This is a genomic window from Nocardia sp. BSTN01 (genome assembly GCF_015354405.1).
Lineage (GTDB): Bacteria > Actinomycetota > Actinomycetes > Mycobacteriales > Mycobacteriaceae > Nocardia.
The window spans coordinates 56,242-112,156 of record NZ_JADKYP010000017.1; the positions used below are offsets into that span (position 1 = coordinate 56,242).

At 69.1% G+C, this 55,915-nt stretch carries 57 protein-coding genes, 1 pseudogene and 1 riboswitch (2 of these 59 running past the window's edge); of the genes and pseudogenes, 31 read left to right on the forward strand and 27 right to left on the reverse strand.

From position 1 onward, the window contains the following. The 7 genes from IRT45_RS16375 to IRT45_RS16405 all read right to left on the reverse strand — a co-directional run. A protein-coding gene (locus IRT45_RS16375; RefSeq protein WP_375540110.1) for an acyltransferase family protein crosses the window boundary here: on the reverse strand, window positions 1-1,908 show its 5' portion. Its footprint begins 219 nt before the window's first position; 1,908 of the gene's 2,127 nt are visible here — the first part of the coding sequence; it begins with the start codon at window positions 1,906-1,908; the stop codon falls past the left edge of the window. A gap of 145 nt (window positions 1,909-2,053) precedes the next feature. Then, window positions 2,054-2,719 (reverse strand): rhomboid-like protein, encoded by a 666-nt coding sequence (locus tag IRT45_RS16380; protein WP_194806707.1) that lies wholly within the window; start codon window positions 2,717-2,719, stop codon window positions 2,054-2,056. Window positions 2,720-2,896: 177 nt separating this feature from the next. Continuing rightward, window positions 2,897-4,054, reverse strand: a complete 1,158-nt coding sequence (locus IRT45_RS16385) for a class I adenylate-forming enzyme family protein (protein WP_194806708.1) — start codon at window positions 4,052-4,054, stop codon at window positions 2,897-2,899. 618 nt (window positions 4,055-4,672) lie between these two features. Beyond that, a complete protein-coding gene (locus tag IRT45_RS16390; protein WP_194806709.1) occupies window positions 4,673-5,482 on the reverse strand; it encodes a metallophosphoesterase in 810 nt (269 codons plus the stop codon). Beyond that, the gene (locus IRT45_RS16395) at window positions 5,482-6,306 is read right to left on the reverse strand and encodes a BON domain-containing protein (RefSeq protein ID WP_194806710.1); all 825 of its coding nucleotides are present in this window, start codon (window positions 6,304-6,306) and stop codon (window positions 5,482-5,484) included. The genes IRT45_RS16390 and IRT45_RS16395 overlap by 1 nt, the downstream gene beginning before the upstream one ends. 32 nt (window positions 6,307-6,338) lie before the next feature. Beyond that, window positions 6,339-6,827 (reverse strand): hypothetical protein, encoded by a 489-nt coding sequence (locus IRT45_RS16400; protein ID WP_194806711.1) that lies wholly within the window; start codon window positions 6,825-6,827, stop codon window positions 6,339-6,341. After that, window positions 6,824-9,214: a nitrate reductase gene (locus IRT45_RS16405; RefSeq protein WP_309241008.1), complete on the reverse strand. Its 2,391-nt coding sequence runs from the start codon at window positions 9,212-9,214 to the stop codon at window positions 6,824-6,826. Before IRT45_RS16405 ends, IRT45_RS16400 begins: the two co-directional genes overlap by 4 nt. A 208-nt stretch (window positions 9,215-9,422) precedes the next feature. Between IRT45_RS16405 and IRT45_RS16410 the strand changes: the two genes are divergently transcribed. After that, a complete protein-coding gene (locus IRT45_RS16410) occupies window positions 9,423-9,944 on the forward strand; it encodes a DUF4383 domain-containing protein (RefSeq protein ID WP_194806713.1) in 522 nt (173 codons plus the stop codon). Window positions 9,945-9,953: 9 nt separating this feature from the next. On the opposite strand, the gene IRT45_RS16415 is transcribed toward IRT45_RS16410, so the two are convergent. Then, window positions 9,954-10,793: a glucose 1-dehydrogenase gene (locus tag IRT45_RS16415; protein ID WP_063010757.1), complete on the reverse strand. Its 840-nt coding sequence runs from the start codon at window positions 10,791-10,793 to the stop codon at window positions 9,954-9,956. A 111-nt stretch (window positions 10,794-10,904) separates the two neighbouring features. Continuing rightward, the gene (locus IRT45_RS16420; protein WP_194806714.1) at window positions 10,905-11,453 is read right to left on the reverse strand and encodes a TetR family transcriptional regulator; all 549 of its coding nucleotides are present in this window, start codon (window positions 11,451-11,453) and stop codon (window positions 10,905-10,907) included. An 82-nt stretch (window positions 11,454-11,535) separates the two neighbouring features. On the opposite strand from IRT45_RS16420, the gene IRT45_RS16425 reads away from it, so the two are divergent. The 8 genes and pseudogenes from IRT45_RS16425 (at window position 11,536) to IRT45_RS16460 (ending at window position 18,067) form a co-directional block, all read left to right on the forward strand. Further along, window positions 11,536-12,003 carry a DUF4334 domain-containing protein gene (locus tag IRT45_RS16425; protein WP_194806715.1) on the forward strand — a complete coding sequence of 156 codons (468 nt, stop codon included), beginning with the start codon at window positions 11,536-11,538 and terminating at the stop codon, window positions 12,001-12,003. Between the two features lie 3 nt (window positions 12,004-12,006). Further along, window positions 12,007-13,095 carry an alcohol dehydrogenase catalytic domain-containing protein gene (locus tag IRT45_RS16430; RefSeq protein ID WP_194806716.1) on the forward strand — a complete coding sequence of 363 codons (1,089 nt, stop codon included), beginning with the start codon at window positions 12,007-12,009 and terminating at the stop codon, window positions 13,093-13,095. A 124-nt stretch (window positions 13,096-13,219) separates the two neighbouring features. Further along, window positions 13,220-14,296: an aromatic acid exporter family protein gene (locus IRT45_RS16435; RefSeq protein WP_194806717.1), complete on the forward strand. Its 1,077-nt coding sequence runs from the start codon at window positions 13,220-13,222 to the stop codon at window positions 14,294-14,296. 69 nt (window positions 14,297-14,365) lie between these two features. Further along, window positions 14,366-14,827 carry an SRPBCC family protein gene (locus IRT45_RS16440; RefSeq protein WP_194806718.1) on the forward strand — a complete coding sequence of 154 codons (462 nt, stop codon included), beginning with the start codon at window positions 14,366-14,368 and terminating at the stop codon, window positions 14,825-14,827. A 9-nt stretch (window positions 14,828-14,836) separates the two neighbouring features. Next, a complete protein-coding gene (locus IRT45_RS16445) occupies window positions 14,837-16,471 on the forward strand; it encodes an NAD(P)/FAD-dependent oxidoreductase (RefSeq protein WP_309241002.1) in 1,635 nt (544 codons plus the stop codon). 45 nt (window positions 16,472-16,516) lie between these two features. Beyond that, window positions 16,517-16,954: pseudogene (locus IRT45_RS16450) on the forward strand (MBL fold metallo-hydrolase); the annotation flags it as partial. Between the two features lie 73 nt (window positions 16,955-17,027). Continuing rightward, window positions 17,028-17,552, forward strand: a complete 525-nt coding sequence (locus tag IRT45_RS16455; protein ID WP_194806721.1) for a DUF4142 domain-containing protein — start codon at window positions 17,028-17,030, stop codon at window positions 17,550-17,552. Then, a complete protein-coding gene (locus tag IRT45_RS16460; protein ID WP_194806722.1) occupies window positions 17,552-18,067 on the forward strand; it encodes an SRPBCC family protein in 516 nt (171 codons plus the stop codon). Before IRT45_RS16455 ends, IRT45_RS16460 begins: the two co-directional genes overlap by 1 nt. Window positions 18,068-18,077: 10 nt before the next feature. Here the strand turns inward: IRT45_RS16460 and IRT45_RS16465 are convergent, their stop codons facing one another. After that, on the reverse strand, window positions 18,078-19,142 hold the full coding sequence (locus IRT45_RS16465; RefSeq protein ID WP_194806723.1) for an NAD-dependent epimerase/dehydratase family protein: 1,065 nt from the start codon (window positions 19,140-19,142) through the stop codon (window positions 18,078-18,080). A gap of 13 nt (window positions 19,143-19,155) precedes the next feature. Then, complete coding sequence (locus IRT45_RS16470) at window positions 19,156-20,262, reverse strand: glutamate--cysteine ligase (protein WP_194806724.1); 1,107 nt, start codon at window positions 20,260-20,262, stop codon at window positions 19,156-19,158. Between the two features lie 114 nt (window positions 20,263-20,376). Here IRT45_RS16470 and IRT45_RS16475 point away from each other — a divergent pair, with 114 nt between their 5' ends. Further along, complete coding sequence (locus IRT45_RS16475; protein ID WP_194806725.1) at window positions 20,377-21,447, forward strand: Vms1/Ankzf1 family peptidyl-tRNA hydrolase; 1,071 nt, start codon at window positions 20,377-20,379, stop codon at window positions 21,445-21,447. Between the two features lie 21 nt (window positions 21,448-21,468). Then, on the forward strand, window positions 21,469-21,675 hold the full coding sequence (locus IRT45_RS16480) for a hypothetical protein (protein WP_039782503.1): 207 nt from the start codon (window positions 21,469-21,471) through the stop codon (window positions 21,673-21,675). Window positions 21,676-22,284: 609 nt separating this feature from the next. On the opposite strand, the gene IRT45_RS16485 is transcribed toward IRT45_RS16480, so the two are convergent. From IRT45_RS16485 to IRT45_RS16495, 3 genes are all read right to left on the reverse strand, one after another. Next, entirely contained in the window at window positions 22,285-22,515 is a 231-nt protein-coding gene (locus tag IRT45_RS16485) for a DUF6480 family protein (protein WP_194806726.1), read from the reverse strand. A gap of 112 nt (window positions 22,516-22,627) precedes the next feature. Beyond that, complete coding sequence (locus IRT45_RS16490; RefSeq protein ID WP_194806727.1) at window positions 22,628-23,212, reverse strand: hemerythrin domain-containing protein; 585 nt, start codon at window positions 23,210-23,212, stop codon at window positions 22,628-22,630. Between the two features lie 33 nt (window positions 23,213-23,245). After that, a complete protein-coding gene (locus IRT45_RS16495; RefSeq protein ID WP_194806728.1) occupies window positions 23,246-24,133 on the reverse strand; it encodes a manganese catalase family protein in 888 nt (295 codons plus the stop codon). Between the two features lie 138 nt (window positions 24,134-24,271). Between IRT45_RS16495 and IRT45_RS16500 the strand changes: the two genes are divergently transcribed. The 4 genes from IRT45_RS16500 to IRT45_RS16515 are packed head-to-tail and all read left to right on the forward strand — an operon-like array spanning window position 24,272 to window position 27,263. Then, the gene (locus IRT45_RS16500; RefSeq protein WP_194806729.1) at window positions 24,272-25,051 is read left to right on the forward strand and encodes an SDR family oxidoreductase; all 780 of its coding nucleotides are present in this window, start codon (window positions 24,272-24,274) and stop codon (window positions 25,049-25,051) included. A 2-nt stretch (window positions 25,052-25,053) separates the two neighbouring features. Then, window positions 25,054-25,476 carry an oxidoreductase gene (locus tag IRT45_RS16505; protein ID WP_194806730.1) on the forward strand — a complete coding sequence of 141 codons (423 nt, stop codon included), beginning with the start codon at window positions 25,054-25,056 and terminating at the stop codon, window positions 25,474-25,476. Between the two features lie 21 nt (window positions 25,477-25,497). Next, window positions 25,498-26,988, forward strand: coding sequence for a molybdopterin-dependent oxidoreductase (locus tag IRT45_RS16510; protein WP_194806731.1), 1,491 nt, complete (start codon window positions 25,498-25,500; stop codon window positions 26,986-26,988). Further along, the gene (locus IRT45_RS16515) at window positions 26,985-27,263 is read left to right on the forward strand and encodes a hypothetical protein (RefSeq protein ID WP_194806732.1); all 279 of its coding nucleotides are present in this window, start codon (window positions 26,985-26,987) and stop codon (window positions 27,261-27,263) included. Before IRT45_RS16510 ends, IRT45_RS16515 begins: the two co-directional genes overlap by 4 nt. Here IRT45_RS16515 and IRT45_RS16520 read toward each other — a convergent pair. The 4 genes from IRT45_RS16520 to IRT45_RS16535 form a co-directional block, all read right to left on the reverse strand. Further along, window positions 27,233-27,583: a hypothetical protein gene (locus IRT45_RS16520; RefSeq protein WP_194806733.1), complete on the reverse strand. Its 351-nt coding sequence runs from the start codon at window positions 27,581-27,583 to the stop codon at window positions 27,233-27,235. The two genes, IRT45_RS16515 and IRT45_RS16520, sit on opposite strands and share 31 nt — an antisense overlap. An 11-nt stretch (window positions 27,584-27,594) precedes the next feature. Then, complete coding sequence (locus IRT45_RS16525) at window positions 27,595-28,635, reverse strand: hypothetical protein (RefSeq protein WP_309241003.1); 1,041 nt, start codon at window positions 28,633-28,635, stop codon at window positions 27,595-27,597. Further along, a complete protein-coding gene (locus tag IRT45_RS16530) occupies window positions 28,614-29,105 on the reverse strand; it encodes a Dps family protein (RefSeq protein ID WP_194806735.1) in 492 nt (163 codons plus the stop codon). The genes IRT45_RS16525 and IRT45_RS16530 overlap by 22 nt, the downstream gene beginning before the upstream one ends. Window positions 29,106-29,198: 93 nt before the next feature. Beyond that, a complete protein-coding gene (locus tag IRT45_RS16535) occupies window positions 29,199-29,549 on the reverse strand; it encodes a hypothetical protein (protein WP_194806736.1) in 351 nt (116 codons plus the stop codon). 236 nt (window positions 29,550-29,785) lie between these two features. Between IRT45_RS16535 and IRT45_RS16540 the strand changes: the two genes are divergently transcribed. Both IRT45_RS16540 and IRT45_RS16545 read left to right on the forward strand, forming a co-directional pair. Further along, the gene (locus IRT45_RS16540; protein WP_375540111.1) at window positions 29,786-31,138 is read left to right on the forward strand and encodes a cytochrome P450; all 1,353 of its coding nucleotides are present in this window, start codon (window positions 29,786-29,788) and stop codon (window positions 31,136-31,138) included. Between the two features lie 5 nt (window positions 31,139-31,143). After that, a complete protein-coding gene (locus tag IRT45_RS16545; protein WP_194806737.1) occupies window positions 31,144-32,223 on the forward strand; it encodes an NAD-dependent epimerase/dehydratase family protein in 1,080 nt (359 codons plus the stop codon). A 213-nt stretch (window positions 32,224-32,436) separates the two neighbouring features. Here IRT45_RS16545 and ligD read toward each other — a convergent pair whose 3' ends face one another. After that, window positions 32,437-33,381: a non-homologous end-joining DNA ligase gene (gene ligD / locus IRT45_RS16550; protein WP_228534454.1), complete on the reverse strand. Its 945-nt coding sequence runs from the start codon at window positions 33,379-33,381 to the stop codon at window positions 32,437-32,439. 113 nt (window positions 33,382-33,494) lie between these two features. After that, a riboswitch (cobalamin riboswitch) is annotated at window positions 33,495-33,639 on the forward strand. 34 nt (window positions 33,640-33,673) lie between these two features. Here ligD and IRT45_RS16555 point away from each other — a divergent pair. The 3 genes from IRT45_RS16555 to IRT45_RS16565 are packed head-to-tail and all read left to right on the forward strand — an operon-like array spanning window position 33,674 to window position 35,319. Then, window positions 33,674-33,889 (forward strand): CbtB-domain containing protein, encoded by a 216-nt coding sequence (locus IRT45_RS16555; RefSeq protein WP_062997914.1) that lies wholly within the window; start codon window positions 33,674-33,676, stop codon window positions 33,887-33,889. 21 nt (window positions 33,890-33,910) lie between these two features. Beyond that, a complete protein-coding gene (locus IRT45_RS16560) occupies window positions 33,911-34,765 on the forward strand; it encodes a CbtA family protein (RefSeq protein ID WP_194806738.1) in 855 nt (284 codons plus the stop codon). Then, the gene (locus tag IRT45_RS16565; protein ID WP_194806739.1) at window positions 34,762-35,319 is read left to right on the forward strand and encodes a histidine phosphatase family protein; all 558 of its coding nucleotides are present in this window, start codon (window positions 34,762-34,764) and stop codon (window positions 35,317-35,319) included. Before IRT45_RS16560 ends, IRT45_RS16565 begins: the two co-directional genes overlap by 4 nt. A 30-nt stretch (window positions 35,320-35,349) precedes the next feature. Here IRT45_RS16565 and IRT45_RS16570 read toward each other — a convergent pair whose 3' ends face one another. Further along, on the reverse strand, window positions 35,350-35,730 hold the full coding sequence (locus tag IRT45_RS16570) for a DUF488 domain-containing protein (RefSeq protein ID WP_063010714.1): 381 nt from the start codon (window positions 35,728-35,730) through the stop codon (window positions 35,350-35,352). A 169-nt stretch (window positions 35,731-35,899) separates the two neighbouring features. Here IRT45_RS16570 and IRT45_RS16575 point away from each other — a divergent pair, with 169 nt between their 5' ends. Next, entirely contained in the window at window positions 35,900-36,661 is a 762-nt protein-coding gene (locus IRT45_RS16575; protein WP_194806740.1) for a 1-acyl-sn-glycerol-3-phosphate acyltransferase, read from the forward strand. Window positions 36,662-36,667: 6 nt separating this feature from the next. Here IRT45_RS16575 and IRT45_RS16580 read toward each other — a convergent pair whose 3' ends face one another. Beyond that, window positions 36,668-37,267, reverse strand: a complete 600-nt coding sequence (locus IRT45_RS16580; RefSeq protein ID WP_194806741.1) for a hypothetical protein — start codon at window positions 37,265-37,267, stop codon at window positions 36,668-36,670. A 171-nt stretch (window positions 37,268-37,438) separates the two neighbouring features. Here IRT45_RS16580 and IRT45_RS16585 point away from each other — a divergent pair, with 171 nt between their 5' ends. The 6 genes from IRT45_RS16585 (at window position 37,439) to IRT45_RS16610 (ending at window position 42,977) form a co-directional block, all read left to right on the forward strand. Next, window positions 37,439-38,149 carry a TetR/AcrR family transcriptional regulator C-terminal domain-containing protein gene (locus IRT45_RS16585; RefSeq protein WP_309241005.1) on the forward strand — a complete coding sequence of 237 codons (711 nt, stop codon included), beginning with the start codon at window positions 37,439-37,441 and terminating at the stop codon, window positions 38,147-38,149. Window positions 38,150-38,249: 100 nt separating this feature from the next. Further along, the gene (locus IRT45_RS16590; protein WP_194806742.1) at window positions 38,250-39,182 is read left to right on the forward strand and encodes a TauD/TfdA family dioxygenase; all 933 of its coding nucleotides are present in this window, start codon (window positions 38,250-38,252) and stop codon (window positions 39,180-39,182) included. 159 nt (window positions 39,183-39,341) lie between these two features. After that, window positions 39,342-39,986: an ABC transporter permease gene (locus IRT45_RS16595; protein ID WP_063010704.1), complete on the forward strand. Its 645-nt coding sequence runs from the start codon at window positions 39,342-39,344 to the stop codon at window positions 39,984-39,986. Further along, a complete protein-coding gene (locus IRT45_RS16600; protein ID WP_194806743.1) occupies window positions 39,983-41,269 on the forward strand; it encodes an ATP-binding cassette domain-containing protein in 1,287 nt (428 codons plus the stop codon). The genes IRT45_RS16595 and IRT45_RS16600 overlap by 4 nt, the downstream gene beginning before the upstream one ends. Next, window positions 41,266-42,003, forward strand: coding sequence for an ABC transporter permease (locus IRT45_RS16605; RefSeq protein ID WP_194806744.1), 738 nt, complete (start codon window positions 41,266-41,268; stop codon window positions 42,001-42,003). The genes IRT45_RS16600 and IRT45_RS16605 overlap by 4 nt, the downstream gene beginning before the upstream one ends. Next, on the forward strand, window positions 42,000-42,977 hold the full coding sequence (locus IRT45_RS16610; RefSeq protein WP_194806745.1) for a glycine betaine ABC transporter substrate-binding protein: 978 nt from the start codon (window positions 42,000-42,002) through the stop codon (window positions 42,975-42,977). The genes IRT45_RS16605 and IRT45_RS16610 overlap by 4 nt, the downstream gene beginning before the upstream one ends. A 6-nt stretch (window positions 42,978-42,983) precedes the next feature. Here the strand turns inward: IRT45_RS16610 and IRT45_RS16615 are convergent, their stop codons facing one another. The 3 genes from IRT45_RS16615 to IRT45_RS16625 form a co-directional block, all read right to left on the reverse strand. Beyond that, window positions 42,984-44,990 (reverse strand): aconitate hydratase, encoded by a 2,007-nt coding sequence (locus tag IRT45_RS16615; protein ID WP_194806746.1) that lies wholly within the window; start codon window positions 44,988-44,990, stop codon window positions 42,984-42,986. A gap of 146 nt (window positions 44,991-45,136) precedes the next feature. Next, window positions 45,137-45,886, reverse strand: coding sequence for a VOC family protein (locus tag IRT45_RS16620; RefSeq protein ID WP_194806747.1), 750 nt, complete (start codon window positions 45,884-45,886; stop codon window positions 45,137-45,139). 26 nt (window positions 45,887-45,912) lie between these two features. Then, a complete protein-coding gene (locus IRT45_RS16625) occupies window positions 45,913-46,758 on the reverse strand; it encodes a crotonase/enoyl-CoA hydratase family protein (protein ID WP_194806748.1) in 846 nt (281 codons plus the stop codon). Window positions 46,759-46,967: 209 nt separating this feature from the next. On the opposite strand from IRT45_RS16625, the gene IRT45_RS16630 reads away from it, so the two are divergent. Continuing rightward, window positions 46,968-50,402 carry a serine/threonine-protein kinase gene (locus tag IRT45_RS16630; protein WP_194806749.1) on the forward strand — a complete coding sequence of 1,145 codons (3,435 nt, stop codon included), beginning with the start codon at window positions 46,968-46,970 and terminating at the stop codon, window positions 50,400-50,402. 12 nt (window positions 50,403-50,414) lie between these two features. Here the strand turns inward: IRT45_RS16630 and IRT45_RS16635 are convergent, their stop codons facing one another. Continuing rightward, window positions 50,415-51,173 carry a DUF72 domain-containing protein gene (locus tag IRT45_RS16635; protein ID WP_194806790.1) on the reverse strand — a complete coding sequence of 253 codons (759 nt, stop codon included), beginning with the start codon at window positions 51,171-51,173 and terminating at the stop codon, window positions 50,415-50,417. 117 nt (window positions 51,174-51,290) lie between these two features. Here IRT45_RS16635 and IRT45_RS16640 point away from each other — a divergent pair, with 117 nt between their 5' ends. From IRT45_RS16640 to IRT45_RS16650, 3 genes are read left to right on the forward strand one after another with little or no spacing between them, the layout of a single operon-like run. Then, a complete protein-coding gene (locus IRT45_RS16640; RefSeq protein WP_194806750.1) occupies window positions 51,291-51,914 on the forward strand; it encodes a TetR/AcrR family transcriptional regulator in 624 nt (207 codons plus the stop codon). After that, window positions 51,911-52,735 (forward strand): thioesterase family protein, encoded by an 825-nt coding sequence (locus tag IRT45_RS16645; protein ID WP_309241006.1) that lies wholly within the window; start codon window positions 51,911-51,913, stop codon window positions 52,733-52,735. Before IRT45_RS16640 ends, IRT45_RS16645 begins: the two co-directional genes overlap by 4 nt. Window positions 52,736-52,775: 40 nt before the next feature. Continuing rightward, complete coding sequence (locus IRT45_RS16650) at window positions 52,776-54,221, forward strand: lipase maturation factor family protein (RefSeq protein WP_194806751.1); 1,446 nt, start codon at window positions 52,776-52,778, stop codon at window positions 54,219-54,221. 20 nt (window positions 54,222-54,241) lie between these two features. On the opposite strand, the gene IRT45_RS16655 is transcribed toward IRT45_RS16650, so the two are convergent. Beyond that, window positions 54,242-55,366 carry a bifunctional 2-methylcitrate synthase/citrate synthase gene (locus IRT45_RS16655; RefSeq protein ID WP_194806752.1) on the reverse strand — a complete coding sequence of 375 codons (1,125 nt, stop codon included), beginning with the start codon at window positions 55,364-55,366 and terminating at the stop codon, window positions 54,242-54,244. Further along, a protein-coding gene (prpB, locus tag IRT45_RS16660; RefSeq protein ID WP_194806753.1) for a methylisocitrate lyase crosses the window boundary here: on the reverse strand, window positions 55,366-55,915 show its 3' portion. 365 nt of this gene lie beyond the right edge of the window; 550 of the gene's 915 nt are visible here — the last part of the coding sequence; its start codon lies beyond the right edge, outside the window; its stop codon occupies window positions 55,366-55,368. Before prpB ends, IRT45_RS16655 begins: the two co-directional genes overlap by 1 nt.

The window sequence follows — 55,915 nt, forward strand, 5'->3', positions numbered from 1 at the left end:
ATCACCGCGGCGCATACCGCAGCTGACCGGGTCGCCGCCGCCGGCCAGGCAGTCGGCCGCCGCGTAACGGATCTCGTTGTGGCGCAACCACGGTGAGTCGCGGATGGTGACGGTGTCGAGCCCGCGTTCGGCCAGGGCCGACCACACGTCCACGTATTCGGGCGGCGTCTCGTCGCCGGTCCCGGTGCGGGGCCGGCTGCCGGTGGTGAACACCCAGTCCGGACGGTCGACGGCCAGGCGGTCCAGGACCGCGCGCGACCAGTCCCGGCAGTCGGGAATCGGTTCACCCTTGTAGGTGGCGTCGTCGGCCAGGGTGAGCGGGCAGCCCATCTTCAGATACACCTGGATGCGGAAGGAATGCTGTGCGGCGAGCTCTTGGAGCGCCGGAACCCAGTGTTCGGCATGGGAACTGCCCACCACCGCCAGGGTGCGAGTGGCGCTCGCATCGCCGTAGGTGCAGGTGACCACCTCGCGGGTGTCCCAGTCGGCGATACAGCCGTCGAGCGTCGGCGGCGGCAGTTCGCCGGGAGCCTGCAAGACCGTCGGCCGCATCGGCGCCTGCGGAGTCGGTGCTCCCGCCGCCAGCGCCTCCGCGCCCGGATACAGCACCCGATCCAGCGGCCGCGTCGGTTGTGCCGGATGCATACGCACCACACCGAACTGCCATGCGCCCGTGGCCGCGACCACGGCGACGGCCACCGCGCACACCAGCGCGCCCGCGCCACGCCGATACAGCGGCGACGAACTCAGCGGCGCACTGCGCGCCCCCAGTCGCAACGGCTGTTCGACGAGTAGGTGCGTCGCCCATGCCAGCAGCAGCGACGCCGCGACCACCAGCGCGCCGTCGCGCAGCCCGGCGTGCGGGCGACCCGACTCGGCGAGGTAGAAGATGAGAATCGGCCAGTGCCACAGATAGAGCGGATAGGCGATCTCGCCGAGCCACTGCGCCGGCCGCGAGGACAGAATCCGATTGGGCCATGGCATATCCGCCGCGGCGACGTTGTTGCCGGACACGATCACCGCGACCGCGGCGAGCACCGGCACCAGCGCGGCCGGGCCCGGGTAGCGGTTCGCCCCGTCGACGATCAGCCAGCCGCACAGCAGCACGCCCGCCAGACCGGCGAGCGCGGTCACCGCCCGCAGCATCCGAGGTAGCAGCAGGGCCGGTCCGGCCAGCGCCGCCCCCGCGAGCAGCTCCCACAGCCGCGCACCGCTGTCGTAGTAGTTCCAGCCCTGATGCGTTGCCGCCCCGTGCGTCGCGTACAGCAGCGACACGACGGCCGCGGGTGCGATCAGACCGGCCAGAACAGGGCGCAACAGTGCGATGCGGTCGATGCGGTGCAGCGCGGCGGCGACCACCGCCACCACGACGAGGGCGAGCAGATAGAACTGTCCTTGCACGGCCATCGACCACAGATGCTGCAGCGGGCTCACCGACGGGTCCGCGGCCAGGTAGTCCGACCAACTCGTGGCGAGTTGCCAGTTCTGGTAGTAGAACAGCGACGCCAGCGTTTGGCCTGCCAGATCCGACCATTGCGTGTAGGGCCGCGTGGAGACCGTCGCCGCCACGACGGCGGCCAGGACGACGACCATCGCCGGCAGCAGCCGCCGCCCGGTGCGGCGCACGGTGAATCCGATGCCGACGGCTCCCCGCTCCGCGCGGCGCACCAGCAGTCCGGTGAAGAAGAATCCCGACAGCACCAGGAAGACGTCCACGCCGCCCGAGACCCGGCCGAACCAGATGTGGAACACCACCACCAGCGCGATCGCCACACCGCGCAACCCGTCCAGGTCACCGCGGTAGGCGGTCCTCCGGGTCGACGCGGTCTCGGCTCGACCCGACGCCGACCGGGCCGGCGCGGGCCGTGGCGGCGCGGCGATCCGGGCGCGCGCGATACCTCCGATCACCACGCGAAACGCCGGTTCCCGCGAGGGGGCGCCGGTACCGACACACGAGGGTGGAGATGAACACGCGCAGACCACAACACGTCCACTCTCTTAGCACGCCGCAAACACTCAGCGCCACTTCGCTTTCCAGGTGCGCACCGATGAACTAGACTGCGCGCGCGCGACGGTGGCGGTCCCGCCACGCCTGCGCCGGATTCCACGTCGGCGCGGTCCGGGTCCGGGTGAGCGGGTAGCACGCCAGGCCGATCAGGAAGGCCGAGAAGTGGCCGATTCCCGTGAAGGTCAGGTGAATCAGCGGCGGCGCGGCGAAACCGGCCGCGGCCGCCACGACATAGACCCATCGCCACGGATACGCGATGTGATAGGTCAGGACGCCGATGATGCCGGCGAGAAAGTAGCTGACGCCGATATCGCGCACGTCGACGAGAGCGGGATCGGCATATCCGTGCCGGATCGCCCAGCCCAGCAGGCCCTCGCTGATGTAGGTGGCGCCCACGTGGGCGAACAATCCGACGATCGCCCAGCGCAGAGCGCCCAGCCACCGTTCGGCGGGCGCGTGGAATACGCAGTACAGCACCAGATACGGCAGCCAGAAGTAGCCCGCGACCCACAGCAGGCTCGTCACCAGGACGTGGAGCGGATCGCTCTTCAGATTCGACAGATTCGTCGAGCGCTCGCCCAGAATGATCTTCAGGTCGACCAGCGGCACCGCATGCTGCACGATCGTGGTCACCAGGAGCAGCGCCAACCACGAGAAGGTCCACGGCGCCGTGCGGACGTAACGCCATGCCGCGGCGGCACGACCACGCATCCGCTCAGATCGTCGATTCGCCACCGTGGCTCCTCACAGGCCGATCGGGCCCGGCGCTCACGAGGGGTCGAGCGCCGGCGCATCGACTGTGTCTCGCCCGCGCGGCGGCGGCATCACCCGCCGCGGATGAGATGCCGAGGTGTGGCGGCCGCCGGCCTGCCGGCCGCGCCGCCGCGGTCAGCCGGCGTCGACGACCGAGGCGGGCAGGCCGGCCAGGCTGCGGCTCAGATAGCTGCCGTCACCGGTGAGGGAACGTTCGAATTCGAGCGGGTCGTTGAGGTAGGTCGTCGCCAGTGATTTGGTGTGCACGCGCGCATACTGTTCGCCGTCGGTGGAGCGGGTCTCCATGCGGACTCCGGACAGCAGGTGGACGCCGGAGGCGCCGTCGGCGGCATCGAACCCATAGGCCACCGGACCGGTTTCGTCGAGCCCGTAGCAGATGGTGATCGGCCCGGACACGGCCCGCACCCGCGCCGCCACCGAGGAGGCGACCGAATGCGGGGACAGCCGCAGCCGGATCCGGCGCAGCGCCGCCGCGACATCGGCCGACAGGTCCTCCCGGGTGCCCTGCACCATCGCCTGATAGACGGCCGGTTCGGCCACCAGCACAGTCGGCGACTCCGCGGCCAGGTGGCGATGGATATTGCCCGGCGCGTGGGTTCCGGCCGGCAGGACCAGATCGGCGCCGGCGACGAGATTGGCGACGGTGGCGGTGTGGAATCCGAAGCGCCCGAACAGACCTGCGAAACACAGCGTCCGATCGGATTCGCGCAATTTGCTCGCTCCCACCCACGCGGTGGCCGCGTTGAGCACCGCGGTCGCGGAGTACTCGAGACAGACCAGTCGCCGCGACGGCGCCGAGGCGACGCGGCACAGTTCGGTGTCGCGGTGCAGGGCCGGGCGGTCGCCGTCGAAATCGGTGCGCTGCGCCCAGGATCGTTCGTCGAGCCGGATTCCGCCGGCCTGCCCGGAGGCGACGACGGCGTCGATGCCGCACTCCTCGATCAGCTCCCGCATCGCGGTGAGCGGCAGTGCCGGATTGGCCAGGACGGGGATGTCGCCGCGGGCGAGCAACGACAGCATCGTCGAGATGTATCCGGGGGAATTGCCGAGGGCAACAAGGACTCTCGCCCGCGGACGGCACAACACCGTATCGAATCGGGCCGCCTTGTCGGAGACCTCGGCGAGCAGGTCACCGAAGGTCCGGCTGTCGTGCATGCTCGACACCGTCGCGTACGGGCGCATCCGCATGGCGGTCGTGACCGCGCTGAACAACAGCGCGGGCCTACCGGCACCGGTCGCGATATCCCTGCCCCGATATCCTCGAATATTCACCGATGCAGAATTTATTGTCATCGAATACCAATCTTTGCTCCCCCTTGTCCGATATCTACCGCATTCCTCCCCGCAGTACACGCTCGCACCCGATCACATGTGGACACAGGCAGCGACGCATCGCCTGCGAAGGAAACGTCACATGTACGCCACCGGGATGCGGACACATTAGCCAGAACAACAACAATGCGCAACCGCGCGCATTGTCACGTGTTGTGCGAAAGCATTTACGGATGCAAGCACATTTGCACGGTTGAATGTGCGCGATTTTGTGCGTACGCCGGTCCGCTCGGCGCTCTTCATCAGGTACCGTCCGTCGAGCTCATCGACACCGCGAAACCCGCCACGGCACCGGCCGTCCCCACCACGCCCCGGGGCCTGTCACGGCTCCCGACCGAGCGAGCCGCCGACGCCTCCCCCGGCCGGGCGGGCGCACAATTCCGCGTCACGACCGCTCGCAACAATCCATCCCACGTCGGCCGGAATGCAATTCCTGCCACTGGGGCCCGTGTTTTCCGCGCCGCCGACGGGTATTCCCCACAAATGATTCCGCAGCCGGGCGAGAATTACCAGAACTTCGGCGACACTTCGGTGGCCGGATAATCAGGAAATTCGTTGTCAGGCCGGGGCCCGCGCGACCTCGTCCGACTCGCTCGGCGCACCGGAACCGTCCGCCCGTTCCGGTACCGAGAGATCGTAGACCGTGTAGGCCGCGCGGATCACCGGCTGGGCCACATTGCGCACTCGCACCCCGCCGGGTGTGGTGCCCCGCTCGTACCCCGCGTGCGCGTGCCCGTGGATGGCCAGATCGGCGCCTCCGCACGTGTCGATCGCCTCCCCGAGCAGGTACGATCCCAGGAACGGATAGATCTCGGGCGGCTCGCCGTGCAGGGTGTCCCCGCACGGGGAATAGTGGGTGAGCGCGACCTTCACATCGGTGTCCAGCCCGCACAGGGCGACATGCAGCGCGTCGGCGAGATCGACGGTGTACGAGGCGAAGTCGCGCATGATGCGTTCACCGAACACGCTCGCGCACTTGCCCGCGAACCCGCCGCCGAAGCCCTTCGTACCCGCCACGCCCAGCGAATAGGGACCCACGGTCACCGTGGTCGAGGTCCCTTCCAGCACCCGGATCCCGTGATCGCACAGCAGGGCCGTGATGTCGTCCTGCAGATCGGAATGGTGGTCGTGGTTGCCGAGCACCGCGATCACCGGCACGCCGGGGTCCTCCAGTTCGGTGGCGACCACCCGCGCCTCGTCGAGGGTGCCGTGCCGGGTGAGATCGCCACCGACCAGCAGCACGTCGGCCTCCTCGGGCAGTCGCTCCCACGCCGGGCGCAGCGTCCCCCGCGAATCCGCGCCGAGATGGATATCGGCCACCGCCGCGATGCGCACCACCCCGTCCGTCGTCCGTTCCGGGCCCGTCATCAGCTCAGCCGTTCGTGATCGACGATGGGCGACTGCGTGGAGGTCACCCGAATATCGTTGTGAATGCGCAGTTTCGGCGCATGCTCGCGCACGATGTCCTCCAGATCGCTGCGCTGCTGTTTGCTGCCGACCTCCCCGCACAGCACCACCACGGCGCCGCGGATGGTCACCTGCACACCGAGTTCCGCGGTGCGCGGGTCTTCCGCGAAGGCCCGCCGCAGATTCGCGACCAGATATTGCGGCAACACCTCGTCGCCCGAGTCCTGAGACATGACCTCACCTCCGATTCCGAGATCCTCGACCAGCGCCAGAAACGCCCGTGCGTACGGCGAGACCGCGGTTTCGTCCCGGGCTCGCCGCCAGTCGACCTGTTCCCGCAGATCCCGGGCGATCGCCAGTAGCCGGGTGAAATCGAGCCGGTGCGGGTCGAGAACCATCAATTTGTCCACCATCAGATCGGTGCCGCTGAGCACCGGAGCCGCCGCCGGGCCTATCCGCATCCAGGTCGCGCGGCCCAGCAGATCGTCGTCGACGTTGCGGTAATTGGGCCGGAAGATCAAGTCCACCAGCGTATTTCCGTCGTACACCTTGGTCAGCCAGTCCTCCGGCGGGTCGACGGCATGCAGCCCGGACGCGGTCAGGATGTCGCGGGCCCGGAAGGCATCGGCCGGTTTGACGTAGATGTCGACGTCGTGGTCGCTCGCGGGCCCCCCGCGCGCGTACACCGCGCAGCCGCCGCCGACCGCGAAGTCGATCTCGTGGGCCAGCAGCGTGTTCACCACCTTGGTGAGCGTGTGCAGCAACTGCTCTATCGAGGCAGTCATAGCGGGCGCATACCCGCTGTCGGCAGCGGTATTCACGGCGTCGCGACGGCCTGCGGCGCCGTCTCCTTGATCTTGGCATTGGCCCAGCGCATTTGCCGCAACGTCTCCGGATGGCAGTCGGAAGCCAGAGCCAGCAGTTCGCTGTCTCGCGCCGCCTGTGCCGCCTGCGCCAGGATTTCCCAATTCACCGAGACCACCGCCGCGTGGCTGTGGATCTCGCGCAGATCGCGCAGCAACAACAGGGCGGGCGCGTGGCGCCGACCGACCAGGGTGCCGAGCGCCCGGCGCGCCGATTCCACCGGTCCGGCGACCGACAGCGGGGACGCGTCCAGGTGCAGGCCACGCCGTTCCCCGGTGTCGGCCAGTTTGCGGCGATGCTCGTCGGTCCAGACCAGCAGATCGCGGCACACGTGATGGACCTCGTGGTCGGTGCGGTGACGATCGGCGGTGCGGATCAGCAGTTTGCCGAGATGGGTGTCACTGCGGTGTATTTCGGCGAGCATGGCGTCCAGGTCGTTCATCGCGCACTCCGCTCCAGTTCGACCGCCGGGGTGGTGGTTCGTTCCGCTCGCCGGCCGGCACGCACGAGTTCCAACGCGGCCGCACCGGATTTGAACAGCGGTTGTTTGGATACCGGATCCCATTCGGTGGGGGTGAGCTCGTTGGCGGCGGTGCCGTCCTTCCCGGCGGGGCGATCGCCGGCCGCGGTATCCCAGTAGCCGTAGTGGAACGGGAGGAAGACCACGCCGGGACGGATGTCGCCGATGCGCAGCCGGGCCGTCACCTGCCCGCGCGCGGTGCGCACACGCACCAGGTCGCCGTCGTCCCACCCTTCGCGCCGGGCGTCCTCGGCGGCCATCTCCACCCACACTTCCGGCGCGGCGGCCTGCAGCTGCGGAACCCGGCCGGTTTTGGTGCGGGTGTGGAAGTGGTAGAGCGTGCGACCGGTGATCAGGGCATACGGATAGTCCTCACTCGGCGATTCGTGCCGCGGCAGATACTCCGCCGCCTTGATGATCGCGCGACCCTCGGGGTTCAGCGCGCGATACTCGGTCGGCTCCAACGGTGCTCCGGTGATCAGATCACGTCCGTAGGTTTCGCAATCCTGCGGCGCGGCACGGAATTTCGCGTCGGCGTACAAGCGCTCGGTGCCCTCCGGATGTTCCTCGGTGCACGGCCACTGGATACCGCCCAGCGCCCGAAGTTTCGCGTAGCTCATGCCCGAGTAGTCGCACAGGCGTCCCGCACTGCACCGCTTCCACTGCTCGAACACCTCTTCCGGCGTCCGCCACGGCAGCAGCGGTGCGCCGTCGGCATCGCGCAGATCCAGGCGGCGGGCGTAGTCGAGGAAGATGTCCAGATCCGGCCGGGCGGCGCCGGGCGGCTCGACCGCCTTCTCCGACAGGTGCACGGTGCGGTCGGCGTTGGTGAAGGTGCCGGTCTTCTCGCCCCAGGTCGCCGCAGGCAGCACCACATCCGCCAATTGCGCCGTCTCGGACAGGAAGATGTCCTGCACGACGAGAAACAGCCGCCGCTGCGACAGCAGGGCGCGCACCCGCGCGAGTTCGGGCAGCGAGACCGCCGGATTGGTGCCGTTGACATACAGGAAGCGGATCGACCCGTCCTCGACGAAGCGCAGGATCTGCATCAGATGCGTCGGCGCGCTGAAGTGCGGTATGCGTTCCGGATCCACTTTCCACAACCGCGCCAGTTCCTCGACGTGAGAATCGTTGGCCCAGTTGCGGAATCCCGGCAGATCGCCGTCGGCGCCGCATTCGCGGGTGTTCTGCGCGGTGGGCTGGCCGTTCATCTGCAGAACGCCGCAGCCGGGCCGGCCCAGCATGCCGCGAATCAGATGAATGTTGTTGACCTGCACCGCCGCCGCGGTGGCCTGGTGGGACTGGTAGAAGCCCTGCAGCACCGTCGACAGCACCCGCTCGCCGGTGCCGATCACCCTCGCCGCGGCCCGCAGATCGGCGGCCGGCACGTCGCAGATCTCCGCCGCGCGTTCGGGCGTGCAGCCGGCGACCTGTTTGCTCAATTCGTCGAATCCGACGGTGTGCGCGTCGATGTAGTCGCGATCGATCCACTCGTTGCGGATCAGCTCGTGCAACAGCGCGTTCATCACCATCACGTTGGTGCCCGGGCGCGGCGCCAGATGGATGGTGGCCGCGCGCGCGACCTGCGTGGTGCGCGGATCGACGCAGACGAGGGCGGGCGGATTCGGGCCGCGCAGACGGTCGAGCATGCGCGACCACAGCACGGTCTGGGTTTCGGCGACGTTGTGGCCGTAGAGCGCGATCACGTCGGCGTGGTCGACGTCGGCGTAACTGCCGGGCTGCCCGTCGGATCCGAACGATTCCTTCAGCGCCTCACCGGCGGTGGCGGTGCACAGCCGGGTATTGCCGTCGAGATGATTGGTGCCGATGCCGCCGCGGGCAAGGACGGTGAGCGCGTAGTACTCCTCGAGGAACAACTGCCCGGTGGTGTAGAAGCCGATCGATCCCGGCCCGCGCTCGTCCAGCAGCTCCCGGGTCCGCTCGGCCACCCTCGACATGGCTGTGTCCCAATCGGTTTCGACCAGTTTGCCGCAGCGGCGCACCAGCGGGGCTTTCAGCCGGTCGGGAGAATTGTTGGCCTGCCAGCCGAACAGGTCCTTCGGCCCCAGCCGCCCGCGGTTGACCCGATCCCCGGCGCGGCCGCGGACCCCCACGATGCGGCCCTCGTGCACGGCGATATCCATCGCGTCGCCATTGGAATGCAGCACCGAGGCGGTCGGCACCCAGCGTTCCACCATGTCCTCGCGCACACCTTCGGCCAGGAACATATCCACGCGTTCCGGCCACGGTTGCCCGGGGCCGTACGGAGTGCGCGTCCCCCACGGGTGCGCGATGCGGTCGTGTTCGATCGCCCCGGCCGCGTGGGTACCGGATCGGATATGCATGAGTCACCTCGGAGACGAAAAGTGGCGGAGGACCCGGTCCTGGCGACAGCCCCGGTCTGTGTGCGCCATACCCGCGCCGACCGGGTTGTAACGGGTTCGCGCTGTTCGCGGCGGTCCGGGGCGGCTACCGTCGGAGTTACGGGCGAATCTTCGGTATTCGAAGGGAGCAGCGATGGCCACCGCATCTGTATCTCGGCATCGGGCGCGGGTTTCCCCGGTGCAGGCCGCGGCCTATGTGGTCGGGGCGGCGTTCCTGGTGGTCGGGGTGCTCGGGTTCATCCCGGGCGTGACCACGAACTACGACATGCTCACCTGGACCGGACATCATTCCGGCGCCGAACTGTTCGGCGTGTTCCAGGTCTCGGCGCTGCACAACATCGTGCATCTGGTGTTCGGCGTCGCGGGTCTGGCGATGGGCCGCACGACGATGACCGCGCGGACCTATCTCATCGCCGGCGGCGTCGTCTACCTCGCGCTCTGGGTGTACGGCCTGGTCGTGGACAAGGAGTCGACCGCGAACGTCATTCCGGTCAATACCGCGGACAACTGGCTGCATCTGGGCCTCGGCGCGGCGATGCTGCTGCTCGGGCTGTTCCTCGGTCCGGCCGACCGTCCCATCCTGTTCGAGGGCTCACCGCAGCCGGGACGGCCGGAATCCGCTCCGCCCGGCACCGGCCACGGGCAGACCGATTGAACGAGCCGATCAGAGAATCGGCCGGCCGCCGGTGACGGCGAGCCGGGCGCCGGAGATGTAGCTGCCGTCGTCGGAGGCGAGCAGCACATAGGAGGCGGCCAGTTCGGCGGGCTGTCCGGCCCGCCCGAGCGGGACGTCGTCACCGAAGTTGCGGACCTTCTCCACCGGCATGGTGGACGGGATCAGTGGCGTCCAGATCGGGCCGGGCGCGACGCTGTTGACGCGAATCCCCTTCTCCCCCAGCATCTGTGCGAGGCTGGCGCAGAAGTTGGCGATGGCCGCCTTGGTGGCGGCGTAGGGCGCCAGCGTCGGTGAGGGCATATCCGAATTCACCGAGGAGCTGCCGATGATCGAACCGCCCGCCGGCATATGCGGGACGGCCGCCTTCACCAGATGGAACAGCGCACCGACGTTGAGCTTGAACGTGTAATCCCATTCGTCGCCGGAGATCTCGTCGAGACTTTCGTGCGTCATCTGATACGCGGCGTTGCTGACCAGCACATCGATCTTGCCGAATTCGGTTGCGGCGCGGTCGATGACTGCTTTGCAGTGTTCGGGATCGGACAGGTCGCCCGGCACCGCGACCGCCTTGCGGCCGGCCTGCTCAACCAGCGCGACGACCTGTTGCGCGTCCTCGTGTTCGTCGAGGTAGGAGATCAACACATCGGCGCCCTCGCGCGCGAAGGCGATGGCCACGGCTCGGCCGATTCCGCTGTCGGCGCCGGTGATCACCGCCGCCTTCCCGGTGAGTTTGCCCGACCCTCGATAGCTGTCCTCTCCGCAGTCCGGTTGCGGGGACATCCGCTGCTGCACCCCGGGGACCTGTTGTTGCTGCTCCGGAAAACCCATCGCGATCTCCTGTCGACGTGGCGGCGGTGGGAGGCCCCCCGTTCGCGTGGAGCCCGGGGAGCCTCAGCACTCGCGCTACCCGCACCCGCTACGGGCAAACCAGCGCCGCGCTCAGGGGGCGATCAGCCGCCGGGCCGCGCGCACGGTGGCGGCGCGCCGGTCCTCGGCGTCGTCGTCGTGCAGGGCGTGGACCGCGGAGGTGCGGGCCAGATCGGTCAGCAGGGTCAGCAGGGTCAGCGGTTGAAACGTGCCGGTGATCAGCCCGGCGCGCTGACCGCGGCGGATCTCGGCGATCTTGGGTGCGACCGCGCGCCGGATCGCCTCGTCGGCGCCCGGGATGTGGGTGCGCTCGATCTCCGCCCACGCCTGCAGCCGGGCGTTGTCGGGATGTCGCAGATAGTGATCGAAGAGCCTGCCGACATAGGACGGCAGGTCGCCCGCGTCCAGCGCGGTCTCGGCGGTGGTCTCGGTCGCCCACTGCTCGGTCACCGCCGCGTAGAGGTCGTCCTTGCCGGTGAAGTAGGCGTACAGGCGATCCTTGCTGGCATGGGCCGCCTCCGCGATCCGGTTGATCCGCGCCCCGGCGATGCCGTAGCGGGCGAACTCCGCCTTGGCCGCGGCGAGGATTCGCTCCCTGGTGGCATGGCCTGCTGCGCGCATGCCGCGGATCCTATCTTGCCGAACCAGCTGGTTCGGGTGTAGGTTCCCGAACCAGCTGGTTCGGGAAACTGTGGAGGATTCGATGACCGGGACAACCGAACGCTGGCGCGAGCTGGCGGCGCAATCGAGCGGAGTGTCGACCGAGGAGCTGGACCGGCTGTGGGCCGAACTCGCGGTCGTGCGCGCCGAGGACATCCTCGGCGAATGGAAGGGCGCCGCCTTCCGAACCGGCCACCCGCTGTGCCGCGCACTGGACAAGAGCGGCTGGTACGGCAAGACCTTCCATTCGACGATGGATGCGAAACCGCTGATCTGCCGCGCCGAGGACGGCACGCTGTACTCCGATGTCGAACTGGGCGGCGGCGAGGCCACGCTGTGGAATATCGAATTCCGCGGCGAGGTCACCGCGACGATGGTCTACGACGGCCGCGCGGTGTTCGACCACTTCAAGCGCCTCGACGACAACACGCTGATGGGCATCATGAACGGACGACCCGAACTGGTGCTGGCCGCTGGCGAATACTTCTACTTCCTGCTCGAGCGGATCTGAGCCGTGCCGGTGACCACTGCCGCGCTGTCGCGCGATCCGCGGGCCGCCTTCAGCCTGGAATCCGTCACGATCGACGAACCGCGCGCCGAGGAGATCCTGGTCCGGATCGAGGCGTCGGGAATCTGTCACACCGATCTGGTCTCCCGCGCCGCCGGCGCCGCCGACCGCCCGATCCTGCTCGGCCACGAGGGCGCGGGTGTGGTGGCGGCGGTCGGCGCCGACGTGGCGGGCGTGCGGCCCGGCGACCGGGTCGTGCTGACGTTCCGGCACTGCGGCAGCTGCCGCAACTGCCGGCTCGGCCGCCTGCCGTACTGCTCTCGATCCACCGCATTGAACCAGTTCGGCGGCCGTGCCGATCGCTCGCCCCGCATCTCCGTCGACGGCACGCGCGTGCGCGACGGCTTCTTCGGGCAGTCGAGTTTCGCCGGATACGCGCTGAGCACCGCGGACAATACGGTCGTCGTCCCCAGCGACACCGATCTCACCGTCGCCGCCGCGCTGGGCTGCGGCTTCCAGACCGGCGCGGGCGCGATCCTGAATGTGCTCGTCCCCGAACCGGATTCGCAGCTCGTGATCTACGGCGCGGGTGCGGTCGGCATGGCCGGGCTGCTGGCCGCGCGGACACGTCCCGGCACCACGGTGCTGGTGGTCGAACCGTCCGCCGATCGCCGGGCACTCGCCCTCGAACTCGGCGCGGCCGCCGCACTGGCCCCGGGCGACGAGACGGCCGCGACGATCGCCGAACTCACCGGCGGCGGCGCCACCCACGCCCTCGACACCACCGGTCGTCCCGACGTGCTCGCGGCGGCGGTGGCGGGGCTGGCCACCGGCGGCGCGGTGGCGGTGGTCGGCCTCGGCATCGGCGTCCCGCAACTCGATATGCGCGATATCGTGTTGGGCGGCAAGACCATTCACGGCTGCCTGGAGGGCGATGCCGTGCCGCAGCGGTTCATCCCGCAACTGCTCGAGTTCTACACGGCGGGCCGGCTGCCGCTCGACCGGCTGGTCCGGTCCTACCCGTACACCGAGATCGGCGCCGCCCTGGCCGACCACCACGCGGGACGTGTCGTCAAACCCGTTCTGACCTGGTGACAGCGACCGGCGCCGGGTTTCGCCGGAAACGTCGCGGGTAGCTCGGCGCGTAGATGCCAGGCCACCCGCGACGAAGGGACTGTTCATTCCGCCTCTCGGATATCGCGCACGAGCGGCGCGACGATTGACCACGACATGGCCGGTGCGCGCCTGCACTCGTTCCGGGCGCGAACGCGAGGCACTGATCCAGGCCGCGAAGATGGCAGGGGCCGCCGTCGCGGCCTGGGCCGTCGCCCGCGCGACGATTCCGGCGCCGCAGTCGTTCATGGCCCCCTACGCGGCGGTCTTCCTGATGACGACCACGGTGTACCGCTCGCTCACCGGCGCCGCGCAGCAGACCTGCGCACTGCTGGCCGGATTGACGGTCGCCTACCTCACCACGCTCGTCTTCCCGCAGCCGATGCTCACACTCGGTGTCGCGGTGTTCGTGGGAATGATCGTGGGGCAATGGCATCGGTTCGGCACCAGCGGCATCTGGACCGGGGTGACCGCGCTGCTGATGGTCTGTTACGGCACCGCGCAGAATCTGACCTATCTGGCGTATTGGATGGCCGAAATCCTGTTGGGGTCGGCCATCGGAGTCGCGGTGAACATGATCGTGCTTCCGCCCATGCATCTGCGACGCACCCGCGAGGCCGTCGACACCCTCGCCGGAGAACTGCGCGAACTGCTGACCTGGATCGCCGCGGGCCTGACCGAGCACGTCGATCCCCGCACCGCGGCGCAATGGCCGCATCAGGCGCGGCTGCTCGATGCGACGGTGCGGCGCGCCGACGAGGCGCTCGGACAGGGCCGCGAGAGCCTGCGCTGGAATCCGCGCTGGCTGGTCCGCCGCCGCCGCGACTGGCATCCGGCGGTCTCCGAATCCCCGTTCCGGGCGCTGAGCGAGGTGTCCGAACAGGTCAAGCGATTGACCGAGGCAGTGGCCACCGGCGCCGAATACGACGAATTCGGCGAGTTGTTCGCACCCCGGCTCGCTCACCTGGTCGCCGTACTGGCCGACGCCGTCGCCTGTCTCGACGCCACTCACGCCCATCCCGCGCGATTGGACGCCTACCTCGACGAACTGCGCACGGCGCATGCCGATACGGCGGCGGCCGTGCGGGATCTGTCCGAGCGGCACATCCCCGGCCACGCCCAGCAGGCCGCGCTGCTCGCGGTGGTCCGCTCGACGTACGCACTCGATGCCGGGACCGAGTGATCCGTGTACGAGCGCGCGGTGCGGGTATGGCGTCAGCGTTGCCCACCGAGACCATGAGGAGGTCGCAGCATGACAACAGTCACCGAATCGGTCGATGTGCACGTACCGGTGACCACCGCCTACAACCAGTGGACCCAGTTCGAATCGTTCCCGCAGTTCATGCAGGGCGTCGAGCGGGTCGAGCAGCGCGACGACACGCACACCCACTGGACGGTGCACGTCGCCGGCGCGACACGCGAATTCGACGCGAAGATCACCGAACAGCACCCCGACGAGCGGGTGTCGTGGACCTCGGAGGCCGGCCCCCGGCATGCCGGAGTGATCACCTTCCATCGGCTCGACGAGGACACCACGCGCGTGACCGCGCAGATGGACATCGATCCCGACGGGTTCGTGGAGAACGTCGCCGACAAGCTCGGCATACTCGATCGTCGCGTCAAGGGTGACCTCGAGCGTTTCCGCGACTTCATCGAATCGCGCCGGCAGGAATCCGGCGCGTGGCGCGGGGACGTCGACCGGCCCCGGCCGTAGCGGATGCCCGTGACCTCGCCCACGCCCGGCGGTTCGGCGCCGCTCGATGCCGAGCCCGTCGACGCCGTGATCATCGGCGGCGGGCACAACGGCCTGGTGAGCGCCGCGCTGCTCGCCGATCGCGGCTGGGATGTGGTGGTGCTGGAAGCCCAGGACACCGCCGGGGGCGCCGTGCGCAGCGCCGAACTGGTGCCCGGTTACCGGATGGATCTGTTCAGCGCGTTCTATCCGATGGCCGGCGCCTCGCCGGCGCTGCGCGACCTCGGTCTGGAAGATCACGGATTGCGGTGGAGCCGAGCGCCCATCGTCTACGGCCACCCCCGCTGTCCCGAGGACACGGATGCCGCCGTCGTACATCCGGACGCCGAGACCACGGCCGAGGCGCTGGCTCGGCGCGACAGCCGCGACGGCCGCGCCTGGATGCGGCTGGTCGAGCAGTGGCGGCAGGTGCGCGACCACCTGCTCGGGTCGTTCCTCGGCCCGTTCCCGCCCGTGCGCGGCGCGGCCGGACTGTGGCGTGACCTCGGATCCGCCGACCTGTTCCGGTACCTGCGGTTCCTGATGCTGCCGGTCGGGCGGATGGTCGACGAACTGTTCCACGACGAAGCCGCCAAATTGCTGATCATGGGCAACGCGATGCATGCCGATGTGCCGGTGGACGCCCCCGGCAGCGGCGTCTACGGCTATCTGCTGACCATGCTGGCCCAGGAGGGCGGATTCCCGGTTCCGGTGGGCGGAGCCGGGGCGCTGAGCGCGGCCCTGGTGCGCCGCGCCGAATCGGCGGGGGCGCGGGTGCACTGCGGCCAGCCGGTGGACCGCGTCGTCATTCGCAACGGGCGCGCCGACGGCGTGATCACGGCCGCGGGTCAGCTGGTGCGGGCGCGCAAGGCGGTCATCGCCGATATCGACGCGCCGACGCTCTACACCCGGCTGCTCGCCGACGCCGAACTGCCGCAGCTGCTGCGCGCGGATCTGGCACGATTCAGCTGGGACGCTCCCACGGTCAAGGTGAATTACGCGCTCTCCGAACCGATTCCGTGGCGGTCGAAGCAGCTGCGCGAGGCAGGCACGGTGCATCTGGGCGCCGACCGGGCGGGGCTGGCGCGGTGGACCACCGATATCGGCACCGGCGTGGTGCCGCACACGCCGTTCATGCTGTTCGGTCAGATGACCACGGCCGATCCCAGCCGGTCGGCGCCCGGCACCGAGTCGGCATGGGCGTACACCCATCTGCCGCGCGGGGTCACCGACGACGCCGCGGCCGACCTGCTGGCCGAACGGGTCGACGCCGTTCTCGAAGCCCACGCACCCGGCTTCGGCAGCCGGATTCACGCGCGAATCGTGCAGCGGCCCAGCGATCTGCACAGCGCCGACGGCAATCTCGTCGGCGGCGCGGTCAACGGCGGCACCTCCCAGCTGCACCAGCAGTTGGTGTTCCGGCCGGTCCCGGGACTGGGCCGGCCCGAAACCGTGGTGCCGGGACTGTATCTGGGCTCGGCCTCGGCACATCCGGGCGGCGGCGTGCACGGCACCTGCGGCGCCAACGCCGCTCGCGCCGCGCTGGCCGACTCCCGCCCGACCGGATGGCCGCGGCGAAAGTTGTTGGCCCGCTTGCACACCGCGCTCTACGACATCGGCCGCTGACCGGACGGACACAGCTCATGGATCTGTCGATCACCTTCGTCGGCAATGCGCTCGCTGCCGGGCCGCTACGCCCCGGCCTGGACCTGGCGCATGCTGCCGCCGGTGATGGGGACGATGTACGAATTCGGCCCCGTGGACGGGCCGGTGCACCAGCGGCGCTACGTCTCCGGCGACACCCTGCTGGTGCAGGAACTCGACCAGATTCCGCGGCGATTCGACGATATCGACGCCGGAGTCCTGCATCTGGGCGGAACCCGCCTGCCCGCCGGGCCGCGACTGCCCTTCGGCCTCACCGTCACGATGGACGGCGCACAGGGCGCCGGGCTGGTGGACCTGCTGCGGCTGCCGCGCGCGGTGCCGGTGCACTACGACGACTACACCGTCTTCGCGTCCCCGCTCGCGGAATTCCGCGACCGGATGCGACAGCGCGGATGGGCCGATCGCGTCGTGGAGATCCCGCGCGGCGACACCGTGGTGCTGTGAGCGCCGGCGGCACGTGTACGACGCGCCGCGCTGGGCATCCGGGCTGCAAATACCCGGCGAACAGGAGCACATCATGAGATCACCGCATCGTCTGCTGGCCGTCACCGCCGCCGCGGTCGGCCTCGGGCTCGGCGCGACCGCGGTCGGCACGGCTCAACCGGCCGCGCTGTCGGCGCAGGACAGCGATTTTCTCGTCGCCGTCCACCAGGGGAACCTGACCGAAATGCTGTCCGGCGCGGGCGCGGCGGCCATGGGCACCTGTCAGCAGGTGCGCGATCTCGGCCCCGTTCTCGTGACCGACCACGCGCGGCTCGAGGCGATGGGCGCCGCGGTCGCGATCCCGAACGGCGTGGCCCTGCCGTTGATGCCGACCGCCGAGCAGTCGCAGCAGATGCGCGAGACGGCGATGAAGACCGGCCGCGATTACGACCTGGCCTGGCTGCACATGCAGGAGGGTTTCCACGTCCAGACACTGCAGGCGGGCGCCACCGAGACCGCGCAGGGCAGCAGCCCGCAGGTCACGGCGCTGGCACAGAACGCCGCGCCCGTGGTCCAGCACCATCTGGACATGATTCGCGACGCCTTGGCGGTGTGCTGATGGGCGAGGTCACGATGGGAGTTCCCGGTTCGGCCGAGCAGGTGTTCGCCGTGCTGTCCGACGGCTGGTCCTACGGCCACTGGGTGGTCGGATCCACCCACATGCGCGACGTGGACCAGGACTGGCCGCGGATCGGCTCCCGGATTCATCACAGCGTCGGCGCCTGGCCGCTGATGGCTCAGCAGGCCACTCGGGTGGTGGCCGTCGATCCGCCGAACAGCATCGAACTGGAGGCGGAGTTGTGGCCGTTGGGGGTGGCGTGGATCCGGCTGGAGATGACGCCGATCGACGCCGACACCACCGAGGTGAGCATGAGCGAGGAAGTGATCCGCGGACCGGGCCGGTTCATCCCCGACGTGGTGCAGACCATGGCTCTCAAACCCCGCAACAAGCAATCGCTCGCGCGGCTCTGTGACCTGGTGGCCTCACATTACGTCGACACCCGCAAGCCGTACACCCGCCGGCCCGGGACCCTCGCGCCCGGAACCTTCGAGCCCGACCGCCCCGAGCCGTAGTCACCGGCATTCATCCCGGCCGATGGTCCGGCCGTTGATCCTGGTGTGTCGGGCGGCCCGGGCGACACCGCATCGGATCGGGATTCAGCGGCGGGCTGCCGCCGGAGGCGTGCTCGCGCAAACCGGCGGCAAGCTCGGCCGCCACATCGACCGCGGAATGCGTCGGCCGCCAGTCGAGTTCGCTCCGCGCCCGCTCTGCTCGCACCAGGCACGCGCGGTCGGCCAAGCCCAGCCACGCCGGATGTAAGGGCAACAGCCCCGTGCGCCAGCCGGCGAAGGCGGCGGCGGCCAGCAGCGGGCGAGGCACGGGAATTCGCATTCCCCCGAAGATCTCGGTCAGCAGCGGTGCGGTGAGCACGGGTTCGGCGGCCAGGTCGAAGGCGCCGGTGGCGCGCCGCACCAGGATGGCCCGGATCGCCGCGGCCACATCCTCGGCATGGACCAGCTGCAGGCGAAGCCGGGGCCACAGCGGTACCGGCAACCACGGCCGGGTGATCGGCGAGCGCGGCAGCCAGGGCCCGAGCAGCCAATCGCCGAGTTCCGCGGCCGCGTCGGATTGGGCGATCCCGCACGGCCGGATCCGGGCGAGACCGACGGCCGGTCGTTCGGCGGTGAAGGCGTCCAGCCGTCGTTCCAGTTCCGCCTTGTCCCGGCTGTAGACGCCGCCCGGCACGCCGCCGCGCGGTTGACGCTCGTCGACGCGGGTCCAGCGCGGCGCCGGAGAATAGGCGGCCACCGACGACGCGACGGTCAGATGCGTGACGCGGCTGTCGGCCACCGCGCCGAGCACGTGGTCGGTGCCGATCCGGTTGGTCCGTTCCAGCGGCGGGTCGGTGCGGCGCGGATGCACCGCCCAGGCCAGGTGCACCACCGCGTCCATCCCCTCGAAGGCCGCCGCCAGTATGGGGCGGGCCGCCGGGTCGCCGATATCGCACGCGACCCATCGCGCCCGCGAATACGGTTCCCGGCCTGCGGGCGGCGGGCGCCGGGCGATCGCGACGATGTCGGCATCGGGCAGGGCTCGCAGCAGCGCCGTGCCGACGTTGCCGCTCGCGCCCGTGATCGCGATACGCATCCGCGCCCCTCCCCTACAGCGAACAGCCGTCCGCGGTCGCCTCGGCCAGTTCGTCCACCACATCCGCGACCGCTTCGCGCCGGTGCAACGCGGCCGACTGCCGCCGGGCCCCGTTGCCGCGGGCCGTCACCGCGTCGATCGTCTCGGTCACGAACTGCTCCTCCCCCAGTTCTCGCAGCGCCGGGGTGACGTGATCGACGAGCCGGGCCAGCCGGATCCGGGCCGGTTCCACTCGGCCGTCCAGCGGATCGACGCCGTCGCCGTCGAGTCCTTCGCGCGCGGATTTCCAATAGGCGGCGCGCAGCGTCGCGGCCGGCACCGCGGGCGCGCGCCGGCCGCGGCGCACCTCCGCGCGGCCGACCACGGCCGCGGCACGAACCAGGGTCGCCAGCAAGGCCGATTCCTCCGCCGTCACGGGAACGTCGCTGATGCGGATTTCCAGCGTCGGAAAGTGCGTGGAGCGGCGGATATCCCAATAGACCATGCCGGTGTCGAGGATGCTGCCGCAGGTCAGCATCATGTCGACGGCGGCGTCGTAGTCGGCGCAGGACTGGAAATACGGTGGCGGGCCGGCACTGGGCCAGCGCCGCCACATCACGTTGCGCCAACTGGCGTAGCCGGTGTCGGTGCCGCGATAGACCGCGGAATTGGCTGTGAGCGAAAGGAATACCGGCAGCCAGGGCCGTAGATGATTACTGATCTGCACCGCGGTCTCCGGATCGTCCACCGAGACGTGGACATGGCAGCCGCACAGTCCCTGCTCGTGCGCGAGCATGCCGAAATGTTTCTCGATGCGGCGATAGCGCGGCGTATCGGTGACCGGATAGGCGTCGGGCACGGTCGGCGGCACTCCGGTGGCGAGCAGTCGGGCGCTGTTGTCGGCCGCGGCGCGCACCACGGCGGCGCGCAACTGCCGCAGCTCCCGCAGCAGATCGGCCGCGCGCGTATGCACGGAACTGCTGGTTTCCACCTGACAGCTGGTCAGCTCCAACTGCAGATCGATCCCGGCGTCGCACGCCGACCGCGCGACCTCGCGGTTATTCGGGACCGGCGCTCCGGAAACCGGATCGACCAGCAGGAATTCCTCCTCGACCCCGAACGTCACATCGGCGGCATCCATCGGCTCACCCGCCCGGCACAGTCCATGGCTCGGTGATGCCCGGCGGCCGGAACGGCAAACGCATTCGGCGCGCGGATCGAGGTTTCACTCGCCGGGTGCGGGTAGCCGCCGCATGTGACCATTTCAGGACTACGCGAGTTGACCGAGCATCCGGGACCTTTCGCCTCGGTCTACATCGAGACCGTCAGCGATACCGAGGACGCCGCACACCAGCAACGACTGCGCAGTCGTGCCGTGCGGGAGGCCCTGGACGAGGACGGCGCGGACAACGCCGTCCTCGACGCTGTCGAGCGAGGACTGTCCGATCCGCCGCCGGGGCGTGCGGGACAGGCCGTCATCGCCGATGCCGACGGCGTCCTGCTCACCGAGGCGCTGGCGGAACCGCCCGCTCGCACCACTGTCCGGCTCTCGTCGATGCCTTATCTGCTGCCGTTGCTGCAGTTGCGCTCGCCGGCCCTGGCCCACGTGGTCGCGGTGGTCGATGATCGCGGTGCCGATCTGTACACGGTCGACGGCGACGGTCACCGCACCGATCGCCGGACCGAGGGCGCGCAGCATCCGGTGCACAAGGCGCACGGGGGTGGGTGGGCGCATCGCTCGATGCAGAGCCGGGTCGAGGAGACGGTGCGCCGGACCATCGATGCCACCGCGGAGGAGGTGGTGCGCCTGGCCGACGACGCCGACGCGGGCCTGATCGTGGTGGCCGGTGAGATCAGCGCGCGCACCGCACTGGTCGGCGCGCTGGCCTCGCATCACCGCCGGGTCGTGCAGATCGACGGCTTCACCCGGCAGGCGAGCGACGACCGGGCCGACCTCGACCGGCGGGTCGGTGAGGTGCTGCGGGACCGGGCCCGGACCCGAGTTCGCCACGTGCTCGACGGATTCGAGCAACGCCGCGCGCACGAACTCGCCGTACAGGGCCTGCCCGGTGTCGTCGCGGCGCTCACCGAACGCAATGTCGAGACCCTGCTGATCGACCCCGCCGTCATCGGCGACCGGGCCGTGCACGGGGGGCAGGATCCGACCGCGGTGCAGGTGCCGGATCTGCCCTCCGGCACCGGCGTCGTACGCCGCGCCGACGAGGCGCTGCCGCTGGCCGCGCTCGCCTCGGGAGCCGACATCGTGACCATCGATCGGGATCCGGCTCCGACCGACGGTGTCGCCGCCCTGCTCCGGCACCGCTGATCCGCGAAAGGAGAGAGAACGATGGACCGAGGAAACACCAAACACGGTGCGCGCGAAGACGATCAATTACGGCACGAACTCCAGGGCACCCTGCGCGGTAACCGCTCCAGCCGCGCCGAGGAGTGGCGGGATCCCGAACCACCCGCCGATGACGACCCGCAGCTGACACCCCCGCGAACCACGACGCCGGAGGGGGCGGAACACGACCGGACCGGCGAGGTCGACTGATCGCATCCCCTCTCGCGAATCGGCGCCGGTTACGGTCGCGCGGGCGGGGTATCTCTCCTGTACCGAGAACGATTCGACGTAGCGCCCTATTCGTCAACGGCGACGGATACCCGCAATTCGGTCCCGCACAACGGAGTGCGCCGGTGCGAGGCCTACGACGAATCGTCTCTCCGGACGGGGCGGTAGTTCCAGCTCGACCGGCCGACTGCCGCGCGGCCGGCATCGGCTTCACGGCCGGTGCCGGCCGATTTCTCCGATGATGTTGTGCCAGAAGATTTTTCGGGACGTCATCCCACCCGATCCGGGTGGCGCGGCATGCGTCGGGCGACGCGTCGCATACGGTCGATAGCCACGCTCACGGCATCCGGGCGCCCCGCATCGGCCGCCGCGCGCGAGACCCACGATCCGCTCGCGGCCGGGCTGGTCATCGGGCTCAGGAGTCACCGGGTCGTCGTAACCCGTGTATTCGACAGACATCTCGCGACCTCCCACCGGCCCGCGCCATGGCGATATCAGCACGAGTACCCGCGCCCGCGGGCGGGAAACCGCGAATTCGACTGAGCTGGATATAGTTTCGGTCAAGGCGGCGCAGTACGGACCGCCGGCCCCTCAGGTCATGGAGACGATCAGCGCGATCGCGACGACGACGAACACCACCACGATCGCCGCGACGATGACGATGAGCAACGCCCCGCTGGCCGGGAAATGATGACGGGTGCTCGGCTCCGGCGCCGAGAGACCCGAGGTCTGGGCGGTATCCGGCGGGGTGGAACCGGGGGCTACACCACCACCGGGTTCCAGGTCCGGAGTCTTGGCCGGGTCCGGATCCATTGCAGACATGTTCGGCGTCCTGTCCGGGGCGAATGCGCCCCTGATCGTCGTCGGCTCTCACTGCAGCCCTACCCCGCACCGGCGAGGGCAACCGCGCCGGTGCGGGAGAATCGGGCGAAACCTATGTCGGTGGCGGGGTCGGCGGCTGATGCGCCCGGCGGCCACCCACGAAATCCCGCACCTTGTCCAGTACGGCCGCCAGCAGGCCCGCCGACTTCAGGGTCGCGGGGTTGGAGGGGGTGTTCGGATGCGGGCGAGTGGGTGCGAATTTCTTCGCCGCCTGCATCTTGTCCCCCAGTTGTTCGAGTTCGGCCGGGCTCTGCGCTTCGCTCAGCCGCGGCCACACCTGCGATTGCTCGAATTCGATATGGGCCCGGGCGGCGGGAATGAACCGGTCCAGCGCCTCCTCGAATTCGCGGCTGCCGGCACCGAAATCCTCCAGTTGCTGCAACAGTTCCTTGGCCGAATCCTCTTGTGACACCGCTCGATCGGCGAGGTTGTCGCCGTCGGGCAGCGCCCGGCGCACCGCCGGCCAGAAGAACTGCTCCTCGATCGCCTCGTGCTGCGATTCGGCCATCACCAGGCTCGTCACCAGATCGCCCCGGGCCTTCACTTCGGCCTCGCCGGTGCCGCGGCCCCGTTCGAGCGATTCGAGCATGCCGAGCACACTTTCGTGGTCGTTGCGCAGAAAGGTCAATGCATCCATCGGTTGCTCCGTTCTCACACTGCGAGGGGTAGCTCAGCCCGGAACGTGCTGTTCGTGGGTGAAGGGCTTGGTGCCGTCGACGGCGGGTTCGCCCTGCGGATTGTTCTCCGCACCGTGGTTGCGCCCCTTGCCGGCGCTCAACCACCCCGACACCGGATCTTCCACGTAATCCCAGCTCATCCCCTGCGGCCACGGGCCCTGTCCCTCGTTCCACGGCCCGCGGCTGGAGTCGCCGTTCGACATGTTGAACGCCAGATTCTGGAAACGGTCGTCACCCGGCAGCGCACCGGGAGGGAAATTCACCGGCAGATCGTTCAACGCCGCGGTGAACTGCTGGAAATGCGCGACCTCACGGGTCATCAGGAACGACAGGGTTTCCTGAACGCCCGGGTCGTCGGTGAACTGCTTCAGATATTCGTAGACGATTTTCGCTCGTGTCTCCGCGGCGAGGTTGCTGCGCAGATCCACCGACGGTTCGCCGTTGGAATTGACGTAGGCGCCCGTCCACGGGACACCGGCCGAATTGCCCACATCCGGGCCGCCGCCGCGCAGCGCGAAGAACAGCGGATCGGCCGCCACCTGGTGGATCGCGGCATCCCGGCCGTCGGAGCGGGAGACGACCGGCATCCAGTCACAGCGCTCGTTGGCCTGTTTCAAATCGTCGTTGAGCCCGTCGAGCAGCATCGTGATCATCGATCCCACGATTTCGAGGTGACTGAATTCCTCGGTCGCGATATCCATGAACAGGTCGTACGTTTTGGGGTGTTTGCGGCGTAGCACGAACGCCTGGCTGAAATATTGCATCGCCGCCTTCAATTCACCGTTCGCGCCGCCGAACTGCTCCTGCAGCAGCGTCGCGAACCGCGGATCCGGGCGGTCGACCCGGACCTCGAATTGCAAGTCCTTGTTGTGAGTGAACATATAGGCCTCGAATCATGTCGTGGACACAGATGTGCGGCGGCTACCCCGGCGCTTCGAGCGGAAACGCACACACACGAACGAGCTGCCGCGATTGCGACGCACAGGTATGTGTTCGCACTGTCCGGGTAGGCGGGAGGTATGACCGACACACCTCCCCTGGCCCTGGTGACCGGCGCGTCCAGCGGTATCGGGTTCGAGCTCGCCAGACAGTTCGCCGAACGCGGATACGACGTGGTCATCGCCGCCGAGGACGCCGCCATCGACGTGGCCGCCGAATCGCTGCGCCGGTCCGGTGCGCACGTGCGGCCGCTGCGCATCGATCTGCACAGCGCCAACGGACCGGAGCAGCTGTACGCCACGGCCACCGAGGACGGCCGCGCGCTCGATGCGGTGGCCTTCAACGCGGGCATCGGGCGCGGCGGCGATTTCCTGTCGACCGACCTCGACGACGAGCTCGCGGTGATCGACCTCAACGTGCGCTCGACCGTGCGCCTGGCGAAACCGGTGGTCGCCGATATGGCCGCGCGCGGCTCGGGACGGCTGCTGTTCACCTCGTCGATCGCGGCCATGATTCCCGGCCCCGAGCAGGCCGTCTACCACGCGTCGAAGTCGTTCGTGCAGTCGTTCGCCGAGGCGCTGCGCCAGGAATTGCGCGACAAGGGCATCACCGTCACGGCCTTGCTGCCGGGCCCCACCGACACCGACTTCTTCCGGCGCGCGAAGATGCTGGACACCCGCATCGGCCGCGGCCCCAAGGACGATCCCGCCGAGGTCGCCCGCCAGGGGGTCGACGCGCTGCTGGCGGGCGAGCAGAAGGTCGTCGCCGCCTCGCTGCCCACGAAGGTGATGGGCCTGGTCAGCCGCGTCGTCCCCGACGCGCTGAAAGCCAGAGCGGGACAAATCATCTCGGGGCGCTGATCGTGGACCGTTACGCCGCCGTCGACCTTCCCCGCACGACCACCGCGGCCGGGGCGGCACTGTTGCTCGGTCTGGGCGGGGTGCATCTGGACGTGCTGGTGCGCGAGGACGCGCTGCCGACCTATCTGCGCGTGGGTTTCGCGATCCTGATCGCCTTCTGCGCTGTGGCCGCGGCGCTGGTGTGCGGCGCCCGTACCGCGCGCGCCGGCTGGGCCCTGGGCGGGCTCGCCGCCCTCACCTTCCTGGTGGTGTATGTGCTCAGCAGGCTCACCGGACTCCCCGGCCTGCCCGAGGTGCGGGGCTGGTGGGACAGCGCTCCGGGCAGTGTGGCCGGGACCTGCGCGCTGGGCTTCCTGGCGGTGACCGCCGCGATCGTGCTGGGTGTCACCGTCGCCCGGCCGCAACGACAGCAGTGGCACGACTGAGCGGAAATGGGGTGAGACACGATGACCACCTTGGATTTTCCGGCCTGGCTGCGGATCGAACACTGGCTCAATGTGCTGTTTCTTACCTTCGCGATGCGCAGCGGGGTGGAAATCCTGTCCAGTTACCCGAAACTCTTCTGGCGCGACGACAGCAAACCCGGCACCGAATGGGCGCGATTCACCCGCAAGCGCATGCCGACCGACAAGCTCTACGACACCCTCGACGAGGAGGAGAGCTACTCGTCACTGATCGCGCTGCCCGGCCACAAGAAATTGGGCCTGGGCCGGCATTGGCATTTCGCGACGGTCGCCGGTTGGATACTCGTCGGGCTCGCCTATTACGTGCTGCTGTTCGCGACCGGCCAGTGGCGGCGCTACATCCCGACCTCGTGGTCGCTGTTTCCCGCGGCCTGGCACGACGTCGTGACCTATATGAGTTTCAACCTGCCGCCGCTGCTGCCGGGACAGCCCTTCGACGCGGTGCAGAAACTCGCCTACGCCGGCGTGATCTTTGTGCTCGCGCCGTTCCAGATCCTCACCGGCGCAGCGCAATCACCGGCCGTGGAGGCTCGTTTTCCCTGGTTCGTACGAATGTTCGGCGGACGGCAGTCGGCGCGCAGCCTGCATTTCCTGGGCCTGCTGGCATTCGCCGTGTTCATCGTCATCCACGTGTCGATGGTGTTCTTCTGGAGCTGGGGTCAGCTCACCGCGCTGATGATCTTCGGGCAGGTCCGCAATATCGACTGGGCGATCGCGCTGTCGTTCGTGATCATCGGCGCGATCGTGCTGTTGCATATCGCGGCCACGGTGTGGAGCCTGCGCGATCCGCGGTCGGTGCAGCGGGTGCTGGGCGCCTTCGTGCGCCGACTGCGGCTGGGCTTGCTCCGGCCGCTGACCTCGCGGCAGGACTACTCGACGCACGCGCTCTCGCCGGAACACCGGGTGAACGGGAAACCGCCGACGGCGCTGCCGTACAAGGTGATGGCCGCACACAATTTCGCCGATTGGCGCCTGGACGTCGGTGGTCTCGTCGAACACCCGATGCACCTGAGCCTGGACGATCTGCGCGCGCTCGGCGAACCGCAGACCCAGCGGGTCCTGCACAACTGCGTGCAGGGCTGGTCGAGTATCGGGGAATGGACCGGGCTGCCGCTGTGCGAACTCGTCGCCCAGGTCCGCCCCCTGCCGGACGCGAAATATCTGTGCTTCCTCACCATGCAGGACACCGGACGCGACGATCCGAGCGCCGACGGCGTCGGCCAGTTCTACGAGGTGCTGGATCTGGAACTGGCCGGCAACCCGCAGACGCTGCTCGCCTACCGGATGAACGGCGCACCGCTGCCCATCGAACACGGTGCGCCGCTGCGGCTCCGGGTGGAGAACCAGGTCGGTTTCAAGATGGCGAAGTGGATCGACCGGATCGAGTTCGTCTCCGACTACTCCCATATCGGCCGCGGCATGGGCGGCTGGCGGGAGGACAACATCTACTACGACAAGGACGTCGAGATATGACGACGACCCAGCGGCGACCGGAGAACATCGCACTGACCGAGCGGCAACGCGATCGCGTCCTCGCCTACCTCGACCGTCGGCGCGCACGCTGCCGAGCTTGTGGCGCAACGGATTTCCGTGTGGGCGACGCGCTGTATCTGGGGTTCCTGTTCCTCGACGAGAATCTCGACGCCTATATGGTCGCACTGACCTGCGCGAATCCCGCATGTCCGGTGCCGCACACCGGAATCCGGATGCGCCGCGATCAGCTGTGGCTCGCTCCGGTGGCCGAGTGAGCGTGCTGCGAGCGACCGGCCGTGCGCGCCGGGGCCAGCCGGAAGCGTTCGATCGTCGCGGCGGCGTCGGCGAATTCCTCGATCAGCCGGTCGAATCGGTCCCGATCGGCCACCGACAGCGCACCACGCTCCCGGTAGTACACGACCCGCGGCAGCCGTCCCGACATCATCGCGCCCCACCGGATGCCGAAGTCGTAGACGACGCCGTCTGCCGCGGTCAGATCCGGATCGGCGGCCAACTCCCGCAGCCCGCGCAGCTGCTCACTCAGAATGTCCAGATCCTCGCCGACATCGACTGTGCCGGAACGGTTTTCGCCCACGACGGCACCTCTCACAGTTGCGGCTTGGCGACGGAGACCACTTCGGGCAGGTCGCGGACGGTCAGATAGACCCGATGCGGGCCCACGGCGATTCCCGACCACGCCGGCGCCTGCGCTTGCCGCACCGGCAGATCGAATCGGCGCAGCACCGGAATGGTTCCGTTCGCATACCCTTCGAAACTGCGGGTTTCGAGCACCACCAGCTGCCGGTCCGTGGCGGCGTAGATGCGGGTGTCGTCGGTGGCCAGATAGCGGATCGGCGCGCCCAGGTCGACGGATCCGGCCGTCTCGCTTCCGGATCCGTCGCGACGGGAGTCCAGGGCGATCAGTTCGCCCCCGGGCCGGGCCACATACAACCGGGTGACCTTCGTGCCGTCCCCCGCGGCCGCGAGGACGGGTTCGTCGTCGGCGCCGGTTTCGTCCGCGGGTGAGGAACTGCCCTTGTAGTGCGCGCTGCCCCGGGGTCCGTAGATGTGGAACTCCACTTCGCGGCTCCGGTTCGCCCCGTCGAGCCGGGCCTCCGGGCCCGCGTTCACGACCGTCGGCGCCAACGCGGTGCGGCGGTGCAGATCCACCGGCGTGACCGTGGCGCCGTCCTGCGAGAGCGCCAGCAACATCCGCTCCCCCGAATCGAGGGCCAGATACGACGGCCGCGGCCCCGCGGACAGTGTGCCGGTATCGACCAGATCGGACAGCCGAATCGAGGCCACCGCCTGCCGATCCGCGGCGCTGACCAGCGCCGTGCCGTCGTCCACCGGACTGATCTGCAGATTCGGTCCCAGCCCCGACAGGCGTGCCGAGGTGACGGTGTCGCCGCGGCCGTCGGCCAGGCCGTTCACCTTCACGACCCGGTCCGACGCCAGCGCCACGAGCGCGTCCGACCGGTAGGACCACACCGGGGCGTGCACGATCGCCCCGATCGGTGTCACCCGCACGGCATCGGGCGCTTCCAGTCGCGACCCAGGCGCGGAGCAACCGGCGACGGCCAGGACGGCCGCCGCCGGAACCAGATATCGGCGCAGCGCGCGCGTCAGGCGGCCTGGGCCTGCCACATCCAATGCAGTTGCTCCAACCGGGCGGCGATATCGATGAGCAGATCCTGGGTGACCGGATCGGCCTTCTCCGAGGCATCGATCCGCTCACGCAGCCGGCGCACGACCGCGGCCAGGGTGGCGACGATCGCCGCGATCACGTCACCGTCCTGCTGCCATCCCGAAGGGAACGATTCCGCGCTGGAACTCTCCGCGACCGTGCGGGCGCGCCCGTCCGGGCTCACCCCGATGGCGGTGGCCCGCTCGGCCGCCGCGTCGGTGAAGCCGCGCGCGGTCTCGACCAGTTCGTCCAACGCCAGATGCACGGTGCGGAACCGGGGGCCGATCACATTCCAGTGCGCCTGCTTGCCGATCAGGCTCAGATCGATCAGATCGACGACGGTGGCGCACAGCGCGTCACCGGCGATCCGTTGCTGTTCCGGCTCCAGCACCGTCGCGATCGGATCGGTGGTCGTGGAGGTCTTGGCCACGATGGTCTCCTTCCTCGCTGACAGTCATCACCTAGGCGACTGCTTGCGTGCACGACCTACCCGCTGCCGGCGACTCCAAACGAGCGGCGCGGTTCAGCCGGCGGCCATCGCCATCGCCAGATACACCACCATCACCGCGAACAGGAACCAGCCCGCGCCCTGCCATACCGGCCACGGCCGCCCGCCGCGCCACTGCCGCACGGTGATGACGAACGCGCCGATGCCGCCCAGTAACAACACGATTCCGGGCACCAGACCGACGGCCAGCCGCGACGCGGTATCGCAGGCCACGTGGTCGGCGTTCGCGCACTGCTCCCGCGAGGCCGCCCAGCCCAGCGCCACACCGGCGACGATCGCCGCCACCACCAGCACACCGACCGCGTACCGCACAGCCCGCCGGAAACTCGGCGGGTCACTCCAGCGGGGATTGACCTCGCGTGCCATCGTCACCTCCGGCCCGTTCGTCGTGCGCTCGTCACCCTGGCACTACCCGGAGCATCCGCGAATATTCGATCGAGGCCCGGGCGCTCGTTTCGCCCGATCCCTCCCGGGTAGGCGGTCGCTGAGGACCAAAGGAGGCCGATGTGCACCGTGAACCCGATCCGCACGGCGACACCGATCCGCGCAGCCCAGCCGACCCTGTCCGCCCCGAGCCGGCCCCCGGCCGAGCCGCCCGCCGGCTGACCGGACCGCGCGCCGCGGCGGCACTGGCCGATCTGGGCCTGGCACCGGTCGCCGCCGGGGTGATCGCCCGGCGCCGCGGCATGATGGCGGTGCTGGAACGCCTCGGCGCCGACGACCGTGCGGTCCGCAGGATGCACCGGCTGCGCCGCGAATTCGGCAGCGGGCCGGTAGAACTGGTGCTGCCGGGGCGGCGGGTGCTGGTGCCGCTGGATCCCGCCGACGTCTCGCGGATACTCGACGGCGCGCCGACTCCGTTCCATCCCGCCAATCGGGAGAAGATCGCCGCACTGCGCACCTTCCAGCCGCACGGGGTGCTCATCTCCGAGGGCGCGGCCCGCGAACAACGCCGCCGCCTGAACGAACAGGCGCTCGACACCGACCGGCCGCTGCACCATCTGGCCGATCCGTTCGCCGGGGTGGTCGCCGATGCCGCCCGCGAGCAGATCCGCACCGCGATGCAGCGTGGCGGGCTGGACGCGGCGCACTTCACCACCGATTGGTGGCGGCTCGTGCGCCGGATCGTGCTGGGCCGCCGTGCGCGCGAGGACGACTCGATCACGGATCGGCTGTGGCGGCTGCGCGCGGCGGGCAACTGGTCGTACTTCGCGCGGCCGCATCGGCGGCTGCGCGAGCGCTTCTACGAGCAACTCTACGATTACGTGCAGACCGCCGAAACCGACAGTCTCGCAGGCGCATTGACGCAACTGCCGACAGCGGGCACCGTCGATCCGGTCGGCCAGATCCCGCATTGGCTGTTCGCCTTCGACGCCGCCGGTATGGCGACCGTCCGCGCTCTCGCCGTCCTGTCCACGCATCCCGAGCAGCTCGCCCGCGCCCGGCTGGACGCGCAGGAACCCGAGCGCGCCATGCCACGGCCGTATCTGCGTGCCTGCATCCTGGAGTCGGTGCGGCTGTGGCCGACCACCCCGGCAATATTGCGCGACACCACCGAGGACACCGAATGGGGCCGCGGCGAGGACCGGTTCACCGTGGCCGCGGGCGCGGCCCTGCTCATCCCGGTTCCGGCCTTCCACCGCGACCCCGACACCCTGCCGTTCGCGCACACCTTCGAACCCGATATCTGGCTCGACGGACGCGCCGAGCGGTACCCGCAGCTGGTGCCGTTCAGCGCCGGGCCGGCCCGGTGTCCCGGTCGCGATCTGGTCCTGTTCCTCACCACGAGCCTGCTGGCGCATCTGATCGACGAACTGGATCTGGAGCTGCGCTCGCATCCGCGGCCCAGCCCCGAGGCGGCGCTGCCGATCACCTTCGACAACTTCCGCATCGACTTCACCGCGCGGGCGCGTGCACTGCAAGCGGCGCACTCTTCTTCGCCGGCGGGGAGGTGACGGTCATGCGTGTGGTCGTGGTCGGAGCCACCGGGAACGTCGGCACCGCCGTCGTGTCCGCGCTGGCCCGGCGCCCGGAGATCGACGGGATCGTCGGCCTGGCACGGCGGCTGCCGCGGCAGCCGGCCGAAGGGGTGCGGTGGGCGCGCGCCGACATGCGCTGCGACGATCTGCTCACCGAATTCCGTGGCGCCGACGTGGTGGTCCATCTCGCGTGGGTGTTCCAGCCGACGCATCGCCCGCTCGAGACCTGGCGCGCGAACGTGCAGGGAACCGAACGGGTCCTGCGCGCGGTCGCGCAGGCCGGCGTCCCGTCGCTGGTGTACGCGTCGTCGGTGGGCGCGTATTCCCCTGTGCACCACGATGATCCGGTCGGCGAGGACTGGCCCACGGAAGGCTGGCCGCCGGCCGGGTACATGCGGGAGAAGGCCTACGTCGAGCGATTGCTCGACCTGTTCGAGAACGAACATCCGGATCGGCGGGTGGTGCGGATGCGCCCCGCCTTCACCTTCCAGGAGGCCTCCGCCAGCCAACAGCGCCGCCTGTTCGCGGGCCCGCTGGTGCCGGGCAGCGTGCTGCGTCCTCCCCTGATCCCGGTGCTGCCCGTGCCGGCGGGTCTGCGGCTGCAGGCGGTGCACGCCGACGACATCGGCAGCGCCTACAGCCTCGCCGTCGTCGACCCGAGCGTGCACGGCGCGTTCAACCTGGCCGCCGACCCGGTGATCGATCGCGCGAAACTCGGCGCGTTGTTCGACGCGCCGACGGTTTCCGTACCGCCCGGGGCCGTGCGCGCCGCATTGGCCGTCGGCTGGCGCCTGCGCCTGGTCCCCGCCCCGCCCGAACTGTTCGACGCGATGAGGCGCCTGCCGATCATGGACACCACCCGCGCCAGACGCGATCTCGGGTGGGCACCACGCGTCGACGCCGTCTCCGCCCTGCGCGAGGTCCTCATCGGAATGAGTCACGGATCCGGCGGCCCCACACCGCCGTTGGCGTCCGACGCCGGTGGGCGTCTGCGGGTGCGGGAGTTCGCCTCCGGCGTCGGCGGCAGCGACCCGGTCGACCGCTGGGGCGCGGACCTGTGAGCGTCCGCGGATGCCCCGGCCACACGCTGAACCACGCGTTTCGCCACCGCGTGGGACCTGTGGGGGATTCACACCACAGGTAGGAGGTGATCGACGATGTGCATGCAGATGATGGCGATGATGCGCAACATGTGGAACATGATGTTCCCGATGATGCCCATGTAATCCGGACGACGGGAGAGCGAACCACGCCGGATCGTCGTCGGCGCCGTGCTACCCGGGAGCGTTGACCTCGTCCGGCGTCTTGTCCGGCCGCAATCCGCGCCAGGACGGGTGACGCAAGCGCCCGTCCCCGGTCCGCTCCGTGAACGACACCTCGCCCACCAGTACGGGTTCCACCCAGATCGCGTCCTTCACCGGTGCCACGACCGTGGGGCTCTGCCGTCGCAGCGGCCGCAGCTTGGCCTGCAGATCGTCGAGCATGGCCTGGGTGAAGCCGGTGCCCACGTTGCCGATGTAGACCAATTCCCCCGTCTCGTCGTGCACGCCCATGAGCAGTGAGCCGATGCGTCCCGCGCGCCGGCCCGCGCCGGGCCGCCACCCGACGATGACGATCTCCTGATCGTTGACGTTCTTGACCTTCGTCCACAGTGGACTGCGCCGGCCGGGAAGATACGGACTGTCCAGCCGCTTGCACACGATGCCCTCGAGTCCCAGCCGCGCCGATTCGGCGAGGACGTCGGTGCCGCTGCCGGTCAGCCGGGGCGGAATGCGCCAGCTCGGGCCGCGCAAGCCGAGTTGTTCCAGCAAATGGCGGCGTTGCTCGTAGGGCAGATCGATCAGCGGCCGGTCGCCGATGTGCAGCAGGTCGAAGATGAGGTAGGTGGCGGGGACCGAGCGGGTCAGTGCGCGGATCATGGCCGGATTGCGCTGGTGCATGCGCGGTTGCAGTGCGGTGAAGGAGGTACGCCCGTCCGCGGCGAAGGCGACGATTTCGCCGTCGACGACGATCGGCGGCGCCGCCGGGGCGAGATCGGCGAGTTCCGGCCAGGCAGCGGTCACGTCGTTGCCGTTGCGCGAGATCAGTCGCAATTCCCGATCGACGTAACCGATGGCGCGGATACCGTCGAATTTCACCTCGTACGCCCACGCCGCACTGTCGGCGGGCAGAGCACCGGCCGTCGCCAGCATCGCCGCATACCGCGGCAATCCGCTCATCAGAACCCACCCTTCAATCAATGGCTACTTCTCGGTTACTACCCTGAAATCCTCCTCTTACAGCACAGACGACGTTGACATTTCGGTCACGACCCGACCTCGCAACCACCCGATTGACCGACCGAACCGCAATTCCGTATGGTTGTGCGAGCGACGATTCGAGGAATCCGGCGAAAATCCGGGACGGTCGCGCCACTGTGAGCCTTTCCGCCGGGCGGAAAGCGAGTCAGATACTCGGATCGCGCGGTAACCACCATCGAGCGGGGACGCGCAATCCCCGGAGGAGAGTCACATGGCGACGTCCTATGTTCCCCGGTCCGGCCTGGAGTCGATTCGACTCTCCATTCCCACGACGGCCCTGTGGCTGGGCGGCACCACCGTCCTGGCTCTGCTCGCCCTCTACTTCATCGGTATCGATCAGGGCGCGGTCTCGATCTTCGGCGACGATATGCACGTGCACGAATTCGTCCACGACGCACGGCATTTCCTCGGCTACCCCTGCCACTGACCGCAGGATCGAGCCCCCACAATGGAAAAACGAATCATCGCCCGCGGCGTGCTGGTCGGCGCCATCGGCGGGCTGCTGGCCTTCGTGTTCGCGCGGATTCTGGCCGAGCCGATCATCGATCGCGCCATCGCTTACGAGGGCGGGCGCGACGAGGCGCACACGACACTCGAGCAGGCCGCCGGTCACTCGATGACCGGTATGGAAGAGGGCGAACTGTTCACCAGATCGGTGCAGGCGAGTATCGGCGTCGGCTTCGGCATGATCGTGTTCGGCGCGGCGATGGGTGCGCTGTTCGCGGTCGTGTACTGCCTGTTCGTGGGCCGCGTCGGATCGTTGAGCCCGCGCAATCTCGCGCTGTGCGTGGCGGGCGGCATGTTCGGCGTGCTGTACGCCGTGCCGTTCTTCAAGTATCCGGCCAATCCGCCCTCGATCGGCAATCCCGACACGATCGGGCAACGCACCGGCCTGTACCTGTCGATGGTGGTGATCGCCGCGGTCTGCGCGATGGGCGCCGTGTGGCTGGGCCGAACACTGCAAGCGCGCCTGGGCAATTGGACGGCGACCATCGCCGCGGGCCTGGCCTTCGTCGTCGTGGTGACCGCGATCGCCGCGCTGCTGCCCTCACTCGGGCATCTGGCCGCCAACCGGGCCCTGGGCGACGCGGCCACCGAAACACCGCGGCCGCTCACCGATTCGAACGGCCGGATCGTCTATCCGGGCTTCCCCGCCGACGATCTGTACTACTTCCGCTTCTATTCCCTTGCCGCACAGGTCATTCTGTGGTCGGTCATCGGAGTGGGGTTCGCGACGCTGGCGCCGCGGCTGTTCCAGCGCGCGGACGACTCCGGCGCGGCCGCGCCGGCAGCGGCGGTATGAGCGCGACCGTCACCCGGCTCACGCTGATCAGCCACGGCATGACCGCCGCGATGCGGTCGGCCCGCTTCCCCGTCGACGAACCGCTCGACGAGCTGCCCCGCGGCGCCGCCTCCCCCGCGGCGCCGCCGGCCGACCGGGTCCTGGCCGCCCCGGAGCTGCGGGCGACCGCGACCGCCACCCTGCTGACGCTGCGGGCCACCGTCGAACCCGCCCTGCGCGACCTCGACTGCGGCGACTGGGCGGGCAGGCCGATGGACACCCTGGACCCGGCCGACCTCATGTCCTGGATGACCGATCCCGCCTACCGCGGCCACGGCGGTGAAGCGATCACCGACCTGCTCGACCGGGTACGCGGCTGGCTCGACACGGTGGTCGCCGACCGACGCCGCATCGTCGCGATCACCCATCCCGCGGTCGTCCGCGCGAGCGTTCTGCTCGCCCTCGCCGCACCGCCGGAATCGTTCTGGCGCATGGACATTCCGCCGCTGAGTGCCACCACACTGCACAGCCGCGGCCCGGCCTGGACCGTGCGGCACACCGCGAATCCGCTCTGAGATCGCGCGGCGCGGCCGTGCCGGTCCACCTCAGTGCGGCGCCGACTTCTTCTCGACCAGATCGGCGAGCACCGCTGCCTCGCTGATGTCGATCCGCTTGGTGGCCGACAACAGAGTGAGCATGCCGCGCCCGGCCAGTTCGCGAAGATGATCCAGGTCGGCGGCGCGCTCCGGATCGTGCAGTTCCTCCCGGTAGCGGCGGCCGAATTCGTCGAATTTGGCGGGGTCGTGGCCGTACCAGGTGCGCAGTTCGGTGGAGGGCGCGATCGTTTTGCACCATTCGTCGAGGTGGGCGTTCTCCTTGCTCATCCCGCGCGGCCAGAGGCGATCGACCAGCACTCGCATCCCGTCGTCGGGATCGGGATCGTCGTAGATCCGCCGGACCTGGACTCGCGGTCGTGTGCTCGCCATCGCGGTGCTCCCTTCGGTCGGCCGTCTCGCCCGGCACCCGCCGCGCGGGATGGCCGGTCCCCTTCCCGCTTCGAGAGTAATCACGCGAGCGGCCGCTTTCGCCCGCTCACGGGACCGCGGTCGCGGAACCACTACCTACGTAGCCGTAGGTTACGGTAGCGTAGGTTGAATGAACGCCCCGATCTCGACCGCCGATCCCGTTGCCCTACCCCCGTCGGTCGAATTCGACAATCGCGACGCCGTCTACGAGTACTACCGCACCCACCGGGCGCCCCGCACCCGTGCGCGCCTGTTCTACGCGATCACCGCCTATCGCAAACGCCCCGTGGTCCGCTATGCGGACGGCGCCCGCGCGGCGATCCGGCAGCTGATCCGCGACGACCGCCGCATGATCATCGCGATCAACCATGTGAGCGTGGAAGATCCGCGCACCGTCGCCGCCCTCGCCTGGCGCAGCGTGTTCCGGCCGCGGATCGGCCACATCCGGGTGCTGGCCAAGGACGAACTGTTCACCGAGCCGGGACAGCGGTCACGCATCGACGTCATGGGCGCCATCCCGGTGTTCCGCGGCAAGGATCACGGCGCGCGCGCCGCCTACGCCGCCGGCCAGCAACTGATGGACGTCTGCGTCGGGCGCATGGTCGATGGTGACGACCTCGCGCTGTTCCCCGAAGGTACCTGCAACGAGACCGATCCGGCCCGGGTGCAGGCCATCGGCACCGGCATCGGGCACATCGCCGCGCGCGCCCGCAACGCCGGGGCGGCACCGGTTTTCATCTTCCTCGGCCTGACCTACGGCCCCGGTGGCCGCGCCACGTTCTACCTCGACGAGCCGCTGCCGGACTTCCCGGACCGACCGGCACAGATCACGCGGGTCGTCGGCGCCCGGATGCAGCGCGCCCTCGACGGGGCGATCGCGGCCGTCCGGTAACGCGCGTCAACCGGCAGGCAGCGTGCGCACACCCGACCCGGCGGCCACCGCACCGACCACCGCGCGGAAGGATTCGACATCACGGGCCGGTGGCTTCATGCCCACGGCCTCCAGCGCATAGGCCTTGAAGGCTCGCGCCGCCCGGCTCGGCACGTACGGCGTCGGCGAGGCCTGCGCGAAAGATGTTTCGCCGCAGTATGTTTCGCCCCAGAACCGGACGTCGGTGCGGGCGCTGCCGATATACCGGTGGGCCCATTCGCGCGCCGGCTCGCCCAGTGCGGATAGATCCCCGGCGACGGCGAAGGCGTGCGGTATGGGCACCTGCCGCCGGCAGCGCAGCACGCAGCCCAGGTCGAGCACGCCCAGCCCGAGGATCGTCAGTGGCCGGATATCGCCGGGTGACTCGACCGCGACGGTGACCTCCCAGCCGGCGACGGCGCGGTCGAACAGCCACCCGCCGGCGCACGAGACGACCTCGACCGGGTTGTCCGCGATCACGATCAGCTGATATCGCAGCGAGCGCCGGCCGGATTCGGCGACGGCGCATTCGCGCGGAGATTCCGCCGCGTGGGCGTTCGTTGGATACCGGTGCGACACAGCAGACATAGCACTTCCGTTCCGATCACAACCACCACTGCCTTCCCCGCCTCGGGCGGCCCACATCGCCCGAGCAGAGACTAGTTTATTTTCCCCCAGCGGGAGAAAATATTGGCCAAACTCGTACCATCCACCGGACGCGTTGTCCGAACCCGCCGACGACATCCGTAGCCTGAGAGAGTGAGCGGCGGGAATACAACCGGGTCCGGGGCTGGAATCGTGCAGGCATCGCGGCGCGGGCGCGGGCGGCCGCCCCGGCTGAGCCGCGATCGCATCGTCGCCGCCGCACGCGCGCTGCCACCGGAAACACTCACCATGAAAGCGGTCGCCGACGCGCTGGGCGTGGATCGCAAATCGCTGAACTATTACGTCAGCGACCGCGACGGGTTACTGGAACTGGTCGCACTCGACGCCTTCGAAACCGAGATCCGCCGCCTCGACCTGCCCGCCGACGGTGATTGGCGGCAGTTGCTGCACCTGTTCGCCGTCGCGGTCACCGAAGCCCTCACCCAGGTCGGGGTGCTGATCTCCCATGTGCGATTCCGTGGCCGAGGCGGACTGTCGGCGCTGGCGGAGATCGAGCGGATCTTCCAATCGCTGGTCTCCGCCGGGTTCGAGCCGATGGAGGCGGGGCGCACCCTGCGGCTGCTCGCCGATATCGCGTACTCGGCGGCGCGCGAGTCCGTGGAGGCGACCCGGGGCCATGTGGACCTGCAGGCCGAACACGTCGCGCGGACACTGAATTCGGAAGTGGGAGAAGAGTTTCCACTCCTGCGGCAGGTGGCGATCACGCGCGAGAGCGCCGGGCGGGTGGGCGAGCAGTTCGCATTCGACGTCGACCTCGTGATCGCCGGGCTGGAACGCAAGCTCGAGGCCCGCGCCCGGTCCTGAGACCACCGGATTTCGATCCCGGTGACCGTAACGCTGGCCGGACCCGGCCGGCGGGTGGTTACCTACCGCACGTCCGGCAGGCTGGAAGAGAGGTCGTGCGATGTCCGTCGACGAGGCAACCGATACCGCGGTGCGAGTGGTCCGGCTGGGTAACCACATCGGCGCCCGGATCGAGGGAGTTCGCCTCCGCGGCTCGCTGAACACGGACATCGTCGCCACGATCCGCGCGGCCCTGCACCGGCACAAGGTGATCTTCTTCCGCGGCCAGGACCACCTCACCGAGGACGGGCAGTACGAATTCGCGCAACTGCTCGGCACCCCCACCACGCCGCATCCGACGCTCACCTCCGCGGGGGTGAAGAGTCTGGCCATCGATTCACAGCACGGCCGCTCCAACGTCTGGCACACCGACGTCACCTTCGTCGATCGCGTGCCGAAAACCTCGATCCTGCGCGCGGTGTCCCTGCCGTCCTACGGCGGATCCACCACCTGGGCCTCCACCGTGGCCGCCTACGACTCGCTGGCGCAGCCGCTGCGCGTGCTGGCCGAGAATCTGCGCGCCCGCCACACCAACCGCTACGACTACGCCGCCGAGGCCGACGACCGGCCCGATGCCGGAACCCGTTCGTACCGAACCGAATTCGAGTCCCGCTACTTCGAGACCGAACATCCGGTGGTGCACGTCCATCCGGAAACCGGGGAACGCGCGCTGCTGCTGGGCTGCTTCGTCAAGGAGATCGTCGGTGTGTCCACCGCCGAATCGCGGGCGCTGTTTCGCCTGTTCCAGGATCGGGTGACCCGGCTCGAGCACACCACCCGCTGGGATTGGGCGCCCGGCGATGTGGCGATCTGGGACAACCACGCCACCCAGCACTACGCGATCGACGACTACGACGGCGCCGAACACCGCCGGCTCACCCGCATCACGCTGGCCGGCGACGTACCCGTCGGCGTCGACGGCCGTCCCAGTACGGTGATATCCGGTGACGCTGCGGCCTATTCCCGCCCGCAGTCGCTGTCGCGGGCGGCGTGACGGCTACGTGCCGCGGGCGGCACGAAGGCTACTGCCCGGCGCGGCGTGCACCGCGCGGCGTGCGGAACCGGAGCCGTACTGTCATTTAGTCTTTGACCAACCTGCGCCCGGTGGCGGCGCGCGGACAGGTGCCGGCGCAGGGCTGACGATGGGAGTCCCGTGAACCTGTGGAACTACATCCGAGGGCGGGGTGACACTCTGGCCTTCCTCACCTATCAGCATGCGTCACTGGCGTTTCAGACAGTTCTGGTCGGCACGATCGTCGCCGTACTCATCGCGATGGCGGTCTACCGGCTGCCGCTGCTGTCGCAGCTCTCGCTCACCTCGAGCCGGGTCGCGCTGACCATTCCGTCGCTGGCGCTGCTGGCCCTGCTACTGGTCCCGTTCGGGCTGGGTGTGGTCCCGTCGTTCATCATGCTGGCGTTCTTCGCCGCCCTGCCGGTGATCGGCAACGCGATCGTGGGGTTGCGCTCGGTACCGCCCTCGGTGGTGGAATCCGCACGCGGAATCGGTTTTTCACGCACCCGCATCCTGCTCACCGTCGAGTTGCCGATCGCGTGGCCGGTGATCCTGACCGGTATCCGGGTCTCCACGCAGATGATCGTCGGTGTCGCCGCCATCGTCGCCTACGTTCTCGGGCCGGGCCTGGGATCGCTGATCTTCAACGGCCTGTCGCGACTGGGCGGCGCGAACGCGCTGGAGACCGCGGCCACGGGCACCATCCTCATCGTCATCGTGGCGCTGGTGTTCGACGCGCTACTCGTTCTGCTGGGCCGCCTCACCATCGCCGAAGGACTCTCATGACCGACGCTGTGACCGAACGGCCCGGACCGGCGACGCCGGAACGCAATGTCACCGGGGCGTCCATCGTCCTCGACTCGGTCGTCAAGAGGTACAAGGGCCAGGACAAGCCGGCCGTCGCCCGCCTCGACCTCGAGATCGAGGCAGGACAGATCGTCGCCTTCGTCGGCCCCTCCGGATGCGGGAAGACGACCACTCTCAAGATGATCAACCGCCTCATCGAGCCGACCGAGGGCCGCATCTTCATCGGCGGGCGCGACGTCACCCGCGAGGACCCGGACAAACTCCGGCAGTCGATCGGCTACGTCATCCAATCCGGCGGCCTGTTTCCGCACTGGTCGGTGCGCAAGAACGTCGGCGCGATCCCCCGGGTTCTCGGCTGGGACAAGAAGCGGATCGCCGAACGCACCGACTATCTGCTCGAACTCGTCGGTCTGGATCCCGGAACATTCGCCGACCGGCTCCCCAAGGACATGTCCGGCGGCCAGCAGCAGCGCGTCGGAGTCGCGCGGGCGCTGGCCGCCGATCCGCCGGTACTGCTGATGGACGAGCCGTTCGGCGCCGTCGACCCGATCACCCGAGTTCGCCTGCAGGACAGCCTCATCGGGATTCAGCACGAACTCGGCAAGACGATCGTCGTCGTCACCCACGATTTCGAGGAGGCCACCAAACTCGGCGACAAGGTGCTGATCCTGTCCGAGGGCGGGCATGTCGAACAGTACGCACGGCCCGAGGAGATCCTCACCGCACCGGCCACGCCCTTCGTCGAGGAATTCGTCGGCTCCGGCGCCAAACTCGCCTATCTGACCGTGCAGCGGGTGCGTGACGTGGAGTGGGACGACGTCGTCACCGCCCGCATCGGAGAGCCGTCGCAGGCGGTGATCCAGCGCGCGCGGGCCGCCGGGCAGACCTGGGTGGTGGTCGTCGACGCCGCCGGGCGGCCGCGGTCGTGGCCCTCGCTCACCGAACTGGCGAGCAAACCGGAGGTGTCGGACTACCTCGATCGGCGGTTGCCGGTCGTCGCGCGCTCCTCGACGCTCAACGACGCCCTCGACGCGATGCTGGCGGCCAGTCAGGGCGCGGCCCTGGTGACCGACGGACGCGGCGCGGTCGTCGGCTCGATCGGCATCGGCGCGGTGACCGAGACCATCCAGGCCGCACTCGCCGACGTGCGCTCCGAGGAACACGACACCTCCTACGAAACCTACGTCGACGGAACCGATCCCGCGCCCACCCCGGTGGTCGCCGCCGACGACGACGAGCACGAATCGGCCGGGCAGTCATGACCCGCCTGCGCCGGCTGCCGATGGACGTCTGGTTCGAGCCGTTGATCATCCTCGTCATCGGCATCGGCTACATCGTCTGGTATCGGTCGACGACGTTCACCCCGACCGAGCAGGCCTCGCTGGCCTGGTCCAACCTGCAGACCACGATCTGGTCGCATATCAAGCTGACCGTGGTGGCCACGGTGATCGTGGTCGTCGTCGCGATTCCGCTGGGTATCGCGCTGACCCGGCCGTCGCTGAAACGCCTGGAGCCGATCGCGGTCAACATCGCCAACATCGGCCAGGCGGCACCGGCGGTCGGGCTGCTGGTGTTGTTCACCTTCTGGCTCGGCACCGGGTTTCGCACGGCGGTCGTCGGTTTGGTGGTGTACGCGATTCTGCCGATCCTGCAGAACACCATCATCGGCCTGCGACAGGTGGATCAGCGCACCATCGAGGCCTCGCGCGGGATCGGGTTCTCCGCCGCCCGCACCCTGGTACGGGTGGAGTTGCCGCTCGCGGTGCCCGTGATCCTCAACGGGGTGCGCACCGCCCTGGTGATCCTGGTCGGCACCGCCACCCTGAGCACCTTCATCGGCGCCACCAGCCTCGGCACCCTGATCACCACGGGCGTCACCCTGTTCCTGCCGAAACTGCTCGTGTCCGGAGCGATTCTGGTCGGACTGCTGGCGTTGATCATCGACTGGCTGGGCCGACTCGTCGAACTGGCCGCGACCCCGCGAGGTGTGTCATGAGGTCTATACGGGCCCTGACACTGTGCGCGATCGTGCTCGCGGTGTCGATGATCGGCGGCTGCGGGCTGGTCAGCTCGTCGGGAACCTTCCACGATGCCGCCCTGCCCGGCGGGCAACGACCGCTCGACGGCGCGAAACTCGTGGTGACGTCGAAAAGTTTCACCGAGGGCGTGCTGCTGGGCAAGATCACCGCGACCTATCTGGCCGCGGCCGGCGCGAAAGTCACCGACCTGACCGGCGCACCGGGTTCGGCGTCGTCGCGGCAGGCTCAGCTCAACGGTGACGCCGACATCCTGTGGGAGTACGCCGGTACCGGCTGGGTCAACTACCACAACGAAACCGAGACGATCTCCGATCCGCAGGAACTCTGGCAGCGCGTGCACGACATCGAGAAGCGTGAGCACAACCTGGAGTGGCTGCCGCCGGCGAATTTCAACGACACCTACGCCTTCGGGGTGTCGACGCCGACCGCGCAACGGCTCGGGGTGAAGTCGCTGTCGGATGTGGCGGCATTGCCGGTGCGCGACCGCACGTTCTGCGTCGACGACGAATTCTTCAGCCGCGCCGACGGTTTCATTCCGATGCTGCAGAAATACGGTATCCCCTACAACGATCCGAACGGGGTGCCCACCTCCAACGTCACCCGGATGGACGCCGGCGTCGTCTACACCGCGACGGCCAAGAGCGCGCCGTGCAATTTCGGCATGATCTACACCACCGACGGCCGGGTGAAGAATCTGAATCTCGTCGTGCTCGACGACGACGAGAAGTTCTTTCTGCCCTACAGCGGCGCCGCCGTCGTGCGCGGGGAGATCCTGGACCGCTATCCGCAGTTGCGTCAGCTGCTGGGCACGATTTCCGAGCGGCTGACCAATGATCTGATGCAGGAACTCAACGGCCGCGTCGACATCGACGGCGAGGATCCCGCCGATGTCGCCTACGACTGGTTGAAGAGCGAAAAGCTCATCGAGTAGAAACGCTCAGCGATCCGACATCTCCCGTGCCGCCTGCGCTGCCGCGAGCCGCGGAATGATGCCGCCGGCCAGGACCGTTTCCACCTGCCGGCCCGAAAGCCGGTGGCGCAGTGGAATATCCACGTTCGCGGTGACGTCGTGGGCGGTGACCACGGAACCGGCGGTGAGGGCCGCCCGTAGCTCCTCGATGCGCAGCACGTCACCCACCCCGATCCGGCCGTAATCGGCGGGGTCGGCGAATTCGAGGGCGACGATGCCGAAATTGGCCAGATTCTGCCAGTGGATACGCGCATACGATTTCGCGATCACCGCCCGCAACCCCAGATACCGCGGCGCGATCGCGGCATGTTCGCGCGACGATCCCTGCCCGTAATTGTCGCCGCCCACGACGATATGTCCGGTGGTACCGGAGATCTCGGCCGCGTGCCGCGGATAGTCCGGATCGATACGGGTGAAAGCGAATTCGGCGAGTTTCGGGATATTCGAGCGGAACGGCAGTGCCCGCGCTCCGGCCGGGGAGATGTCGTCGGTGGAAATGTTGTCACCGACCACGAGCAGGACCGGCGCCTCGATCACATTCGGCAGCGGATCGAAATCCGGCAGCGCGGAGATGTTGGGGCCCTTCACCAATTCCACCGTGCGCGCCTCGGCCACCGGCAGCGGCGGCACCAGCATCGCGGTGTTGACCGAGGCGTGTGCGGGCAGGTTCAGCACCGGATGGTCGAGGCCCAGTTCGTCGGCGAGATCGCGCGGATCGGTGATCGTCGCGGTCAGCGCGGACGCGGCGGCGGTCTCCGGCGAACACAACCACACCGCGTCCTCGTCGGTGCCCGAACGGCCCGGAAAATTGCGCGGCATCGTGCGCAGGGAATTGCGGCCGACGGCCGGCGCCTGCCCCATACCGATACAGCCCATACATCCGGACTGGTGGATGCGCGCCCCGGCGCGGATCAGTTCGAACGTGGCGCCCATCCTGGTCAGATCCTCGAAGATCTCCCGCGAGGACGGATTGACGTCGAAGCTGACGTCGCTGTGGGTCTGCCGGCCGGAGACGATGGCGGCGGCCATCGCGAAATCCCGCAGCCCGGGGTTGGCCGACGACCCGATCACCACCTGCGCGACCGGTTCCCCGGCGACCTCGCGCACCGGAACCACGTCGCCGGGTGAGGAGGGCCGGGCGATCAGCGGCTCGATCGCGGACAGGTCGATGTGCTCGTCGAGGTCGTAGGCCGCGCCCGCGTCGGCCACCAGTTCGGTGAAGTCGCCGGCACGATCCTCGGCGCGCAGGAATTCGCGCACCGCGTCGTCGGCCGGAAAGACCGTGGTGGTGGCGCCGAGTTCGGCGCCCATATTCGCGATCACGTGCCGATCCATCGCCGTGAGTCCCGCCAGGCCGGGACCGTGATACTCGATGATCCGGTTCACGCCGCCCTTGACGCCGTGGCGGCGCAACATCTCCAGGATCACATCCTTGGCCGAACACCAGGGCGGCAGCTCTCCGGTCAGTTCGACGCCCCAGATCTGGGGCATGGTGATGTAGAGCGGCTCGCCGGCCATGGCGAGCGCCACCTCGAGACCGCCGACGCCGATCGCGAGCATGCCCAGCGACCCGCCGGCCGGCGTATGTGAATCCGAGCCGACCATCGTGACGCCGGGTCTGCCGAAACGCTGCATATGGGTCGGATGCGAGACACCGTTGCCCGGTTTCGAGAACCACAGCCCGTAGCGGCGGCAGGCCGACAGCAGGAATTCGTGGTCCTGGGCGTTCTTGTCGTCGGTCTGCAACAGGTTGTGGTCGACGTACTGTGCGCTGAGTTCGGTGCGCACCCGGTCGAGCCCGAGCGCCTCGAGTTCCTGCATCACCAGGGTGCCGGTGGCGTCCTGGGTGAGCGTCTGGTCGATGCGCAGCGCGATCTCCTCCCCCGGGCGCATCCGGCCCGACACCAGATGGGACTCGATCAACTTCTGGGCGACGGTGCGCGGGCCGTCCGTGTGCGGCTGCTGGCCGGTCATCTGCCCTCCTCTGCCCGGGTCCGCGGGATCGCCGGGGCCGGGCGCGTCGTCGGTGCGCCAGTCCCTTCCAGGATGCGCCGATCTACGCCGGCGCGCCGCAACCGGTCCCGGGACCTGCACACCGGCTCGCGCCCTGGAGGGCCCCTTCAGCGCGGGCCGCGCCGAAATACCTTGCCGGTCAACGGGTCTCGCTCCGTGAGGCAGTACACCCCGCCCACCGGATCGTTCATCACCAGCCACTGCGCGCCGCGGTGCGCGCGCCGGGCGCCCAGCGATTCGTGCCAGGTCGCCACCGCCTCGACATCGGCGCAGGCGATATCGATATGGGCCCCCGGCATCTGTTCGCTGTCCAGGCGCTGCATCAGGATCCGGACCGGCAGGTGTGCGGGGACGAGCAGCCGGGTGAACTCGGCGCGACCGGTGCGCTGCACGGGCCAGCCGGTGAGCGCGGCCCAGAATTCGACCTCGCCGTCGTAGCCGGACGGCGGGATATCGAAACAGAGCTGATCGACCCGGCTGAGACTGCCGTCGGGTCCGGTCACCGGCGCGGGGATATGCCGCCCGTCGCCGGTGGTCAGGCAGAACGGCAGGCCGTGCGGGGACCGCGCGAGCGACCAGGTGTCGTGATCGGCGACCAGGGTCGCGCCGAGAGCACGCGCCGCGCGGCGAGCGCGGTCGAGATCGACGACATCGATGTCGAGATGGGCGCCACCGTCCCCGCCGACCGCCTGCGCCGCCTGGTAGGCGTCACCGGTCGCCGGGTCGAGAGTCGCGAACTCGGCGTGCTCACCCTGACGGGCCGACAGCCCGGTGCCGGTCACCGCTGTCCAGAAGGCGAAGGCGTCGTCGAACCGCGCGGCGGGCCGGTCGATGTACATCCAGCTCCAGCGAATCATGCGTTCCTCCAGGGGCACCGGTCGGTTCAGGCGGGTCGGAAAGGTGGAGTCGCGAGGTCACCGGCGAACACATCGGGCAGGTCGTGCTCGACGCTGTCGGGGAATCGCGCGGGCCGCTTCTCGAGGAAGGCCGAGACGCCTTCGCGGGCGTCGGCGCTGGCACCGCGCTGGTTGATACCGCGCGATTCGACGCGATGCGAGATCATCGGATGGTCGGCGCCGAGGCCGCGCCACAGCATCTGCCGCGACAACGCCACCGAGACCGGCGCCGAATGTTCGGTGAGCCGTCGCGCCAGAGCCTGTGCCTGGTCCAGCAGATCGCCGACCGGATGCAGGGCGTAGAACAGGCCCGCGTCCAACGCCTCGTCGGCCTCGACCAGCCGGCCGGAGTACACCCAGTCCAGCGCGGTCTGCAGGGGCACCAGGCGGGGCAGGAACCAGCTGGAGCACGATTCCGGCACGATGCCGCGGCGATTGAACACGAATCCGATGCGCGCGGTGTCGGCGGCGAGCCGGAAGTCCGCGGCCAGGGTCATGGTGATACCGACGCCGACGGCGGGACCGTTGATCGCGGCGATGATCGGCTTCTGTGATTCGAACATCCGCAGCGCCACCTCGCCGCCGCCGTCGCGGAAGGTATCGGTCGACTCGGCGGCGAAGGTTTCGGCTCCGGCCGACAGATCCGCGCCGGCGCAGAACGCGCGGCCCGCGCCGGTGACGATGATCGCGCGCACCCGGTCGTCGCGGTCGAAGTCGTCGAAGGCGGCGATCAGTTCCTCGCCCATCGCGGTGGTGAAGGCGTTGAGCTGCTGCGGGCGATCGAGCGTGATGGTGGCGATGGAGTCGGAGATTTCCCAGCGGATGTCGGCCATATCGACAGCATGCCAGCAGCCTCCGGACGGTGACCATCCCCCGTGGCCGATCCCGCCCTGCCCGGCACGCGAATCCCGTTGCGTCGCCCGCCGTTTCGGCCGCCGGGTGAGCGAACGGTCTCGGCCACGGCATCCGCGCAGGCCGCGCCTATACTTGACATGCCAGCGCGACGGGCTCCGCGGAAGCAGTACAGACGGAAACGGTGCCGATGGCCGACAAGGACCCCATGGCAACCCAGCGCGACCGCTCCCTGGTGATCGATGACGATCTGCGAGCGGCCGGGTTCGCGGATGCGCACATCATCGGGCGGGGCGGATTCGGCGTCGTCTATCGCTGCCGCGAACTCGCACTGGGACGCACCGTCGCGGTGAAGGTACTCACCGCCACATCCGAATTCGGCGACGAGAATCTCGAACGATTCCTGCGTGAACAGCGGGCCATGGGCGGGCTCCCGGAACATCCGAACATCGTCGCGATCCTGCAGGTCGGCACGACCGGCGGCGGGCGGCCCTATCTGGTGATGCCGTATCACCCGAAGGGCTCGCTGGAACAGCGGATCCAGCACGGCGGGCCCCTGGATATCACTGCCGCGCTGCGCATGTCGGTGAAGCTGTCCGGAGCGCTGGAAACCGTGCACCGCGCCGGCATCCTGCATCGGGATATCAAGCCGGGCAACGTGCTTCTCAGCGACTACGGCGAACCGCAATTGACCGATTTCGGTATCGCCCGGGTGGAGGGCGGTTTCCGCACCACCACCGGCGTGGTGACGGCGTCGCCGGCGTTCACCGCTCCCGAGGTGCTGCGCGACGGCACCCCGACGGTCCCCTCCGACATCTACAGCCTGGGCGCCACCCTGTTCTGCATGCTCACCGGCCACGCCGCCTTCCAGCGCCGCTCCGGTGAGCGGCTGGTCGCCCAATTCGTGCGCATCACCGAGGAACCGATTCCCGATCTGCGTCCCGGCGGCATTCCCGACGACATCTGCGCACTGATCGAGGACAGTATGGCCACCGACCCGGCACAGCGCCCGGTCTCCGCGGTGGAGTTCGGCCGGCGGGCGCAGCAGTTGCAGCGCCACCGCGGGATTCGCGTGGACGAGATGGCGATTCCGACCCCGGAGACTCCCGCGGCCGAACCCGCCTCCGCCGCCGATCGCGTCGGCGAACCGACCCGGCTCGGTCTGCTTCCCCCGGCCGACCCGGTGACGACACCGCCGACCGCCGAGACCAAATTCCATCCCGCGCTCTCCGCGCGTCCGCTGGTGCGCCGTCCCCGCCTGCTGGATTCGATGGATCGCGATCGCTGGCCGCGCCTGATCGTCGTCCACGCGCCGGCGGGTTTCGGTAAGAGCACGCTCGCCGCCCAGTGGGGGCAGCGGATGGTGGGCCGCGGGGTCGCCACCTGCTGGCTCAATATCGATGACGACGACAACAATCCGGTGTGGTTCCTGCTGCACCTCGTCGAAGCCGTCGGCCGGGCGCGGCCCGCCCTGACCACCGAACTGCTGCGCGTCGTCGAGGAACACGGCAACGATGTGATGCGCTATGTACTGACCACGCTGATCAACCGCATCCACGCCGACGGCGAACGGATCGTGATGATCATCGAGGACTGGCATCGCGTCACCGATGCCGATACCACCGCCGCCCTGCGTTTCCTGCTCGACAACGCCTGCCACCATCTGCAACTGCTGATCACCAGCCGCGAGATGATCGGACTACCGCTCTCGGCCATCCGCGTTCGCGACGATCTGATCGAAATAGACTCCGCGGCATTGCGTTTCGATCAGAACGAGACGGCGGACTTCCTGACCCGGGTGGGCGGGCCGGCATTGGACGCCGCCGATATCGACCGGCTGCGTACCGGCACCGACGGCTGGGTCGCCGGGTTGCAACTGGCATCGATCTCGCTGCGCGGGCGCGAGGATCCGGGCAGCGCGATCGCCACCATGTCCGGACGGCATCAGGCGATCAGCGAATATCTGACCGACAACGTGCTCGACGCACTCGAACCCGAACTGCTGGCCGCGTTGCTGGAAACCGCTGTCACGGAGAAGGTGTGCGGATCGCTCGCCTCGGAGCTGACCGGACGGCCGCAGGGGCGCGCGCTGCTCGAGGACATCGAGCGACGGGACCTGTTCCTGCGCCGCCTCGACGACGACGGCGAATGGTTCCGCTACCACACGCTGTTCTCGGATTTCCTGCGCCAGCGGCTCGAGCGCGACCACCCCGACCGCGTACCGCGCCTGCACCGCCGGGCCGCCGAATGGTTCGCCGCCCACGACATGCTCAGCGAGGCGATCGACCACGCGATGGCGGCGGGCGACCCCGGACGCGCGGTGGCGCTGGTCTCCGCGCACGCCCGCGAACTGGTGCAGCATTCGCATCTGGCCACCTTGGCGGCGCTGGCGGCGAAACTGCCCGTCACCGACGCCGCGACCGATCCGACCCTGCAGATCACGCTGGCCTGGGCGGCGGTGTTGTTGCGGCGGCCGAGCCGCATGCACACCGCACTGCAGCTGGCGCTGGCCGCCGATTCGGCGAAACAGCCTCCGAGACACCGGAAATCCGATCTCGCGGTCGAGGCGTCGATTCTGTGCGGGGTTGAGGCGGCGCTCGCCGATCATCTCGACGGACTGGAGGACATCGTCGAACAGAGTTGCGCCCGTGCGGATTCGCTGGCGCCGTTCGTGCTGTCGGCGGCGGCCAACCTGGGCGCCTTCACCGCCCTGCACCGGTTCGACTTCGACCGCGTCCACGAATGGCACCGGTGGGGGCGGACCTATTTCCGGCACATCACCGGGGCGCTGAGCATCATGTACAGCCACTGTTTCGCGGGGATGGCGGCGCGGGAGCAACTCGACAGCGAGGCGGCCGAGGAACACTTGCGCACGGCGCTGCATCTGGCGCGCACCACGACCGGGGAGAGTTCCCTCACCGCTCGGCTGGCCTCGGCCGCACTCGGCGATTTCCTCTACGACCGCGGCGAGATCGCGGAGGCGCACCATCTGCTCGGCGTGGCGGTGGAATTCGGATTCGACGGCGGCACAGTCGATTTCCTGACCGCGGTCTACGGCACGGGTGCGCGCATCGAGGCGCTGCGCGGGGACCGTGAGGCAGCGCGGCGACTACTCGCCGACGGCACCGAGGTCGCCACCGCACACGCCCTGCCGCGGCTGTCGGCACGCATCGAACTCGAGCGAATCCGGCTGGGGATCAGCGAATCCGGCCCCGGCGAGCCGCCCGCACCCCGCGGGGCGTCCGACGGCGTGGCGACCACGATTCACGACCTCACCGAGGAAGCGGCCGTCCGGTGGCTGTTGCGCGCGGAACCCGGGCGGGCACTGGCCCGCGCCCGCGCCCTGCGCGAGTCGATCGATGCCGCCGCGCGGCCGCGCGCCGCCCTGTGCGCCACGCTGTTGTTCGCGAATTGCCTCGAGACCGTGGGGCGGTCGGAGGAGGCGGAGGCGGTTCTCGCGCCGGCGCTGCGCCGCTGCGTCGAAGCGGGACTGGTGCGACCGCTGATCGACGAGGGCCCGGCACTGCTCGCCGTCGTCCGGCGGCTCTCGGGCGAGGCGGGGCGACATTGCGCGGGCACTCCCGCTGTCGCGCTGCCGCGAACCTTCCTCGACCAGCTCGGGTGATCCGCCGGTCCGTCAGGAGGGCACGTCCGTGCGAGTCACCGTCAGCCCCGCGGACCGCGCCAGCCCGGCGAACACCACCGCGTCGTGGACGGCCGCGCCGCCCGGGTCGTTGTTGAAATACACGTAGCCGTCGGCGGGACCGAAGGTGTCCGCCAGCCGATGCGCCCATGCGGTCAGGGCGCGCCGGCCGTACCGGGGTTGCGGGCGCGCCAGCCCGGAATGCAGACGCAGATACGACCAGTCGGTGGTGCGCCACAGCGGCGTCACCGGGCGCGAGCGCGCGTCCGCCCAGCACAGCGCGGCGCCGCGTTCCTCCAGCACGGCACGGATCCGCGGTGTCCACCAGGACTCGTGGCGTGGTTCGACGGCCACGCGCACCGTCGCCGGGAACTCTCGCAGACAGTCGTCGAGCAGATTCGCGTCCGCCCGCAGGGTCGGCGGCAGCTGCACCAGGATCGGACCCAGCCGATCGCCCAGGCCCGCGGCGTGTTCGAGGAGCCGCTGCACCGGCTCGGCCGGCTCGCGTAGTCGTTTGACATGGGTGAGGAAGCGGCTGGCCTTCACGGCCACGACGAAATCGTCCGGCGTCCGTTCCCGCCAGGCGGCGAAGACCTCGCGACTGGGCAGCCGATAGAAGGCGTTGTTGCTCTCGACGGTCGCGAAGGCGGCCGCATACCGTTCCAGCCACAGCCGCTGCGGTACGCCCGGCGGATAGAGCACGCCGCGCCAGTCCCGGTACTGCCAGCCGGAAGTCCCGACGAACAGGGTCACATCGTCCATCGAACCAGACTCGCCCCGGCTCCGCTGGGACCTCGCCGCACACCCGCCTAAGACGATCGTTATAGTGGGCGAGCTACGCTATGACGAACGTTATAGGAGGTGGGGGATATGAACAGCACACCGGATGATTCGCGTGCGAAATTGGTGGCGGGCGCCGCCGAGATGATTCGCCGGCGCGGTCTCGCCGGCACGAGTGTGCGCGACCTCGCCGACTTCGCGGACGCTCCACTCGGCTCGACCTACCACTACTTCCCCGGCGGCAAGGCCGAACTGGCCACCGAGGCCGTCGCCCTCGCCGGCGATCTGACCGCGGCGACGCTGTCGCGCGAATTGCGCAAGGGTTCGATCGAGGGCCTGCGCTCGTTCCTGCGCGGTTGGCGAAAGAATCTGCTGGCCAGCGACTTTCGCGCCGGATGTCCCGTGCTGGCGGTCTCGGTGGAGGACGTGCCGGATGCCGAGGGCCGCCCACGCGAGGCGGCGGCGACCGCCTTCGTGCGATGGACCGACCTGCTGGCGCAATCGCTGCGCGACGAGGGGGCCGAGCAGGCGCAGGCCGAACGCACCGCCACCCTGATCATCGCGGCGTTCGAGGGCAGCGTGGCGATGTGCCGGGCCGAACGCAGCACCACCGCCCTGGACCGCGTCGGCGACCAACTCGAATCATCGCTGCGGGCCGCGATCCCGGCGTCCGCCACGAACCCACCATCCCGGACAAGGAGTACCCGCCCGTGAATCGCACCGATCTCGGCACCCACCCGTTCGATCTCGCCACCGCGCCGGAGCCCGCCGGCGCGGGCCGCTACCAGGCCCGTACCGCGGCGTCGTATTCGAATATGGTGGGCCCCTTCGGCGGAGTCACCGCGGCCACCGCCGTGCGCGCGGTCCTCGACGATCCGCGGTGCGCGGCCGAACCGGTGTCGATCACCGTCAACTACGCGGGCCCGATCGCCGACGGACCGTTCACGATCGACAGCCGGCCGGTACGAACCAATCGCAGCACCCAGCACTGGATGCTGACGCTGAGCCAGGACGACGCGGTGACCACCACCGCGACCGTCGTCTGCGGCGCCCGGCGGCCCACCTGGTCCGATACCGAGATCGAACCGCCGGCCGCGCCGCCCGCCGAGTCGGTGCCCGTGGCACAACCGCCGGAATTCCCGGTGTGGATGCGCAACTACGAGATGCGGTTCATCGAGGGCGGTGGGCCGATCACTCCGGAGCCGCGGGAACAGCCGACCTCCACGAGCACCCTGTGGGTGCGCGACCTCCCGGCTCGCCCGCTGGATTTTCCCGCGCTGACGGCCCTGGCGGATGTGTTCATCCCGCGGGTGATGGTGCGCCAGGGCCGGATGGTCGCCGCCAGTACCGTCTCGCTCACCGTCTACTTCCACGCCGACGCCGCCGCGCTCGCCGCCCACGGTGATCGTCCGCTGCTCGCCACCGCCCGGGGGCAGCATTTCGGCGGCGGTTACTTCGATCAGTCCGCACAGCTGTGGGGCGCCGAGGGCAGGCCGCTGGCCACCACCCATCAGCTGGTGTACTTCAAGGACTGAACCCGGCATCGCGACCGGCGGCAGCGGGTATGCCCCGAGCATGCAGTGGTTCACGGCGCCCGACTACTGGTTCGCGCGCGAGGTGTTCCAACGCGGCCTCGCGGTCGTCTATCTGATCGCGTTCGTGGGCGCCGCGCGGCAGTTCCGGGCGCTCATCGGCGCCGGCGGCATGCTGCCGGTGCCCGCGTTCCTGGCCCGATCCTCCTTCCGGAGTTCGCCGAGCCTGTTCCATCTGCACTATTCGGACCGGTTCTTCGCCGGTGTCGCCTGGGCCGGGGCGGCGCTGGCGGTGGCCTTGGCGGCCGGGGCGGACGATCGAGTGCCGCTGTGGGCGGCGATGCTGCTGTGGCTGGCGGCGTGGGCGCTGTATCTGTCGATCGTCAACGTGGGCCAGGCCTGGTATTCGTTCGGCTGGGAATCGCTGCTGCTGGAGACGGGATTCCTGGCGATCTTTCTCGGCAACGACCACATCGCGCCACCGATTCTCGTGCTGTGGCTTGCGCGCTGGCTGCTGTTCCGGGTGGAGTTCGGCGCGGGGTTGATCAAACTGCGCGGCGACCCCTGCTGGCGCGATCTGACCTGCCTCTACTACCACCACGAAACCCAGCCCATGCCCGGCCCGCTGAGCTGGCTGTTCCACCACCTGCCCCGACCGCTGCACCGTGTGGAAGTGGCCGCGAACCATATCGCGCAGCTGGTCGTGCCGTTCGCGCTGTTCACTCCGCAGCCGGTCGCGAGCATCGCCGCGGCGGTCGTCGTGGTCACCCAGTTGTGGCTGGTCCTGTCCGGCAATTTCGCCTGGCTCAACTGGTTGACGATTCTGCTGGCCTGCACCGCGATCGACGCCCGCTCGGCCGCGACCGTCCTGCCGCTGCCCGACCGGACCGCGTTCCCGGACCCGCCGATGTGGTTCGTCGTGGGGGTGGTCGCCTTCACCGCCGCGGTGGTCGTGCTCAGCTATTGGCCGATCCGTAACCTGATGTCCGGGCACCAGCAGATGAACGCCAGCTTCAATCGGTACCACCTGGTGAACACCTACGGCGCGTTCGGGCGGATCGAGCGCCGGCGCTGGGAACTGGTGGTGGAGGGCACCCGCGACCGGCACATCACCGACCAAACCCGGTGGGAGGAATACGATTTCAAGGGCAAGCCCGGTGATCCGCACCGGCTGCCGCGCCAGTGGGCGCCCTATCATCTGCGCCTGGACTGGCTGATGTGGTTCGCCGCCATCTCCCCGATCTACGCCCGCTCCTGGCTGGGCCCGTTCCTGCGGCGACTGCTGACCAACGACCCGGCCACCCTGCAGCTGTTGCGGCACAATCCTTTTCCGGACACCCCGCCCGCCCATGTGCGAATCCGGCACTACCTCTACCGATTCAGCACCCGCGACGAACTCCGCCGCGACCACGTGTGGTGGCACCGCGAGGCGGTCGGCGACTACGTCCCACCGACGGCCCTCGCCTCCCCTCGCATCCGGCACGGCTGATCCGCCCGCCCCGGAGGCGGTCAGGCCAGGACCGAGCGCTGGCCGACGCCGACGTATTCGCTGAGCGGGCGGATCAGCGCGTTCGAGGCGCCCTGTTCGATGATGTGGGCGGCCCAGCCGGTGATCCGGCTCATGACGAAGATCGGGGTGAAGGTTTCGATGTCGAAGCCGAGCAGGTAATACGCGGGGCCCGTGGGGAAGTCGAGATTCGGCGCGATTCCGGTGGCCTCGGACATCGTATGTTCGAGTATCTCGTACATACGCACCCACCGGCCGCCGTCGGTGGCGGCGGCGATATCGAGCAACGCCCGCTTCATCGTCGGCACCCGGGAATCGCCGTTCTTGTAGACCCGGTGGCCGAAGCCCATCACCTTCTGCTTGTCCGCCAGCTTCTTCCGCAACCATGCCTCGGCTCGCTCGGGCTCGCCGATGTCGAGCATGTCCCGCATGACCGCCTCGTTCGCCCCACCGTGCAGCGGCCCCTTCAGCGCGCCGATCGCGGCGGTGACCGCGCTGTAGATGTCCGACTGCGTCGAGGTCACCACGCGCGCCGCGAACGTGGAGGCGTTGAAACTGTGCTCGGCGTAGAGAATCAGCGAGACTTCGAAGGCCCGCACCAGTTCCGGCGCCGGTACCGTCCCGAAACACATGTTCAGGAAGTTCTGCGCATATCCCATATGCGAATGCGGGGCGATCGGGTCCAGTCCGTGCCGGCGGCGATGGTCGGCGGCCACGATGGTCGGCAGCACCGCCAGCATGCGTAACGCCTTGGCGCGGTTGGCCTTCGGCGAGTTGTCGTCCTCGAGCGGGTCCTCGGCGCCCAGGTAGCTGATCGCGGTGCGCACCACATCCATCGGATGGCAGGTGTCGGGCAGTTTGGTCACCAGCGACAGCAGTGACCGATCGGCTCGCCGCGCCGCGCGTTCCTGCTGGCAGAACCGTTCCAGCTGGGCATCGTTCGGCAGTTCGCCGTACCACAGCAGGTAGGCGACCTGCTCGAACGTGCAGTGCGCCGCCAGATCCTGGACGGCATATCCCCGGTAGGTCAGCGAATTCGTTTCCGGCACCACCTTCGAGATCGCGGTGGTGTCGACGACGACGCCCGCCAGGCCCTTGTTGATCACCGGAGTCGCGGCCTTCGTCATCACTGGTTCCTTCCCAGGGTGAAGGTGAAGATGTCGGAATCGAATTCGTTGTAGCGCTCGTACTGCAGCAGGTCGTAGAGGCGGCTGCGATGTTGCATCCGATCCAGCAACCCCGCCTGAGTGCCGGTCTCGTGGATTTCGCGCAGCCCGGTCTCGGCCGCCCACATCGCCAGGCGCAGGGTGGACACCGGATAGATCACCGCGTTGTAGCCGATGGATTCCAGCGTCCGCGCCGGCAACAGGTCGGATTTGCCGAACTCGGTCATATTGGCCAGCAGCGGAATCGAGACCGCGGCCCGGAATTTCTCGAAATCAGCTGCGCCGCTGAGCGCTTCGGTGAAGATCAGGTCGGCCCCGGCGTCGGCGTAGGCGCGGGCGCGGTCGATCGCCGCGTCGATGCCCTCGATGCCGGCGGCGTCGGTGCGGGCGCAGATCACGAAATTCGGGTCCCGCCGCGCCGAGACGGCCGCGCGCAGGCGCCGCACCATCTCGTCGGCAGGCACGACGGCCTTGCCGTCGAGGTGGCCGCAGCGCTTGGGATTCACCTGA

Bases quoted from the DNA above. Each gene is read 5' to 3' on its own strand.
- IRT45_RS16380 (WP_194806707.1), bottom strand. From the start codon at position 2,719: ATGCGTGGTCGTGCCGCCGCGGCATGGCGTTACGTCCGCACGGCGCCG.
- IRT45_RS16390 (WP_194806709.1), bottom strand. From the start codon at position 5,482: ATGACGGGCCCGGAACGGACGACGGACGGGGTGGTGCGCATCGCGGCG.
- IRT45_RS16395 (WP_194806710.1), bottom strand. From the start codon at position 6,306: ATGACTGCCTCGATAGAGCAGTTGCTGCACACGCTCACCAAGGTGGTG.
- IRT45_RS16400 (WP_194806711.1), bottom strand. From the start codon at position 6,827: ATGAACGACCTGGACGCCATGCTCGCCGAAATACACCGCAGTGACACC.
- IRT45_RS16410 (WP_194806713.1), top strand. From the start codon at position 9,423: ATGGCCACCGCATCTGTATCTCGGCATCGGGCGCGGGTTTCCCCGGTG.
- IRT45_RS16415 (WP_063010757.1), bottom strand. From the start codon at position 10,793: ATGGGTTTTCCGGAGCAGCAACAACAGGTCCCCGGGGTGCAGCAGCGG.
- IRT45_RS16420 (WP_194806714.1), bottom strand. From the start codon at position 11,453: ATGCGCGCAGCAGGCCATGCCACCAGGGAGCGAATCCTCGCCGCGGCC.
- IRT45_RS16425 (WP_194806715.1), top strand. From the start codon at position 11,536: ATGACCGGGACAACCGAACGCTGGCGCGAGCTGGCGGCGCAATCGAGC.
- IRT45_RS16440 (WP_194806718.1), top strand. From the start codon at position 14,366: ATGACAACAGTCACCGAATCGGTCGATGTGCACGTACCGGTGACCACC.
- IRT45_RS16455 (WP_194806721.1), top strand. From the start codon at position 17,028: ATGAGATCACCGCATCGTCTGCTGGCCGTCACCGCCGCCGCGGTCGGC.
- IRT45_RS16460 (WP_194806722.1), top strand. From the start codon at position 17,552: ATGGGCGAGGTCACGATGGGAGTTCCCGGTTCGGCCGAGCAGGTGTTC.
- IRT45_RS16465 (WP_194806723.1), bottom strand. From the start codon at position 19,142: ATGCGTATCGCGATCACGGGCGCGAGCGGCAACGTCGGCACGGCGCTG.
- IRT45_RS16470 (WP_194806724.1), bottom strand. From the start codon at position 20,262: ATGGATGCCGCCGATGTGACGTTCGGGGTCGAGGAGGAATTCCTGCTG.
- IRT45_RS16480 (WP_039782503.1), top strand. From the start codon at position 21,469: ATGGACCGAGGAAACACCAAACACGGTGCGCGCGAAGACGATCAATTA.
- IRT45_RS16485 (WP_194806726.1), bottom strand. From the start codon at position 22,515: ATGTCTGCAATGGATCCGGACCCGGCCAAGACTCCGGACCTGGAACCC.
- IRT45_RS16490 (WP_194806727.1), bottom strand. From the start codon at position 23,212: ATGGATGCATTGACCTTTCTGCGCAACGACCACGAAAGTGTGCTCGGC.
- IRT45_RS16495 (WP_194806728.1), bottom strand. From the start codon at position 24,133: ATGTTCACTCACAACAAGGACTTGCAATTCGAGGTCCGGGTCGACCGC.
- IRT45_RS16500 (WP_194806729.1), top strand. From the start codon at position 24,272: ATGACCGACACACCTCCCCTGGCCCTGGTGACCGGCGCGTCCAGCGGT.
- IRT45_RS16510 (WP_194806731.1), top strand. From the start codon at position 25,498: ATGACCACCTTGGATTTTCCGGCCTGGCTGCGGATCGAACACTGGCTC.
- IRT45_RS16515 (WP_194806732.1), top strand. From the start codon at position 26,985: ATGACGACGACCCAGCGGCGACCGGAGAACATCGCACTGACCGAGCGG.
- IRT45_RS16535 (WP_194806736.1), bottom strand. From the start codon at position 29,549: ATGGCACGCGAGGTCAATCCCCGCTGGAGTGACCCGCCGAGTTTCCGG.
- IRT45_RS16545 (WP_194806737.1), top strand. From the start codon at position 31,144: ATGCGTGTGGTCGTGGTCGGAGCCACCGGGAACGTCGGCACCGCCGTC.
- ligD (WP_228534454.1), bottom strand. From the start codon at position 33,381: ATGAGCGGATTGCCGCGGTATGCGGCGATGCTGGCGACGGCCGGTGCT.
- IRT45_RS16555 (WP_062997914.1), top strand. From the start codon at position 33,674: ATGGCGACGTCCTATGTTCCCCGGTCCGGCCTGGAGTCGATTCGACTC.
- IRT45_RS16560 (WP_194806738.1), top strand. From the start codon at position 33,911: ATGGAAAAACGAATCATCGCCCGCGGCGTGCTGGTCGGCGCCATCGGC.
- IRT45_RS16565 (WP_194806739.1), top strand. From the start codon at position 34,762: ATGAGCGCGACCGTCACCCGGCTCACGCTGATCAGCCACGGCATGACC.
- IRT45_RS16570 (WP_063010714.1), bottom strand. From the start codon at position 35,730: ATGGCGAGCACACGACCGCGAGTCCAGGTCCGGCGGATCTACGACGAT.
- IRT45_RS16575 (WP_194806740.1), top strand. From the start codon at position 35,900: ATGAACGCCCCGATCTCGACCGCCGATCCCGTTGCCCTACCCCCGTCG.
- IRT45_RS16580 (WP_194806741.1), bottom strand. From the start codon at position 37,267: ATGTCTGCTGTGTCGCACCGGTATCCAACGAACGCCCACGCGGCGGAA.
- IRT45_RS16590 (WP_194806742.1), top strand. From the start codon at position 38,250: ATGTCCGTCGACGAGGCAACCGATACCGCGGTGCGAGTGGTCCGGCTG.
- IRT45_RS16600 (WP_194806743.1), top strand. From the start codon at position 39,983: ATGACCGACGCTGTGACCGAACGGCCCGGACCGGCGACGCCGGAACGC.
- IRT45_RS16605 (WP_194806744.1), top strand. From the start codon at position 41,266: ATGACCCGCCTGCGCCGGCTGCCGATGGACGTCTGGTTCGAGCCGTTG.
- IRT45_RS16610 (WP_194806745.1), top strand. From the start codon at position 42,000: ATGAGGTCTATACGGGCCCTGACACTGTGCGCGATCGTGCTCGCGGTG.
- IRT45_RS16615 (WP_194806746.1), bottom strand. From the start codon at position 44,990: ATGACCGGCCAGCAGCCGCACACGGACGGCCCGCGCACCGTCGCCCAG.
- IRT45_RS16620 (WP_194806747.1), bottom strand. From the start codon at position 45,886: ATGATTCGCTGGAGCTGGATGTACATCGACCGGCCCGCCGCGCGGTTC.
- IRT45_RS16625 (WP_194806748.1), bottom strand. From the start codon at position 46,758: ATGGCCGACATCCGCTGGGAAATCTCCGACTCCATCGCCACCATCACG.
- IRT45_RS16630 (WP_194806749.1), top strand. From the start codon at position 46,968: ATGGCCGACAAGGACCCCATGGCAACCCAGCGCGACCGCTCCCTGGTG.
- IRT45_RS16640 (WP_194806750.1), top strand. From the start codon at position 51,291: ATGAACAGCACACCGGATGATTCGCGTGCGAAATTGGTGGCGGGCGCC.
- IRT45_RS16650 (WP_194806751.1), top strand. From the start codon at position 52,776: ATGCAGTGGTTCACGGCGCCCGACTACTGGTTCGCGCGCGAGGTGTTC.
- IRT45_RS16655 (WP_194806752.1), bottom strand. From the start codon at position 55,366: ATGACGAAGGCCGCGACTCCGGTGATCAACAAGGGCCTGGCGGGCGTC.